At 71.9% G+C, this 55,930-nt stretch carries 46 protein-coding genes, 3 tRNA genes and 1 pseudogene (1 of these 50 cut by a window edge); 27 read left to right on the top strand and 23 right to left on the bottom strand.

Annotated elements, in window-relative coordinates; genetic code table 11:
- Positions 1-566 carry the 5' portion of a response regulator transcription factor gene (locus ACFRFC_RS03320; protein ID WP_382681540.1) on the bottom strand. 139 nt of this gene lie to the left of the window's left edge, so only the first 566 of its 705 coding nucleotides appear in the window; its start codon is at positions 564-566; its stop codon lies off the left edge, out of view.
- A 131-nt stretch (positions 567-697) separates the two neighbouring features.
- Between ACFRFC_RS03320 and ACFRFC_RS03325 the strand changes: the two genes are divergently transcribed.
- Positions 698-1,249, top strand: a complete 552-nt coding sequence (locus ACFRFC_RS03325; RefSeq protein WP_382681537.1) for a hypothetical protein — start codon at positions 698-700, stop codon at positions 1,247-1,249.
- A gap of 540 nt (positions 1,250-1,789) precedes the next feature.
- Complete coding sequence (locus ACFRFC_RS03330; protein WP_382681534.1) at positions 1,790-5,074, top strand: S8 family serine peptidase; 3,285 nt, start codon at positions 1,790-1,792, stop codon at positions 5,072-5,074.
- Positions 5,075-5,113: 39 nt separating this feature from the next.
- Here the strand turns inward: ACFRFC_RS03330 and ACFRFC_RS03335 are convergent, their stop codons facing one another.
- Together ACFRFC_RS03335 and ACFRFC_RS03340 are read right to left on the bottom strand one after the other, a co-directional pair.
- Positions 5,114-5,980 (bottom strand): spermidine synthase, encoded by an 867-nt coding sequence (locus ACFRFC_RS03335; protein ID WP_382681532.1) that lies wholly within the window; start codon positions 5,978-5,980, stop codon positions 5,114-5,116.
- 258 nt (positions 5,981-6,238) lie between these two features.
- Positions 6,239-6,670, bottom strand: coding sequence for a hypothetical protein (locus ACFRFC_RS03340; RefSeq protein ID WP_382681529.1), 432 nt, complete (start codon positions 6,668-6,670; stop codon positions 6,239-6,241).
- A 285-nt stretch (positions 6,671-6,955) separates the two neighbouring features.
- On the opposite strand from ACFRFC_RS03340, the gene ACFRFC_RS03345 reads away from it, so the two are divergent.
- On the top strand, positions 6,956-8,398 hold the full coding sequence (locus ACFRFC_RS03345) for a hypothetical protein (RefSeq protein ID WP_382681527.1): 1,443 nt from the start codon (positions 6,956-6,958) through the stop codon (positions 8,396-8,398).
- A 441-nt stretch (positions 8,399-8,839) separates the two neighbouring features.
- Here ACFRFC_RS03345 and ACFRFC_RS03350 read toward each other — a convergent pair whose 3' ends face one another.
- Entirely contained in the window at positions 8,840-9,433 is a 594-nt protein-coding gene (locus tag ACFRFC_RS03350) for a histidine phosphatase family protein (protein ID WP_382681526.1), read from the bottom strand.
- Positions 9,434-9,687: 254 nt separating this feature from the next.
- Between ACFRFC_RS03350 and ACFRFC_RS03355 the strand changes: the two genes are divergently transcribed.
- The 7 genes from ACFRFC_RS03355 (at position 9,688) to ACFRFC_RS03385 (ending at position 16,514) form a co-directional block, all read left to right on the top strand.
- A complete protein-coding gene (locus ACFRFC_RS03355; RefSeq protein WP_382681523.1) occupies positions 9,688-10,671 on the top strand; it encodes a phosphatase PAP2 family protein in 984 nt (327 codons plus the stop codon).
- Between the two features lie 31 nt (positions 10,672-10,702).
- Positions 10,703-11,863 carry a hypothetical protein gene (locus ACFRFC_RS03360; protein WP_382681520.1) on the top strand — a complete coding sequence of 387 codons (1,161 nt, stop codon included), beginning with the start codon at positions 10,703-10,705 and terminating at the stop codon, positions 11,861-11,863.
- A complete protein-coding gene (locus tag ACFRFC_RS03365; RefSeq protein ID WP_382681517.1) occupies positions 11,854-13,542 on the top strand; it encodes a hypothetical protein in 1,689 nt (562 codons plus the stop codon). The genes ACFRFC_RS03360 and ACFRFC_RS03365 overlap by 10 nt, the downstream gene beginning before the upstream one ends.
- Complete coding sequence (locus tag ACFRFC_RS03370) at positions 13,539-14,915, top strand: AAA family ATPase (protein ID WP_382681514.1); 1,377 nt, start codon at positions 13,539-13,541, stop codon at positions 14,913-14,915. The genes ACFRFC_RS03365 and ACFRFC_RS03370 overlap by 4 nt, the downstream gene beginning before the upstream one ends.
- 166 nt (positions 14,916-15,081) lie before the next feature.
- Positions 15,082-15,456 carry a hypothetical protein gene (locus ACFRFC_RS03375; protein ID WP_382681511.1) on the top strand — a complete coding sequence of 125 codons (375 nt, stop codon included), beginning with the start codon at positions 15,082-15,084 and terminating at the stop codon, positions 15,454-15,456.
- 301 nt (positions 15,457-15,757) lie between these two features.
- Positions 15,758-16,450, top strand: a complete 693-nt coding sequence (locus ACFRFC_RS03380) for a bifunctional DNA primase/polymerase (protein WP_382681509.1) — start codon at positions 15,758-15,760, stop codon at positions 16,448-16,450.
- Positions 16,441-16,514, top strand: a tRNA-Lys gene (locus ACFRFC_RS03385). Before ACFRFC_RS03380 ends, ACFRFC_RS03385 begins: the two co-directional genes overlap by 10 nt.
- 152 nt (positions 16,515-16,666) lie before the next feature.
- On the opposite strand, the gene ACFRFC_RS03390 is transcribed toward ACFRFC_RS03385, so the two are convergent.
- Positions 16,667-17,932, bottom strand: a complete 1,266-nt coding sequence (locus tag ACFRFC_RS03390) for a M6 family metalloprotease domain-containing protein (RefSeq protein ID WP_382681506.1) — start codon at positions 17,930-17,932, stop codon at positions 16,667-16,669.
- 333 nt (positions 17,933-18,265) lie between these two features.
- Here ACFRFC_RS03390 and ACFRFC_RS03395 point away from each other — a divergent pair, with 333 nt between their 5' ends.
- Positions 18,266-20,143: a putative bifunctional diguanylate cyclase/phosphodiesterase gene (locus tag ACFRFC_RS03395; RefSeq protein ID WP_382681503.1), complete on the top strand. Its 1,878-nt coding sequence runs from the start codon at positions 18,266-18,268 to the stop codon at positions 20,141-20,143.
- 548 nt (positions 20,144-20,691) lie between these two features.
- Here the strand turns inward: ACFRFC_RS03395 and ACFRFC_RS03400 are convergent.
- Both ACFRFC_RS03400 and ACFRFC_RS03405 read right to left on the bottom strand, forming a co-directional pair.
- Positions 20,692-21,801 carry an LLM class flavin-dependent oxidoreductase gene (locus tag ACFRFC_RS03400; RefSeq protein ID WP_382681501.1) on the bottom strand — a complete coding sequence of 370 codons (1,110 nt, stop codon included), beginning with the start codon at positions 21,799-21,801 and terminating at the stop codon, positions 20,692-20,694.
- Between the two features lie 65 nt (positions 21,802-21,866).
- A complete protein-coding gene (locus tag ACFRFC_RS03405; protein WP_382681499.1) occupies positions 21,867-22,562 on the bottom strand; it encodes a decarboxylase in 696 nt (231 codons plus the stop codon).
- Positions 22,563-22,816: 254 nt separating this feature from the next.
- On the opposite strand from ACFRFC_RS03405, the gene ehuB reads away from it, so the two are divergent.
- The 6 genes and pseudogenes from ehuB (at position 22,817) to ACFRFC_RS03435 (ending at position 27,092) form a co-directional block, all read left to right on the top strand.
- Complete coding sequence (gene ehuB / locus ACFRFC_RS03410; RefSeq protein ID WP_382681496.1) at positions 22,817-23,713, top strand: ectoine/hydroxyectoine ABC transporter substrate-binding protein EhuB; 897 nt, start codon at positions 22,817-22,819, stop codon at positions 23,711-23,713.
- A gap of 15 nt (positions 23,714-23,728) precedes the next feature.
- Positions 23,729-24,463: an ectoine/hydroxyectoine ABC transporter permease subunit EhuC gene (gene ehuC / locus ACFRFC_RS03415; RefSeq protein WP_382681493.1), complete on the top strand. Its 735-nt coding sequence runs from the start codon at positions 23,729-23,731 to the stop codon at positions 24,461-24,463.
- Complete coding sequence (gene ehuD, locus ACFRFC_RS03420) at positions 24,460-25,104, top strand: ectoine/hydroxyectoine ABC transporter permease subunit EhuD (RefSeq protein WP_382681491.1); 645 nt, start codon at positions 24,460-24,462, stop codon at positions 25,102-25,104. Before ehuC ends, ehuD begins: the two co-directional genes overlap by 4 nt.
- Positions 25,094-25,939 (top strand): ectoine/hydroxyectoine ABC transporter ATP-binding protein EhuA, encoded by an 846-nt coding sequence (ehuA, locus tag ACFRFC_RS03425; RefSeq protein ID WP_382681489.1) that lies wholly within the window; start codon positions 25,094-25,096, stop codon positions 25,937-25,939. Before ehuD ends, ehuA begins: the two co-directional genes overlap by 11 nt.
- Positions 25,940-26,135: 196 nt before the next feature.
- Positions 26,136-26,891: pseudogene (locus ACFRFC_RS03430) on the top strand (IclR family transcriptional regulator); the annotation flags it as partial.
- Positions 26,892-27,018: 127 nt separating this feature from the next.
- Positions 27,019-27,092 (top strand) — tRNA-Lys (locus ACFRFC_RS03435).
- Between the two features lie 119 nt (positions 27,093-27,211).
- On the opposite strand, the gene ACFRFC_RS03440 is transcribed toward ACFRFC_RS03435, so the two are convergent.
- The 3 genes from ACFRFC_RS03440 to ACFRFC_RS03450 form a co-directional block, all read right to left on the bottom strand.
- Positions 27,212-27,817, bottom strand: a complete 606-nt coding sequence (locus ACFRFC_RS03440; RefSeq protein ID WP_382681487.1) for a lytic polysaccharide monooxygenase — start codon at positions 27,815-27,817, stop codon at positions 27,212-27,214.
- Positions 27,818-27,963: 146 nt separating this feature from the next.
- Complete coding sequence (locus ACFRFC_RS03445) at positions 27,964-29,094, bottom strand: SPFH domain-containing protein (RefSeq protein WP_382682073.1); 1,131 nt, start codon at positions 29,092-29,094, stop codon at positions 27,964-27,966.
- Positions 29,095-29,284: 190 nt separating this feature from the next.
- The gene (locus ACFRFC_RS03450; protein WP_382681484.1) at positions 29,285-30,829 is read right to left on the bottom strand and encodes a peptidoglycan-binding protein; all 1,545 of its coding nucleotides are present in this window, start codon (positions 30,827-30,829) and stop codon (positions 29,285-29,287) included.
- Positions 30,830-31,084: 255 nt separating this feature from the next.
- Here ACFRFC_RS03450 and ACFRFC_RS03455 point away from each other — a divergent pair.
- The 3 genes from ACFRFC_RS03455 to ACFRFC_RS03465 all read left to right on the top strand — a co-directional run bounded on the left by ACFRFC_RS03455 (position 31,085) and on the right by ACFRFC_RS03465 (position 35,623).
- Positions 31,085-31,158, top strand: a tRNA-Lys gene (locus tag ACFRFC_RS03455).
- Between the two features lie 419 nt (positions 31,159-31,577).
- The gene (locus ACFRFC_RS03460) at positions 31,578-33,689 is read left to right on the top strand and encodes a glycosyltransferase family 2 protein (RefSeq protein ID WP_382681481.1); all 2,112 of its coding nucleotides are present in this window, start codon (positions 31,578-31,580) and stop codon (positions 33,687-33,689) included.
- Positions 33,686-35,623: a galactose oxidase-like domain-containing protein gene (locus ACFRFC_RS03465; protein WP_383112582.1), complete on the top strand. Its 1,938-nt coding sequence runs from the start codon at positions 33,686-33,688 to the stop codon at positions 35,621-35,623. The genes ACFRFC_RS03460 and ACFRFC_RS03465 overlap by 4 nt, the downstream gene beginning before the upstream one ends.
- A 77-nt stretch (positions 35,624-35,700) precedes the next feature.
- Here the strand turns inward: ACFRFC_RS03465 and ACFRFC_RS03470 are convergent, their stop codons facing one another.
- From ACFRFC_RS03470 to ACFRFC_RS03495, 6 genes are all read right to left on the bottom strand, one after another.
- On the bottom strand, positions 35,701-36,717 hold the full coding sequence (locus ACFRFC_RS03470) for a glycoside hydrolase family 6 protein (protein ID WP_382681477.1): 1,017 nt from the start codon (positions 36,715-36,717) through the stop codon (positions 35,701-35,703).
- Between the two features lie 109 nt (positions 36,718-36,826).
- A complete protein-coding gene (locus tag ACFRFC_RS03475; protein WP_382681476.1) occupies positions 36,827-37,492 on the bottom strand; it encodes a class F sortase in 666 nt (221 codons plus the stop codon).
- A 12-nt stretch (positions 37,493-37,504) separates the two neighbouring features.
- Positions 37,505-38,209: a hypothetical protein gene (locus ACFRFC_RS03480; RefSeq protein ID WP_382681475.1), complete on the bottom strand. Its 705-nt coding sequence runs from the start codon at positions 38,207-38,209 to the stop codon at positions 37,505-37,507.
- Between the two features lie 127 nt (positions 38,210-38,336).
- On the bottom strand, positions 38,337-39,116 hold the full coding sequence (locus ACFRFC_RS03485; RefSeq protein ID WP_382681472.1) for an HAD-IIA family hydrolase: 780 nt from the start codon (positions 39,114-39,116) through the stop codon (positions 38,337-38,339).
- 146 nt (positions 39,117-39,262) lie between these two features.
- Complete coding sequence (locus ACFRFC_RS03490) at positions 39,263-40,042, bottom strand: hypothetical protein (protein ID WP_382681470.1); 780 nt, start codon at positions 40,040-40,042, stop codon at positions 39,263-39,265.
- 276 nt (positions 40,043-40,318) lie between these two features.
- Positions 40,319-41,473: an ROK family protein gene (locus ACFRFC_RS03495; protein ID WP_382682070.1), complete on the bottom strand. Its 1,155-nt coding sequence runs from the start codon at positions 41,471-41,473 to the stop codon at positions 40,319-40,321.
- Between the two features lie 83 nt (positions 41,474-41,556).
- On the opposite strand from ACFRFC_RS03495, the gene ACFRFC_RS03500 reads away from it, so the two are divergent.
- Together ACFRFC_RS03500 and ACFRFC_RS03505 are read left to right on the top strand one after the other, a co-directional pair.
- Entirely contained in the window at positions 41,557-42,669 is a 1,113-nt protein-coding gene (locus ACFRFC_RS03500) for a Gfo/Idh/MocA family oxidoreductase (protein WP_382681468.1), read from the top strand.
- Between the two features lie 89 nt (positions 42,670-42,758).
- Positions 42,759-43,289, top strand: a complete 531-nt coding sequence (locus tag ACFRFC_RS03505) for a heme-degrading domain-containing protein (protein ID WP_382682068.1) — start codon at positions 42,759-42,761, stop codon at positions 43,287-43,289.
- A gap of 83 nt (positions 43,290-43,372) precedes the next feature.
- Here ACFRFC_RS03505 and ACFRFC_RS03510 read toward each other — a convergent pair whose 3' ends face one another.
- The 4 genes from ACFRFC_RS03510 to ACFRFC_RS03525 all read right to left on the bottom strand — a co-directional run bounded on the left by ACFRFC_RS03510 (position 43,373) and on the right by ACFRFC_RS03525 (position 46,323).
- Entirely contained in the window at positions 43,373-44,230 is an 858-nt protein-coding gene (locus ACFRFC_RS03510) for a fumarylacetoacetate hydrolase family protein (RefSeq protein ID WP_382681466.1), read from the bottom strand.
- Positions 44,231-44,422: 192 nt separating this feature from the next.
- Positions 44,423-45,133 carry a YidC/Oxa1 family membrane protein insertase gene (locus ACFRFC_RS03515; RefSeq protein ID WP_382681463.1) on the bottom strand — a complete coding sequence of 237 codons (711 nt, stop codon included), beginning with the start codon at positions 45,131-45,133 and terminating at the stop codon, positions 44,423-44,425.
- A gap of 112 nt (positions 45,134-45,245) precedes the next feature.
- The gene (locus ACFRFC_RS03520) at positions 45,246-45,527 is read right to left on the bottom strand and encodes a DUF6412 domain-containing protein (RefSeq protein ID WP_382682065.1); all 282 of its coding nucleotides are present in this window, start codon (positions 45,525-45,527) and stop codon (positions 45,246-45,248) included.
- A gap of 268 nt (positions 45,528-45,795) precedes the next feature.
- Entirely contained in the window at positions 45,796-46,323 is a 528-nt protein-coding gene (locus ACFRFC_RS03525; protein ID WP_382681459.1) for a winged helix-turn-helix transcriptional regulator, read from the bottom strand.
- A gap of 68 nt (positions 46,324-46,391) precedes the next feature.
- Between ACFRFC_RS03525 and ACFRFC_RS03530 the strand changes: the two genes are divergently transcribed.
- The 5 genes from ACFRFC_RS03530 (at position 46,392) to ACFRFC_RS03550 (ending at position 51,768) form a co-directional block, all read left to right on the top strand.
- The gene (locus tag ACFRFC_RS03530) at positions 46,392-47,759 is read left to right on the top strand and encodes an MFS transporter (RefSeq protein WP_382681458.1); all 1,368 of its coding nucleotides are present in this window, start codon (positions 46,392-46,394) and stop codon (positions 47,757-47,759) included.
- 136 nt (positions 47,760-47,895) lie between these two features.
- A complete protein-coding gene (locus ACFRFC_RS03535; protein ID WP_382681456.1) occupies positions 47,896-48,909 on the top strand; it encodes a hypothetical protein in 1,014 nt (337 codons plus the stop codon).
- Between the two features lie 163 nt (positions 48,910-49,072).
- Positions 49,073-49,471 carry a very short patch repair endonuclease gene (locus tag ACFRFC_RS03540; protein ID WP_382681454.1) on the top strand — a complete coding sequence of 133 codons (399 nt, stop codon included), beginning with the start codon at positions 49,073-49,075 and terminating at the stop codon, positions 49,469-49,471.
- Positions 49,468-50,439, top strand: coding sequence for a DNA cytosine methyltransferase (locus ACFRFC_RS03545; RefSeq protein ID WP_382681451.1), 972 nt, complete (start codon positions 49,468-49,470; stop codon positions 50,437-50,439). Before ACFRFC_RS03540 ends, ACFRFC_RS03545 begins: the two co-directional genes overlap by 4 nt.
- Before the next feature lie 96 nt (positions 50,440-50,535).
- Entirely contained in the window at positions 50,536-51,768 is a 1,233-nt protein-coding gene (locus ACFRFC_RS03550; RefSeq protein WP_382681448.1) for a DNA cytosine methyltransferase, read from the top strand.
- A 21-nt stretch (positions 51,769-51,789) separates the two neighbouring features.
- Here the strand turns inward: ACFRFC_RS03550 and ACFRFC_RS03555 are convergent, their stop codons facing one another.
- The 3 genes from ACFRFC_RS03555 to ACFRFC_RS03565 are packed head-to-tail and all read right to left on the bottom strand — an operon-like array spanning position 51,790 to position 55,774.
- Positions 51,790-52,659 carry a DUF6339 family protein gene (locus ACFRFC_RS03555; protein WP_382681446.1) on the bottom strand — a complete coding sequence of 290 codons (870 nt, stop codon included), beginning with the start codon at positions 52,657-52,659 and terminating at the stop codon, positions 51,790-51,792.
- Complete coding sequence (locus ACFRFC_RS03560) at positions 52,656-53,648, bottom strand: hypothetical protein (protein WP_382681443.1); 993 nt, start codon at positions 53,646-53,648, stop codon at positions 52,656-52,658. The genes ACFRFC_RS03555 and ACFRFC_RS03560 overlap by 4 nt, the downstream gene beginning before the upstream one ends.
- The gene (locus ACFRFC_RS03565; protein ID WP_382682063.1) at positions 53,645-55,774 is read right to left on the bottom strand and encodes a helix-turn-helix transcriptional regulator; all 2,130 of its coding nucleotides are present in this window, start codon (positions 55,772-55,774) and stop codon (positions 53,645-53,647) included. Before ACFRFC_RS03565 ends, ACFRFC_RS03560 begins: the two co-directional genes overlap by 4 nt.
- Positions 55,775-55,930 lie beyond the last annotated feature (156 nt).

A 55,930-nucleotide genomic window follows, 5' to 3' on the forward strand; every position in this document is an offset into this window, starting at 1 on the left:
CCGTACGACTGCTGCCACACCTCGGCCAGCAGCTCGCGGCGCGGTACGACCACACCCGGCCGCCCGGCGAGGAACGCCAGCAGGTCGAACTCACGGCGGGTCAGGTCGAGGCGGAGGCCGTCCAGCTCGGCCTGGCGGCGCAGCGGGTCGACGGTGAGGCCGCCCACCCGCAGCACCGGCGAGGGCGGGGCCTCCCCGGTCGTGGCCCGCGAGCGGCGCAGCACGGCGGCGATCCGGGCGGAGAGGTGCTCCACGGAGAACGGCTTGGTCAGATAGTCGTCCGCGCCGTCGTTGAGCAGCCGCACGATCTCGGTCTCGTCGTCGCGCGCGGTGGCGATGATGACCGGCACATCGGTGATGCCGCGCAGCATCTTCAGGGCCTCGGCGCCGTCCAGATCGGGCAGTCCGAGGTCCAGGATGACCACGTCGAAGCGGAAATGGGCGACCTCGCGCAATGCCTCCAGCGCCGTGCCGACACTGCGCACGGTGTGCGTGGCGTCGGTCAGATGCCGGATGAGCGCCGAGCGTACGAACTGGTCGTCCTCGACCACGAGCACACTTGCCATGCGCGGCACCGTACGCCATACGGGCGACGCCCATCCGCCCCCTGTGGACAACTCCCGCGTTGTGGACAGCGAGGGGGCAGCGGCGGGGCAGCGGTGGGACAACGCCGGTGCGGGTGAGGCACTATGGCGCGATGCTGCGCGGATTCGTACACCTTCTGGCTTGGTCGCTCGCCACGGGCGCGGCGGTCACGCTGTCGTGGTGGGGCGTCCATACGGTGATGGTGGCGACGGCGTACGACCCGCCGCGCGCCCTATCGGTCACGGTGGCCGCCGAGTCCCCCGAGGCGCCGGATCCGCAGGCCACGCCCACCCCGTCGGAGTCCTCGGAGCCCTCGGGCGGGTCTGAGGAGGCGGACAGCCCGGCCGCCGCGAGCGAGCCCCCGGCTCCGCCCGAGCTGTCCGCCTCCCCGGCCGCCCCCTCCTCGGCCTCCGCCCCGCCCGCCTCCGCCCCGGCCGCCTCCGGCGAGATCCGCAGTTACGACACCGAGGGCGGGCGGGCGGTCTTCGACATCGGCGACACCTCCGCGTCCTTCGTGTCGGCGACGCCCGCCACCGGCTGGTCGATGCAGGTGTGGCCCACGTCGACCTGGATCCGGGTGGAGTTCGCGTCGGGCGAGGAGCGGGTGTCGGTGTTCTGCACCTGGCACGACGGTCCGCCCCGGGTGAATGTCGAGACCTACTAGCGGCGATCGGGGGCGACACGCCGGGGTCGGTCGTTCGTTCGCACTCCGGGAATACGGTAAGCTGATCACAGAGCAGCCGCCCGGAACACCCGGTCACTGCCCGTGCGTTGGTGGTCCAAGGAAAGACGCCCCACTTCCTGTGGGGAGATGCAGGTGCAAGGCCTGCCCGGCGCTCCAGATGATGCAGTTGACGGACCCCGTCCAGCGATCGCGCGGGACGGGGTCCGTCGCGTTGTCACCCCTACGGCCGTGCCACCTCCGGCGACGGAGGGCGGACAGTACCCGCCATTTTCGAGGTCTTCCGGAAGCCGGTGATGTGCCCCGGTTTTCTTTGGAACCGGTCAATTGCGGGCGGCTACGAAACACCGACATCCGGTACGAGTCCGCGAGCCGGCCCTGCGCGAGGGGATCGTTTCCGGTCGCCGACGCCCCTTCGATACGTCAACTCGCTGACGGAATTGGGGATCTGTACAGCACTGACGTCACCCACGTCACCCACGTCACTCTGCTCTCTGCCCCCACCCACAGACAGGGACGACCTTGCTGGCATCCCCGAGAACCCGCGCGAGAAGCCGGTTCACCGCTGCCCTCACGCTGCTCCTGGCGGCGGGACTCACCGGCACCCCGGCCATGGCCGCGCCGGACGCCTCCGTACCCGTACTCTCCCCCTCCGCCTACCGCTCGGTGACGCTGATCACCGGCGATCAGGTGCTCCTGGACGCGCAGGGCGACGCCGTCGGTGTCACGCCCGGCGAGGGCCGGTCCGGCATCCCGCTCCAGATCGGCCGGACCGGCGAGCACACCTATGTCGTGCCCGCCGACGCCGAGCCGCTGATCGACGCGGGCACGCTGGATCTGGCGCTGTTCGACGTGGCCGAGCTGAGCCGCCCCGAATACGGCGAGGTGGCGGGCGGCGGGGCCCCGGTGCTGGTCCGGTACGCGACCGAGGACCCGGCGGCACGCGGCCGGCTGGACGCGGGCACGGACGCCGAGGTGCGCGAGCTGGCGTCGGTGGACGGCGAGGCGGTCGTGGTCGCGCCGGAGGAGACACCGGCGGCCTGGTCCGCGCTCACCGACACCGAGGACGGCCGCAGTGAACTGGCCCCGGGCGTCGCGTCGTTGCGGCTGGACCGGGTGGTGACCGCCGCCCTGGACACCAGCGTGCCGCAGATCGGCGCCCCCGGGCTGTGGGAGGCGGGCCTGGACGGGACCGGCGTACGGATCGCCGTCCTGGACACCGGCATCGACACCACGCACCCGGATCTCGCGGGCCAGGTGGTCGCCGGGCAGAACTTCTCCTCGGACGCCGACCTGCGCGACGGCAACGGGCACGGCACGCATGTCGCCGCCACGGCCGCCGGGACCGGCGCGGGCTCCGAGGGCCGCTTCAAGGGCGTGGCGCCCGGCGCGGAACTCCTCGACGGCAAGGTGCTGAACACCGCGGGCTCCGGGCTGACCTCGGGGATCGTCGCCGGGATGGAATGGGCGGTGGCGCAGGGCGCCGATGTCGTCAACCTGTCCCTCGGGGCGACCGACACCCCGGGCACCGACCCGCTGGAAGAGGCCGTGGAGGCGCTGTCCGACCGGGCGCTGTTCGTGGTCGCGGCGGGCAACGCCGGGTCGGGGGCGGGCACGCTGGCCTCGCCCGGGGTCGCGGAGGCCGCGCTGACCGTGGGCGCGGTGGACAAGCTGGACCAGCTCGCGGACTTCTCCTCGCGCGGGCCGCGCATGGACGGCGGCGTCAAACCCGATGTCACCGCGCCGGGCGTCGCCATCACCGCCGCCTCGGCCGAGGGCACCCGGCCGGACGCCCCGCACCCGGCGCCCGGCTATGTCACCCTCAACGGCACCTCCATGGCCACCCCGCATGTCGCGGGCGCGGCGGCCCTGCTGATGCAGCGTCACCCGGAGTGGAGCGGCGCCCAGGTCAAGGCCCTGCTGACCGGTTCGGCGCTGCCCGGTGACGGTACGGCGTACGAGCAGGGCACGGGCCGGATCGACCTCACCCGCGCGACCACCCAGAGCGTGGTCGCCGAGCCCGGCTCGCTGAACTTCGGCCGCGCCGAGTGGCCGCACACCGACGACGAGCCCCAGACCCGTACGGTCAGTTACCGCAACCTCGGCGACACGTCGGTCACCCTCGAACTGACCGCCGCCACCACCGGCCCCGACGGCGGCCCGGCCCCCGAGGGCCTGTTCACCCTCGGCGCGGACCGGGTCACCGTCCCGGCGGGCGGCACCGCGGGCGTCGAGGTCACCGCCGACACGCGCGTCGGCGGCGAGGCCGACGGGGCGTACAGCCTGACGCTGACCGCCGCCGGGGACGGTCAGAGCGTGCGCAGCGCGGGTGGTCTCGACCGGGCGGGCAATACGTACGAGGTCACCATCGAGGCCACCGGCCGGGACGGGCTGCCGCCCGGGATCTTCAGCTGGGCCGCCTGGCTCACCGGGCTCGGCAATGGGGTGTTCGAGCTGGTCAGGGGCGAGAACGGCACCGCGACCGTGGAGGTCCCGGCCGGTGACTACACCCTGGTCGGCCGTCACTTCGCGGCCGGTGGCATCGACAACCTGGTCGCCCCGAAGGTGACCGTCGACCGGGACATGACCATCGCCTTCGACGCGCGCGACGCCCGGCCGGTCGAGGTCACCCTGCCCGATCCGGGGGCCAGGGGCTACGCCACCTTCATGTCGACGGTGGTCCGCTCGGGCGGCCTGGAGGCGTCCTCCAGCATCGGTCTGCCGGCGAGCCTGACGGGCGCTCGCACCGGTCTGATCGGCGACCCGCCCACGCCGGGCGAGGTCACCTCGTACTTCGTCTCGCACTGGACCGGCGGCGACGGCAGCGAGTACCACCTCGCCCACACCCTGCCCGACAGCTTCTACACCGGTCATGTCCAGCACGTCGCCGCCGCCGACCTGGCGAAGCTGACCCTGCGCCAGGGCTCCTCCGTGGCGGGCGCGACCGGCGTGAACTGGACGCTGCTGCCCGGCACCGGCACCTCCGGCGTCGGCTACTACAGCGACCTGCCGAACACGCGGACCGTCTATCTCCAGGGCGACTACACCTGGTCGGCCCGCTCCGAGCAACGCGATACGACCAACGGGAGCCTTCAGACGCAGTACGAGATCCCCGCCCGCGCGTACCGGCCGGGCGAGAGCCGTACGGAGACGGTCAACACGGGCGTGTTCGGCCCGGCGCTGGGGGCCGGGACCGGCGGGGGCGGACTGGTCCGCGACGGGGACACGCTCAGCGGCTCGATCGCCCCCTTCACCGACGGGGCGGGCCACGCGGGCGGCAGCCTGTACGACCTCGCCGCGACGACCACCAGTCTCTACCGCGACGGCCGTCTCCTCGCCACCGCCGACGGCCCGCTCGACTCCGCGCGCTTCCAGCTGCCGCCCGGCAAGGCCCGCTACCGGCTGGTCACGACGGCCGCCCGCCCGGCCGCGATCGCCTCGGTCACCTCCGAGGTGACCTGGCAGGCCGAGTTCACCTCCGCCCACACGTCGTCCCCCACCGCCGTCCCGGCGAGCGTCGTCCGGTACGCGCCCGAACTGGCGCTCGACTCCACGGCACCGGCGGGCGCGCGGCAGCTGATCCCGGTCACCGTGGCGGGTTCGGCGGCGGGCCGCGGCCTCGCCTCGCTGTCCGTGTCCGTGTCGTACGACGACGGCGGGACCTGGCGTCCGGCGGCCGTCCGGCAGGGGGCGGTGACCGTCACGAACCCGGCGGCGGGCGGGTCGGTGTCCTTGCGGGCGACGGTACGGGACCGGCAGGGGAACGCCTTCGGCCAGACGATCCTGGACGCCTATCGCACGACGTGAGCGGGCCGCTCCGGCTCACCCGGGCCCGCGCGCTCTGACCTATCGGAAGACGGACGGCGGTGGTGCCGGTGACGCCACCGCCGCCGCGTCCGTCACCGGGAGCGCCCCGCCCGTGAAGCCGGTCAGCTCGCGGCCGTGCGCCACCCGGGCGGGGTGCGGGTCGCAGGCGGCGCGGCGGGTGAGTTCGGCGAGCGGCAGCGGCAGGTCGGAGGCGACCAGTACGGCGTTGCCGAACCGCTTGCCGCGCAGTACCGCCGGGTCGGCGATCAGGGCGACCTCGGTGAACCGGGCGGCGGCGGTGGCGATCTGGCCGCGCAGATGGGCGAGCGGCGGCCCGTCGGCGAGGTTCGCGGCGTACAGGCCGCCCGGCCGCAGCGCCCGGCGGACCTCGTCGAGGAACTCGGTGGAGGTCAGATGGGCGGGGGTGCGGGCGCCGCTGAACACATCCACCAGGATCAGATCGGCCCATCCGTCGGCGACCTTGGCGAGTCCTTCGCGCGCGTCGGCCGACCGGACCCGGATCCGGGCCCCGGCCGCCAACGGCAGTTCGCGCCGGACCAGTTCGACGAGGGGTGCGTCCCGCTCGACGACCTGCTGGGTGGCGCGGGGGCGGGTGGCGGCGAGATAGCGGGCCAGGGTGAGGGCACCGCCGCCCAGATGCACCGCCTTCAGGGGGGTGCCGGGCGGGGCGGCGAGGTCGATGACATGGCCGAGGCGGCGCTGGTACTCGAAGGAGAGGAACGCCGGGTCGTCCAGATCGACGTGGGACTGCGGTGCCCCGTCGATCAGCAGCGTCCAGGCCCGCGCCCGCTCCCGGTCCGGGATCAGCTCGGCGAGCCCGCCGTCGACGGTCTCGACAAGGGCCCCGGCGGGTCGGCGCCGGGGCGTGTTCCTGGACTTTCCCATGGGGCCAGTGTCCCAGGGGGTGGGGGGCGGCGCCCGTCCTGGGCACCTGGTCATGTGCGCGGGGTCGGCGGCGCCGGATATGGGGTCGGATACGGGGTCGTGGATGTCGGGTCGGGGACGCCGGGTCGGCGGCGTCCGGTCACGGACACCGGGGCGGGGGACACCGGGGCGGGGGACGCCGGGTCGTGGGCGTCCGGTCCGGCCTGGGGCTCGTACGGCCTGCGGCTCGTACGGCCTGGGGGCCCGTACGGTCTGTCGTCAGCGGCAGTTGTCCGCCGCCGCGATCAGCCGGGCCGCCTCGCCGAGGGCCTCGCGCAGCACGGCCGGGTCGGTGGCGCGGTCGGTGTCGCCGGGGGGCAGCAGCCAGCCGGAGCCGTCGGCGGGGGGTTCGGGGGCGGCGACGCTCAGTCCGCGGCCGTCGGTCTCGGTACAGGTGCTGCCGGGGACGTCCCAGGCGGCGGCGGTGCCGGGCGGCACCAGAAAGCCGAGGGTGTCGCAGCCGTCGTCGTGGAGGACGGGGCCCACCGCCTCGCAGGCGCCCCGGCGCAGGATGTCGACCGCCTCAAGTCCCTGCCGCGCGGGGACGGTCACGAGGTCCCACTCGGTCGGCGGCGCGCTGTGCACACCTCTCGCACTCCGCGCACCACGGAAATCGATACTCTGCCTGGTCTCCATCCCGGCCTCCACCACGAACCTCCTTGGGCATGCGGTCGGGAGTCGGGTGGCTCCCGGTCCGCAGGGTTCAACGCGGCGGAGCGTCAACGGCTACGCCGGAAGTGCGCCGCAAAGGATGGCAGTTCATGGCAGATCACGGATGAGATATCCGGTTTGTAGCCAAACACCGCGTGGCGGACCCCCCACGGGGGTACGTTCGTGCCGCCGGACCACAGGGGCACCATCCTGGCAAACCTGACCAATAGGTCAACTCTCCTCACATCCGGCAGGGTTCGACGGTTCGCATGAGAGGACCCGGCCATGACGTCGTCAACGGTGACCTCGTCCCAGCCCCCACGGCCACCGCGGCCGAACCTCGCCTTCCGGCGACTGCGCGGGCGGCGCTCACCGGCCGAGTTCGCCGCGGAGGTGCGGCGGGCCGCGCGGGAGATCGGCGAGCAGGTCAGCTGTGACGCGCGCTACATCGGCCGGGTCGAGGCGGGTGAGATCCGCTGCCCCAACTACGCGTACGAGCGGGTGTTCCTGCACCTGTTCCCCGGCCGGACGCTGACCGACCTGGGCTTCGCTCCCCGTTCGTCCGTCCGCGGCCGGGCAGCGCGTACGACGCCCCGGGCGTCCCCCGCGCACAGCGCGAGCCCGGCGCGGGAGGTGGGTGAGGTGCGGGGGGAGCATCCGACGGGCGGGGCACGGGACCCGTACGCATGGCACCACGACTACGAGGAGAGCGACGTGCTGCGTCGCGCGTTCATGACCGGCGGTGGCGTCACCGTGGCCGCCGCCTCGCTGGGGCCGCTGGCCCTGGCACCCGGCGCCCTCGCCGCGCAGCGTTCCGGGCCGCGGGCCGGGGCGAGCGAGGCGGGTGCCCTGGAGGAGGCGGTCCGCAGGATCCGGCTGCTGGACGACCGGCACGGCGCCGACGGTCTCTACCGGCGTGCGGCGGCCCCGCTGCGCGCCGCCTACGCGCTGCTGGACGCGGGCGCGACCCGGCAGGCGACCGCCGACCGGCTGCACTCGGGCGCCGGGGAACTGGCCATCTCGGTGGGCTGGCTGGCGCATGACTCGGGCCGGTTCGACGACGCCCGCTCGCACTACGCGGAGGCGCTGGCCACCGCGCGGGTGGCCGGGGACGCGGGACTGGAGGCGCACGCGTTCTGCAACACGGCGTTCCTCGCGCGGGACGCCGGGCGGCCCCGGGAGGCGGTGCGGACGGCGCAGGCCGCGCAGCGCATCGCGCGCCCGCTGGGTTCCGCGCGGCTGATGTCGCTGCTCGCGCTGCGGGAGGCGGGCGGCTGGGCGGGGCTCGCCGACCGCACCGGCTGCGCCCAGGCCCTGGCCCGCGCGCAGGCCCTCTTCGAACGGGGCGCCTGCGACGCCGACCCGGAGTGGATGACCTTCTACGGCGAGGCCGAGCTGGAGGGCCTTGAGGCACAGTGCTGGTCGACCCTCGGCGACTGGTCCCGCGCCGCCCGGCACGCCCGCCGGGCCGCCCATCTCCAGGACCCGCACTTCACCCGCAACATCGCCCTGTACACCGCGGAACTCGCTGACGACCTCGCCCGCGGCGGCCGCCCCGACGAAGCCGCCCAGGCGGGCCTCAGCGTCCTCGCCCTCCTCCACCAGGTCCAGTCCTCCCGCATCCAGACCATGCTCGCCGGCACGGCCCGGGTCCTCCTCCCCCACCGCCGCGCGTCGGGTGTGTCGGACTTCCTGGAGCGACACGCTGCGCTGCCGCGGGCGGTTTGAGGGGTGGGGTGGAGGGTGGGGGCAGGGGCGTCGCGTTGCTTGTCGGTGGCTGTGGGTGGGTCGGGGGTGGTTGCGGTCGTCCGAGCGGGGGCGTTTTCCCGGCACCGCCGCGCGGGGCGGGCGGGTCGCCTGCTGGCTGCCGCGCGGGGCGAGCGGGTCACCTGCGGGTGCCGCATGGGTGGGGGGCTTGCGGCCGACCGGGCGGCAGCCATGGGCACCGCGCCCAGCCGCAGAAACAGCGACACACCCGCGGCCAACCCCGTCGGCACCCACTCCCCCACGCTCGTCCGCGCGGATGACCCTCCAGAGGGCCGCCCGCGCGCGGGCGGGAAAGGCGGGTCGCGGGTGGTCGCTCGTCTTTCTGTCCGCGCGGCCCGGGAAACCGAGCTGCACGGCTGCCGTCGACGGCGTGTTCGAAGGGGCCGGGGGACCCGCTCGGTGCTATCCCAGGTGCCCCCGGTCGTTCCAGGTCTCGATGGCCGGTTCGTCGTAGGCCCAGGACAGGAGGGAGAGGGAGGTCGGGGCCAGTTTGATGCGGGCGGCGAAGAGGAGGGGGAGGCCGAGCCAGCGGGCTGCCAGGGCGCGCAGGATGTGGCCGTGGGCGAAGACCAGGACATCGCGGTCGGACGAGCGGGCCCAGGCGACGATCTCGTCGGCGCGGGAGGTCAGGTCGGCCGTGGTCTCGCCGTCGGGGACGCCGTCGCGCCAGATCAGCCAGCCTGGGCGGACGGCCTGGATCTCGTGCGGGGTCATGCCCTCGTACGCCCCGTAGTCCCATTCCAGGAGCGTGTCCCAGGGCGTGGCGCGGTCGCCGAAGCCGGCGAGTTCGCAGGTCTCGCGGGCGCGGACGAGCGGGCTGGTGCGGACCTCGGCGTCCGCGAGGCCCTCGAAGGGCGGCCGGTGCAACCGCTCCCCCAGCAGCTTCGCGCCGCGCCGGCCCTCTTCCAGGAGGGGGACATCGGTCCTGCCGGTGTGCTTGCCGGACAGTGACCACTGGGTCTGTCCGTGCCGGGCCAGCAGGATGCGCGGTGCCATGGCGGGGGCCTTTCCGGAATGCCGGGCGTCCGAGGAGCGCCGGGGGGTGTCGTGGCGGTGTCGTGGGCTTGTCGCCGGGGTGTCGCCCGGGTGTCGCGGGGCGAGAAGCCGGACGGCTTCCTCCATCATCGCCTACGCCCATATAGGGCAACCCGGCGGGAGATCTCTGCGTCTTCCCGGGCTGGAGTGCCCCATCGGAGCTGCGGGTGTACGCCGTAAAGTGACACGACCGGGACGAGGGGGAGGGCGATCGGATGCCGCATTCCGACAGTACGGGCATCGAGGCGTCCTCAGCACCCCGCCCGCGCTGGTGGACCGAGCTGCCGCTGCTTCTGCTCGTGTACGGCTGCTACTCCGCGGGCCGGCTGCTCGCCCGGGGCGACGAGTCCACGGCCGTCGACCACGGTCTGGCGATCCTGCGTCTGGAGAAGGCGCTGCGGCTCAACGCCGAGCATCCGCTCAACCGGCTGTTCACCCGCGAGCCATGGATCGGGATACCCGCCGACTTCTGGTACGCCTCGCTGCACTACCTGCTCACCCCGGCCATCCTGATCTGGCTGTTCCGCTCCCGGACCGTGCGCTACCGCGCCGCCCGCACCTGGCTGATGACCTCGACCTTCATCGGCCTGATCGGCTTCACCCTGATACCCACCTGCCCGCCCCGGCTGCTCGACCCCTCCTACGGGTTCGTCGACACGATGGCGCAGTACAGCGCGTACGGCTGGTGGGCGGGAGAGGCGAGCGCGCCGCGCGGGCTGGGCGCGATGACGAACCAGTACGCGGCGCTGCCGAGTCTGCACGTCGGCTGGGCGCTGTGGTGCGGGGTGATCCTGTGGCGGTTCGGCGGGACCCGGCTGACGAAGGCCGCGGCGGTGCTCTATCCGCTGGTGACGACGGTCGTGGTGATGGGCACCGCGAACCACTACTTCCTGGACGCGGTCGCGGGCGCGCTCGTGATGGGCGCGGGACTGCTGCTGACGCCGTACGTGCTGCGGGCCGCGGACCGGCTGGGGGCGGCCGTCACGGCCCGGTACCCGGCGTTGGCTTGGGGCTCGTGGGCCGCGCGGGCCCCGGTTGTCAGTGGTGGATGCCAGACTTCCACGGGTGAACGAATTCCACGGCAGCGCGAGTCACCAACCGGACCGGGTTCCGCCCCCGCGGACCCAGGAGCCGGCGGCGTCGCGGGATGGGAACTCTCCCGCAGCGGCGAGGCCGAGAGCGTGGGCAAGGCTCGCTGAGCTGCGCGGCCCGGGCGTCCCGGCCAAGGCTATGGACGCGCGCGCCCTGGCGGCGCTGGCCGCCAACCCGGGCTGTTCCCGCCGGGCGATCCTGGACGGCGCCGGGGTGAACAAGGCGAAGCTGGCGAGCGCGCTGGGCTCCCCGTCGGTGTTCGGCCAGTCCCAGTTCGCCTTCGCGCGGGGCAACGCCTTCGAGGCCCGGGTCAATGCGGACGGCGGCGCGGAGCTGCTGGGCCTGGTGCACCGCACGCTCGACGCGGGCGCCGAACCGCCCGCCTCCGCGCGCGTGCCCGACCTGTCGGCGACCGGCCCCGAGGGCCGCGCGGCGCGTACGGCGCTGGCGCTGCGCGCGGCCACCCCCGCCGGGGCGTGGACACTGCTGGACCATCCGATGCTCGCCCTGGACGTGGCGGGCGCCCCCGCGTTCCTGGAGCCGGACGCGGTGGTGGTGCACCCGGACGGGCACTGGACGGTCGTGGAGATCAAGTCCTTCCCGATGCTGGACGGTTCGGCGGACCCGGCGAAGGTGGGCGCGGCGGCCCGCCAGGCGGCGGTGTACGTGCTGGCGCTGGAGGAGGTCGCCGCGCGCCTGGACCCCGCCCCGCGCGTGGGTCACCAGGTGCTGCTGGTCTGTCCCAGGGACTTCTCCAACCTGCCCACCGCCTCCGCCGTCGACGTCCGCAAGCAGCGCGCGGTGACCGCCCGCCAGCTGCGCCGGCTGACCCGCCTGGACGAGATCGCCGCCGCCCTCCCCGAGGGCACCTGCTTCGCCCCCGAGCTGCCCGCCGAGCAGCTGGTGGCGTCCGTCGAGTCGGTCCCGGCGGCCTACGCGCCCGAGTGTCTGTCGGCCTGCGAGCTGGCCTTCCACTGCCGGGCGCGGGCCCGCGAGGCCGGCGCGGTGACCGCCCTCGGCCGCCCGCTGCGCGCCGAACTCGGCGCCCTGACCGACGTGGAGGGCGTCCTGGCGGCGGCCCGCGGCGCGTACGGCGACCCGGACGGCCCGGACGGCCCGGCTGACGCGCACGACCCGCACGATCCGCACGACCCCACGGTCATCGCGCTGCGCCGGGCGGCGCGGCTGCGGGCGGAGGCGCTGGGCGAGGCGGCGGCACGGCGGCTCACGGTCGTCGGGCCGGTGACCGGGACGCCGGGCGCGGGGAGCCCGGAGAGCGAGGGCGCCGTATGTCGCTGATCTCGACGCTCGCCCGGCTGGAGGCCGTGCACACCGGGCGCGCCCAGCCCGCCGCCACCGTCCGGCACCGGCAGCTGTCCGCGCACCCGCTGGTGTTCGTGCCGCTCACCACCGCCGGTGAGGCCGGTGCGCCGCTCGGGGCGCTGGTCGGCACCGACCGGGACGCGCCCCGGCTGCTGACCGTGGCGCAGCCGCGCGACCGGGAGCTGCGGTTCGCGTTCCTCGCCGAGCTGGCCGACGTGGTCCTGCCCTCTGTCGACGCCCACGCGGAGTCGGTCGAGGCCGCCGAGCGCACCGAGACCGACCCGGAGACCGGCAAGCGGGTCAAGGTCGAGGTCGACCTGTGCGCGGACGCCCCGCAGCTGATCGTCCCGAACCGCGCGGGGGTGGCGTACGTACGGCTGCTGGGCCGTTCGACCCGGTTCCGGCGGACGGCGGAGCAGGACCCGGAGGCGCCCTATCCGGCGCCCCCGCGCGTGCCGCTGCTCGGGCGGTGGCTGACGCACTACGGGGAGCGGGCGCGCGTGCCGGGCTCCTCGCTGCTCCTGGCCATGACCGATCTGCTGTCCCGGCACTGGGCGACCGGCCAGTCCGGCATGGAGGACCAGCATCTGGGCACGCTGCTCGCCTGGATCGACCCGCCCGGCGGCGGTTCCGGCGCGGGGGCGGCACTCGCGGCGGAGCTGGACCGGGACCGGGAGGGGCAGTTGCGCTGCCCGCCGGCCGGTCCCGCCACCGACCCGGCGTTCGACAACAAGCTGCTCGCCCCGGCCATCGACCGCTACGACCGCGCGCGTACGGCGTTCGCCGCCGCCGAGGACGGCCTGGAGGCCGACGACCGGCTGGGCGAGGTCACCGCCGCCGAGCGAGCCGTCCGGGAGCTGGTGGCGTCCCGGACGCTGCCCACCTGGCACGCGGTCTGGCGCGGCCTCGACCTGCTGCGGGAGCTGCCCGAGGGCGCGCGGGTCCAGGAGCGGTGGACGCGCGACCGGTGGTCGTTCACCGGGCACCGCGACCGGGTCCTCGCGGGTGAGCCGCCGCAGCCGCGCCACGACGACGCGGTGACCGCCGCGAACAAACTCGCCACCCGCGAGCGCGAACAGGCCCGCCTGGAGGCACAGGAGGCGCTCGACGACCCGCTGGTGATGGCGGGACGGCGGCTGGCCGGAGAGGCGCTGGTGGGCGAGGTCGTCGAGGTGGTCATGACGCACAGCGAGGGCAAACGCCCCAGCCCCCGCCCGCTGGTCACGGTCCGCACGCAGGACCGGCCGCATCTGGGTGAGCGGGCGAAGGTGTTCCGCTCCCTGGGCGGCAAACCGCAGGCGGCCGAGTTCGCCGGATACGCCGGACACGACGAGTCCGGTGGGTCCGGGGAAAACGGGGGCCCTGTCCCGGGGGACGGCAGCGCGCTGGTCGTGCTGCGGATCCTCGACAAGATGGGCCGCGGCAAGGAACCGGCGGAAGGATCGCTGCCGGAGAAGGGCGACCGGGTGTGCTTCACCCTGTTCGAGCACGAACAGCGCGGCGGCGCCCGGCTCCCCGAGCCGGAGAACACGCCATGGACCCACGGCGGGCCACCGGGTGAAACGGCCGGATCGACCGGACCGACCGGATCGGCTGAATCAACCGGATCAACCGGATTGACCTCCGATCCCGTCACCGAGGAGGACATCCTGTGACCACGACCTCCCCCGGAACCTCGTCCTGGGCCTCCCCCGGCCCGCCCCCGCTCGACCCCGGCACCGCGGCGGCGCGGGCCACCGACGCGATCCTGCGTGACACCCTGCGCGGCACCGAGCGCGGGGTCGTGGTCGACTCCCCGCCCGGCGCCGGGAAGTCCACGCTGGTGGTGCGCGCCGCGCTGGAGCTGGCCGACGCCGGACGCCCCCTGATGGTGGTCGCGCAGACCAACGCGCAGGTCGACGACCTGGTGCTGCGGCTCGCCGAGAAGCGGCCCGAGCTGCCGGTGGGGCGCCTGCACAGCAGCGACTCCGACCCGTACGACAAGGCGCTGGACGGCCTGGAGCAGGTGCGTACGTCGGCGAAGGCGGCCGAGCTGGCGGGCCTGCCGGTGGTGATCTCGACGGCGGCGAAGTGGGCGCACGTCCAGGTGGACGAGCCCTGGCGGCACGCGATCGTGGACGAGGCGTACCAGATGCGCTCGGACGCGCTGCTGGCCGTGGCCGGGCTGTTCGAGCGGGCGCTGTTCGTGGGCGACCCGGGGCAGCTCGACCCGTTCTCGATCGTCGGCAGCGAGCAGTGGGCGGGGCTGTCGTACGACCCGTCCGCCTCGGCCGTGATGACGCTGCTCGCGCACAATCCGCAGCTCCCGCAGCACCGGCTGCCGGTCTCCTGGCGGCTGCCCGCGTCGGCGGCACCGCTGGTCTCGGCCGCCTTCTACCCGTACACCCCGTTCCGCAGCGGCACCGGCCACGGGGACCGGCGGCTGACCTTCGCCGTCCCGGCCGACGGCTCCGGCCCGGACCGGGTGATCGACGCGGCGGCCGAGTCCGGCTGGGGCCTGCTGGAGCTGCCCGCCCGGCACACCCCGCGCACCGACCCGGAGGCGGTCCGCGCGGTGGCGACGGTGGTACGGCGGCTCCTGGACCGGGGCGGCGCGGCCACCTCGGAGCGCTCACCCGATCCCGTACCGCTGACGGCGGGCCGGGTCGCCGTCGGCACCGCCCACCGCGACCAGGCGGCGGCCGTCCGCGCGGCCCTGGCCGAGCTGGGCGTGTCCGGGGTCACGGTGGACACGGCCAACCGGCTCCAGGGCATGGAGTTCGACGTCACGGTCGTCCTGCATCCGCTGTCCGGCCGCCCCGACGCCACCGCCTTCCACCTGGAGACGGGCCGGCTGTGCGTGCTGGCGTCCCGGCACCGGCACGCCTGTGTCGTGGTGTGCCGGGCGGGCGTGAGCGAGCTGCTCGACGCGTACCCGTCGACCGAGCCGGTGCAGCTGGGGACGGTGGTGAAGTTCCCGGACGGCTGGGAGGCCCATCATGCGGTGTTGTCGCATCTCGGCGAGCATCGGGTGAGCTGGCGGCCCTGAGCCGGGCCGGCCCGGCAGCGCCGGGCGCCGGACGGTGCTGCCGCCCGGCGTCAGGTGCGGGTCCGCGGCCGTCGGCGCGGCCCCCTTGCGCGTACGCGAGACAATGGACGGTGGCCCGTGGTGTTCGAGTGCGGGTACGCCACCGACCGTACGAGGAGGAAAAGACATGGCGGAGCCCACGCCGCGCCGCAATGAACCGCGGCTACGCCCCGCGCCCCTGCTCTTCGAGCCGATGCAGGCGGCGGCCGATCCGGAGCACTTCTTCGACCTGGAGTCGATCGACGACCCGCGTGCGCTGCTGGCGCGGGCGACCGAGCTGGCACAGGCGTTCCGGGCGGCGGCCGACCGTGCGGTCGAGTTCCAGGCGATGGCGGCGGCCCAGCTGGCCGATCCGCGCCGGTTCGACCGGCTGACCCCGGCGGACCTCGCCGAACAGGCCGAGTGGACCGAGGACTACGCGAAGAAGATGGTCGAGTTCGGGCAGGATCTGATGCGGGGCGCCGAGGGGAGCCGGGGGCGGGGGCATGTGGATCCCGTGTGAGCCGTCCGGTGGGGTGCGGGTAGCTCTGTTGGCCCCTTGCGGGCCTTCGGGTTGCTTCACCGGCCCCAGGTGGCGCTGAGTGGGGCTCGGGGGCGCCGGTGGTCCGGCGGCTCCGGCGGCTCCGGCAGTCCAGTTGGCCCAGTTAGCCGAGTTGGCCCAGTTGGTCCGGCCGACCCGGCCGGTCCGGCACCGCGCGCCTCGCATATGCCAGGCGGGCAAGATACTCCCACACACCCCCTCCTGTCTCGATTTTCGGCAACTCGTTGAGATCGGATGCTCACAGCAGGTAGATCTGGACGACATGAGCAGCGCCCGGAATGAACCTTTCTCCACAGCCCCCACCACCATTTTCGCCGCCTTTCCCTCACCCTCCACACCGCCGTTCCCCGATGCCGCCGAGGTCTCCGGCGTCACCCCGGACGGCGCCGACTGGCTCGCCTCGGCCGGCACGTACCCGCGCAGCACCCTCGCGCTGTGGCAGGAGCATCCGGAGGCCCCCGTCGTCCTGCCCTGCGGCACCGCCTTCGACGTGGTGAGCGCGCCCGCGATGTTCGGCCGCCGGATGCTGGACCGGCTGTGGGACGACGGGCCCGGCTCCGGCCCGGTCGCCGTCTACCGGGGCCGTGTGCTCCTCTTCGCCGCGTCCGGCACCGCCCAGCGGCTCCCCTCACTGCTGCACTGGGAGGAGTGGGGCGCCCGCGCGGACGGCCCCGGCACCGAGGCCGACGGCGGCCGTGCCGAAGGCATCCCGCCCCTGCTGTGCCACGGCACCGGCGACGCCGTGACCGTCCCCGCGCCCACCGCCCCCACCGGCTGCGCCGGGCCCTTCGACAACCGCTGGCTCGTCGCCCCGGACACCCGCCACCCCTGGCTGCCCGGCCCGGAAGTGCTGCTGTGGGCCGCCGTGCGGGCCGCCCGCTCCGCCGTACGTATTTCGATTTTTCCTCCCCAGGACCAGGATGCTAAGGTCTACGACGTCAGCAGGCGCCGCTAGCTCAGTTGGTTAGAGCAGCTGACTCTTAATCAGCGGGTCCGGGGTTCGAGTCCCTGGCGGCGCACGATGACGATGGCGAGACGTTCGCGGAAAGCGAGCTGTCTCGCCATCTCTGTTTTTGCGCGGCCTCCGCCGCGCGTCGTGGGGGCTTCGCCACCCACACCCCCACCCCCCTTCTTCCGCCGGTTGACCTTCCCGTTGCCCGGACAGGGGCGGTCAGCTCGTGGGGGTGATGCGGATGGTCCAGGCTCCTGTGGCGGTGCGGTTCTCCACCTTCACCCGGACCTGGGCGCCGGGGACCGTGAAGCTCTCGCCCAGTTCCACGGGGGCGTCGGCCAGGGGTGGGTAGACCGAGTTCTGCCAGCACGCCTCCTTGCCGGGGTGGGCGTCGACGACCTGGACGGGGCCGGCGCCGGACGCGGTGTCGGCCTCGATCCGGTAGACCAGGACACCCTGGCGGCAGGTCGTGGCGTCATTGCCGACGGCCCCGCGCGCCTCGAAGGCCAGCGCGCTGCCGGGGCCCGTACGGACCACCGCGAGCTTGGTGCCACGGCCGGTGCCGAAGGCGGGGGAACCGGCCGCGCCGGTCGCCGGGGCGTCCGGGCCCACGCCCAGGGACTCCAGGGTGAGCCGGGTCGGGCCGGAGCCCGGGACACAGACGACCTGGCGGTCCTCCAGCCAGCCCAGCTTCCACTTGTGCCAGGCGAAGAGATCCGGGGCGAGCCCGAACTGGCTGCCCATCAGATCCCAGTCACCGACATGGGTGTCCCAGTCGCCGTGACCGTCCACCGGACGGTGGTAGAGGTCCGGCAGATCGAAGACATGGCCCGTCTCATGGGCCAGAACCAGCCGGTCCGGCGGATGCTGCTCGAAGACCGTCACCACCCGGCGGATGTCCGTGCCGTCCGCGCGCAGCGGGGTGTCCAGGTTCACCACCTTCGTGGCGTCCGAGTCCACGCCCGGGGCGTCCGGGTCGGCGACGAAGTAGACGACGTCGTAGCGGGAGAAGTCCACCTGGCCGTCGGCCGCGGCGAGGGCGTCGCGCAGGTAGGCGGCCCGGTGGGCGGCGTTCCAGTCACGCTGCATGGCGTACGCGGTGGACGGGCGCGGCATGCGGATCCACTGGCGCAGTGGGTGCGGGCGCAGGCTGAAGCGGCCGTAGGAGGCGCGGGAGAAGAAGTCGGAGGTGGCGGGGAAGTGATCGGCGGTCAGTTCGGCCGGGTTGGTGCGGGGGGCCGCGTCCGGGAAGGACAGGAAGATCATCACCGCGTCCAGGGACCGGGCCGGCTTCGGATACGCGGCGTTCCAGGTGTCGAGGCCCTCGGAGTGATGGGCGTCGGTACGGGTGAGGGCGCACGGGGAGGCGGCGAAGGGCTCGGCGATGGAGGGGGCGGTGATGAAGGAGGTGGCGGCGACGGCCGACAGGACGGTGAACACGGCCGCGGTGCTGCGCAGTCGGGGGCGCGGAAGCGGACGCGGCACAGGTACCTCCGGGAGCGGATCGTGGGACACCGCACCCAGCCTGTGGGAATTTCATGTCGTATGCCCTGTTTGTCTACCCCGGGTGGGTGAGGAGCCGGTCACACCCGCCGCGTCAACACCCCGGGAATGTTCACGGTCCGTCACAATCGGTCGGTGGTTGTGGAAACCGGTCCCCGCACGGGCAGAAACGATCTGTCAGGACAGTGGGGCCATCCGCGACACTGGACAGTGGCTGGAAGGGCCGGGGACCAACCTCTATGATCGGCACACTTTCCTGACACTTTCCTGCCCGGACAGAGATCGAGCAGATCGAGTGCACTGCGGGAGCGAGCGGTGAGCGGAACGTCCGAAGGGCCGACGCCCGCGGCAGACCTCATCCGGCCGGCCGTCACAGAGAGCGATCATCCTGCGGCTCGTCGTACCGGTGACGGGTCCGCCGACAGTACGAGTGCCACCGAGGGCGCCTATCGGGCCGCCTTCGTCTGCGCGCCGCTGGCCATGGCGGTCGTGGACCGCGAGGGGCTGGTGGTCAGCGCGAACGAGGCGCTGGGTGAGCTGCTGGGGATCGTGCCCGGCCGGCTGGCGGGCCGGGCCGCCGCCGATCTGGTGGACCTGGCCTCCGACGCCCGTACCTGGCATGCCTACCGTGAGGTGCTGCGCGGGCGGCAGGCGCGGCTGCGCTGCACCCGGCGGCTGAAGCATCCCGACGACGGTCATGCGGTGTGGGTGCAGATCACCGTCGCCCCGCTGCCCGGCGATCCGCACGCGGTGCTGCTCTCCGCCGGGGACATCAGTGCCCGCCGGGAACTCCAGGCGCGGCTGCGGCACTTGCAGATGCACGACCCGGTGACCCGGCTGCCCAACCGGACCCTGTTCTTCGAGCGGCTCACCACCGCGCTGGAGGCCGAGCCGGAGGTCACCGGCGGCACCGGGCGGATCGGGCTGTGTTATCTCGACCTCGACGGCTTCAAGGCCATCAATGACACCCTCGGCCACCGGATCGGTGACCGGCTGCTGGCCGCCGTCGCCGAGCGGCTCACCCGCTGTGCCGACACGGCCGGTCATACGAGGGCCAGCGCGCCGCTGGTGGCCCGGCTCGGCGGCGACGAGTTCGCGCTGATGGTGGAGGACTCCACCGGCACCGAGCAGCTCGCCGATCTCGCCGAGTCGGTGCTGACCGCGCTCCAGGCGCCGTTCGACCTGTCCGGGCGGCGGCTGTCGGTGTCGGCGTCGATCGGGGTGGTGGAGCGGCTCGCGGCGGGGACCAGCGCGACCGGGCTGATGCAGGCCGCGGACACCACGCTGTACTGGGCCAAGGCCGACGGCAAGGACCGCTGGACGCTCTTCGACCCGGAGCGCAACGCCCACCGGATGACCCGTCAGGCGCTCGCCTCCACCTTGCGGCCCGCGATCGAGCGCAAGGAGTTCGTGCTGGAGTATCAGCCGCTGGTCGGGATGTCCGACGGGCGGCTGAGCGGGGTGGAGGCGCTGGTGCGCTGGAATCACCCGCAGTTCGGCATGCTGACGCCGAATCGCTTCATCACACTGGCCGAGGAGGACGGCGCGATCGTGCCGCTCGGGCGCTGGGTGCTGGCCACCGCGTGCCGGCAGGCCCGCCGCTGGCAGCTCGACCATCCCGACGAGGAGCCGATCTTCGTCAGCGTCAATGTGGCCGTGCGCCAGGTCTGGGACTCCGATCTGGTCGCCGATGTGGCCCGGATCCTCGCCGAGACCGGGCTCGCCCCGCATCTGCTGCAACTGGAGCTGACCGAGTCCGCGGTGATGGGCTCCTCCGGCCGGCCGCTGCAAGCGTTGCAGTCCCTCAGCGACATGGGGGTCCGTATCGCCATCGACGACTTCGGCACGGGGTACTCGAATCTCGCCTACCTGAGCCGGCTTCCGGTGTCGGTGCTGAAGCTGGACGGGTCCTTCGTCCGGGGCTTCCAGTACGACGAGCGCGAGGCGGGCAGCCGCGCCAACCCGGCCGACGAGGTGGTCGTCGAGGCGATGATCCAGCTCGCCCACCGGCTCGGCCTGACGGTGACCGCCGAATGCGTGGAGACCTCGGCCCAGGCCGGCCGCCTGCGCCGTATCGGCTGCGACACCGGCCAGGGGTGGCTCTACTCCCGCCCGGTATCGCCGGATCGCATCTCCGAGCTGCTGACCTGCCCCAGCCCCAGCGAGACGGAACAGACGGTGGGGAAGCCGTAGGGGCGGCGCCTGCGGGTGCTGGGCCGTGGCGGGTGGCTCCCGGGGGGGCGGTGGTGTGAGCGGGGTGGCCCGGCGCGGGTGAGTGGGGCGGGGCGCCGGGAGGGTGTACGGCCTGGGCGGGGAGTCATACGCGCGGCGCTGCCCGTATGCCCCAGGCCCGGAGCCGAGACGGGCGGTCGGAAGCCCTGGGCGTCGGGACGGGACGGGCAGGGCCGTCCCCGGTTGGCGTGGGTCTACGCCGATGGGACGCAGGCAGAACGGTCACCCCGGCCCACCCGGCCTCGCGAGAGACCGCCAAGAGCGTCGGTCACCTGGTCGTCGACAGGGTTGGACAGACCGGCTGCCGGGACCCGCACGGCCCCGAGTGAGGCGGGCAGAACGGTCGCCCGGGTCCACCCGGCCTCGCGGCAGACCGCCAAGAGCGTCGATCACCTGCTCGTCGACAGGGTGGACAGACCGGCTGCCGGGACCCGCACGGCCCCGGGTGAGGCGGGCAGAACGGTCGCCCGGGTCCACCCGGCCTCGCGAGGGGCTGTCAGGGGCGTCCGTCAGGTGGTCGTCGGTAGCTCGTACGCGTCTGCTATCAGGGCGTAGGAGTTCAGGCGTACGTCGCCGCCGGGGATGTTCGCGGTGATCATCAGTTCGTCGGCGCCGGTGCGCTTGTGGAGGTCGTTGAGGGCGGTTGTCACCTCGTCGGGGGTGCCGTGGATGACGTTGCCGTTCCAGGAGTCGATGAAGTCGCGTTCCATCGCGCTGAAGGTGTGGGCGGCGGCTTCCTCGGGGGTCGGCATCAGGCCGGGGCGGCCGGTGCGCAGGCGGACCATGCCCAGGGCGGCGGCGAGGACCTGGCCGCGGGCCACCTCGGGGTCCTCGGTGGCGACGGCGGAGACGCCGATCGCGGCGTAGGGCCGGTCCAGGAGGGGCGAGGGCGAGAAGGACTCGCGGTAGAGGTCCAGGGCCGGGACGGTGTTCTGGGCGGAGAAGTGGTGGGCGAAGGCGAAGGGCAGGCCCAGCAGGCCGGCGAGGCGGGCGCTGAAGCCGGAGGAGCCGAGCAGCCAGACCGGCGGGCGGTGCGGGGACTGGACGCCGCCGGGCGAGGTCGCCTGGACCGGGCCGGGGACCGCGTGGATCCGGCGGTAGGGGTGGCCCTCGGGGAAGTCGTCGTCCAGGAAGCGGATCAGTTCCGTGAGCTGCTGGGGGAAGTCGTCGGCGCCTTCGCCCAGGGTCGCCGTGCGGCGCAGGGCCGCTGCCGTGGGGCCGTCCGTGCCGGGGGCGCGGCCCAGGCCCAGGTCGATCCGGCCGGGGGCCATCGCCTCCAGCGTGCCGAACTGCTCCGCGATCACCAGCGGGGCGTGGTTGGGGAGCATGACACCGCCGGAGCCCAGCCGGATCCGGGAGGTGTGCGCGGCGAGATGGGCGAGGATCACGGCCGGTGAGGAGCTGGCGACACCGGGCATGGAGTGGTGTTCGGCCACCCAGAAGCGGTGGAAGCCGCGGGCCTCCGCGAGGCGGGCGATCTCGACCCCGGTGGTGAGGGCTTCCGTGGCGGTGTGGCCCGTACCGACCGTCGCCAGGTCCAGGACGGAGAGGGGGACAGGTGCGGTGCCCTGTGCCCGGCCACGGATTCCGTCTGCCACTGCCGCCGCGTTTGCCGTCACCTTGTGCCTCCTGTTCGGGTCCTTCCGGGCGTAACAGGGGACTGTCTCCGGTTATTCCGGCTCACTCACACCTGCACGATCGGCTCCCGGTCGAACAGGGCGCCCAGCCCGGGGGCGTTCACCCTTCGGTCGGTCAGGCGCAGGGCCTCCCAGACCGTGACCTGGGACGCCGTGAGGACCGGCTTGGACAGGTCCGCCTCCAGGTGCTGGAGATGGGCCGCGCTCTGGAGGGCGGGGTCGGGGAACAGGACGGCCTGTGTCCGAGGGGTGTCGGCCGCCCGGGCCAGTGCCAGGAGGTCACCGGCCGGGCCCGTGACGGTCCGGGTGACCTCCAGTCCCGCCTCCCGCAGGAACGCGGCGCTGCGGTCCGCCTCGGGTTCCGGGCCGGTCGACGCGACGGCGACCCGCCGGGCGTCCAGTTCCCGTACCGCGTTGACGAAGGCCAGCGGGGCGCAGGAGGCGGGCATGCCGGCGGCCAGGGCCAGGGCGCGGCACTGGGCGCGGGCGGTGCGCAGGTCGACGGGGTCCGGGCCGGTCCGTACGACCGCCTCGGCGCCGGTCAGCCGGAGCCGTTCCGCGATCGCCGCCAGCCGGGCGGGGCTGTCGGCCCCGTCCGCGCTCCCCGTGCCGCCCGCTTCCGCCGGGTCGGCGAGGTCCGCGCGGACGACGTCCAGGCGGATGTCACTGCCGAGCAGCTGCTCGATGCGCGGATAGTCGTCCGCGGGGGCGTCGCCCGGGTGGAGGAATCCGAGTGCGGTCATGTCCTGCCTTCCTGCTGCGCGCGGGGCCGCGGCCCCCAGGACTCCCCTGCCCGGGTACCCGGCCCGTACGCCGACCTCTCCAGCGTCACCCTCCCGGCGGAGATCCGCGCCCCGGCGGGCCCGGAAACGCAAAGGTCTCCTTCCGGTCACTGTTTCATCACATCGAGCCGGGTTCGGGCATAGCTTCCAGCCATCGGGCAGGCGGGAGAACTGGTCGCGACCGGTACGAGAGCACCCCATCTGGAGGCACGTCCATGTCGTCATTCCCGCAGCTGTCCCGCAGGGTCTTCCTCACGAGAACGGCGGCCGTCGGCGGCGCGCTCACGGTGCCCGGACTGCTCACCGCGTGCAGCAAGACGGACGCGGGCGGCGAGGCCGCCGGGCTGGACAAGCTCAAGGAGCAGGGTTACGTCAGGGTCGCCTACGCCAATGAGGCGCCGTACGGCTATGAGGAGGACGGGCAGCTCAAGGGGGAGGCGCCCACGCTGCACCGGGAGATCTTCCAGGCGCTCGGGGTGGCCGAGCTGCGGCCCTCCTTCTCCGAGTGGGACGGGCTGATCCCGGGGCTCCAGGCCGGGAAGTACGACGTGATCAGCGCCGGGATGGCGATCACCCCGGAGCGCTGTGCGAAGACGCTGTTCTCCGAGCCGGAGTTCATCTCGCCCACCGCGCTGATGGTCCAGCAGGGCAACCCGAAGAACCTCACCGATCTGGCCTCCGCCAAGGACGCCGGGGCGGTGATCGGGGTGATGTCGGGCGCGGTCGAGAAGGGCTACGCCACCGGCGCCGGGATCGCCGACGGTGACATCGAGACGCTCCAGAAGCCGCAGGACGGCGCCGACGCGGTCAAGGCCGGCCGGGTCGACGCGTTCCTGCTGACCGGCATCTCGCTGAACTGGCTCGCGAAGAACAACAGCGGCCTGGAGGTGACCGAGTCGTTCGTGCCGGAGGTCGACGGGGTGCAGCAGTACAGCCCCGGGGGTGCCGTCTTCCGGCAGGGCGGCGAGGAGGTGCGGGACGCATTCAACCGTGAGCTGAAGAAGATCACCTCCGACCCCGGCCGGTATGTGCAGCTGCTCGGCGAGTACGGCTTCGGCGAGGACACCATCCCGCCGGCCGACCTCAGGACCGCCGACCTGTGCCAGGCGTGACGGGGACCCGTACCCATGGGTGACTTCTACACGTACTTCTTCGACCATCTGCCCGAGGTGTGGTCCGGCCTCGGGGTGACCGTCGCGGCCACCCTGCTGGGCTCGGCCCTCGCGCTCGTGCTGGCGTTCGTGTTCGGTTTCATGGCGCGCGGGCGGGCGGCGGTCGTGCGCGGGGTGTCCCGGGTGCTGGTGGAGTTCTTCCGCGGCACCTCCCTGTACGTCCAGCTGTTCTGGCTGTACTACGCCCTTCCGCTGCTCATCGGCTACGAGCTGTCGCCGCTGTTCTGTGGTGTGGTCGCCCTGGGCATCAATTACGGGGCCTACGGTTCCGAGGTGGTGCGGGGCGCGCTGAACGCCGTACCGAAGGCGCAGTGGGAGGCGGCCGTCGCGCTGAACCTGTCGCCGGCGCAGCGGATGCGGCGGGTGATCCTGCCGCAGGCGTGGCCGCAGATGATTCCGTCGTTCACGAATCTGCTGATCCAGCTGCTGAAGTGCACGCCGCTGCTGTGGCTGATCTCGGCGGCCGATCTGACGACGGTCGTGCAGCAGATGCGGGACCGCACGGGTGAGTCGGCGGCGGCGTATCTGACCCTGCTGGTCCTGTACTTCGTGCTGGCCTACGCGCTGACCCTGCTGATGAACGCCCTGGAGCGGCACGCCAAGGCCCGGCTCGACGGCCGGTCCGGGACGCGGGCGGCGCTCCGGGCGGGCGTGGCGAAGACCGGGGCCATGAGCGGAGGGGCGCGGTGAACTACGACTGGGACTGGAACGCCGTACGCGACTCGCTGCCCCTGCTGTGGGAGGGGTTCCGCACGACGCTGCTGGCGACCGTGCTGGGCACGCTGGTCGCCGCCGTGCTCGGGCTGGTCGTGGCGGTCGCGGGGCGGGCGCCGACCCGGCTGGTGACCGTGCCGGTGAAGGCGGTCATGGAGTTCGTACGGTCGACGCCGCTGCTGGTGCAGCTGGTCGCCGCGTACGCGGTGTTCCACACCGTCGATCCGCTGGCCATCGGCATCGCCGTGCTCGGCGTCCACTACGCCGCGTATCTGTCGGAGGTCTACCGGGCCGGTATCGACGCCGTGCCGAACGGGCAGTGGGAGGCGTGCCGGGCGCTGTCGATGTCGCCGCGGCGCACCTGGCAGGCGGTGATCCTGCCGCAGGCGGTGCGCAAGGTGCTGCCCGCGCTGGGCAACTACGCGATCTCCATGTTCAAGGAGACACCCTTCCTGGCCGTGATCACGGTCACCGAGATGGTCGCCCAGGCGCGGGAGTACGGGGCCTACCACTTCGCCTACGTCGAGACCTTCACCCTCGCCGGTCTGATCTTCCTGCTGGCGAGCTACCCGACCTCGCTCGCGATGAGAAAGCTGGAGAAACGCCTTGGCCACTGATCCATTGCAGAAGACCGTTGATCCGTCGCAGAAGACCGTCACCGGCGTCCCGCCGGGACCCGCCCCGGCCGGGCGGCTGGTGGAGTTCGACCGGGTGGTCAAGCGGTACGGCGACCATGTGGTGCTCGACCGGCTCGACTTCACCGTCGAGCGGGGCCGGCATGTGACGCTGATCGGGCCGAGCGGCTCGGGCAAGACGACCATCCTGCGGCTGCTGATGACGCTGGAGCCGGTCAGCTCCGGGACCATCACCGTGGACGGCGCCCCGCTGTCCCACATGCCGGGCCCGGACGGGCGGCTCAGACCGGCGAGCGAGAAGTACCGGCGGGAGATCCGCCGGAAGATCGGGATGGTCTTCCAGCAGTTCAATCTGTTCCCGAACATGAACGTGCTCCAGAACATCACCGAGGCGCCGGTCAATGTGCTCGGCGTGGAGCGCGCCCAGGCCGAGGAGCGGGCGCGTGAGCTGCTGGAGCTGGTCGGGCTGAGCGACAAGGTGGACGCGCATCCGACCCGGCTCTCCGGCGGTCAGCAGCAGCGGGTGGCGATCGCGCGGGCGCTGGCCATGCGGCCGGAGATCCTGCTCCTGGACGAGGTGACCTCGGCGCTGGACCCGGAGCTGGTGGCCGGGGTGCTCGACGTCCTGCGGGACATCGCGCGCAGCACGGACATCACGCTTCTGTGCGTGACCCATGAGATGAATTTCGCCAGGGACATCTCCGATACCGTACTCATGTTCGACTCCGGTCGGGTGATCGAGGCGGGCCCGCCGGAGAAGATCTTCGGCGACCCGGAGCACGCGCGGACCCGGGAGTTCCTGGGTGCGGTGCTGTGAGGGGTCGGGGGCGGGGCCGGGGGCGGGCGTGCGGGTGAGTGGTGATCATGTCTGTGGCATATGCCAGCGGACCGTTCCCCCCGTGGGAAGGGGTGGGTTCTCGCCAACCGCCTCTTCCGGAAGGGTGGGTGGCGGTTATCGCGGGGAGGATCCGCCGACCGGATCAGGGATCAGGGCCTAGCGACCGGGGGACACCGTGGCGCTGACGCACGAGCCGACCGCGGCGTACCACTCGGCCCAGGACGCCCTGCGGGTCCTGGAGTCGGTGGCACGGCACTCGACCGGGGTCACCGGCACCGAGCTGGCCCGCCGGACCGGGCTCGGCGGCGAGCGGCTGACCGGGCTGCTGCGGATGCTGCGCCGCGAGGGCTACGTCGAGCGGCTCACCGACGGCACCCATGTGACCGGCGAGGCGCTGACCCGGCTCGGCTCCGCGCACCGCCGCGATCAGGCGCTGCGGGCCCAGCTCCAGCGCACCCTGGACCGGCTGCGCGACTCGCTGGGCGCGGCCGTCTATCTGAGCCGGTACGTGGACGGCGAGGTCAAGGTCACCCAGTACGCGGCGGGCCCGGGGACGCCGGTGGTCAACGAGTGGGTGGACTTCCGCCACTCCGCGCACGCCACCGCCCTCGGCAAGAGCCTGCTCGGCCAGCTCGACCACAACGGGCGGCGCGACCATCTCTCCCGGTACCGGGCGGTCCGGCTCACCTCCCGCACCATCACCAGCGAAAGACAGCTGCTGTCCCGGCTGGCGGCCCAGCCGCCGACCGTGCCGGTGCTGGACCTCCAGGAGTACGCGATCGGCACGGTCTGTGCGGCCGTACCGATCACGGCGGGCTCGGCGGCCGGCTGCCTCGCCCTGTCGCTGCCCGTCGAGCACGCCCACCGCCTGCGCCAGGCCGCCGACACCCTCAACCGCAAGGCGGCCCCGGTGCTGCTGTCGCTCGCGATCCAGAGCGCCGCGCCGCCGGGGCCCCGGGGGGGCCGTTTCCGGGTGGTCCGGAGCACCCCTGTGGAGCGGGTAGTATTTTTTCAGTCGCCGCCCGCGAGAGCACGAGAACGCGGTCGGGACGGGTCATGCGCCGCTAGCTCAGTTGGTTAGAGCAGCTGACTCTTAATCAGCGGGTCCGGGGTTCGAGTCCCTGGCGGCGCACCGACGAAGGGCCTTCCGTGGGAGCGGGGGGCCCTTCGACGTATCTCCGGGCATCCCCGCACACACGCCGGGACCGGTGGGGCCGGTGCCGGCGTGCGCGGGGGTCAGCCGGACCTGCGTCAGAAAGTGACGTCCGAGCAGGCGTAGAACGCGTTCGTCGTGTCGGCGACGGTCCAGACCGCCACGATGACATGACGTCCGGTCAGACCCGACGGGATGGTGCCCGAGTGGGACAGGGTCGCCGGCGGGCGCTGGTTGTTGTAGGGGACGGTCAGGAACGGGGTGAGGTTGAGGTCGGAGCGGGCCAGGTTGTGGTTCTGGTTCCAGCCCGCCTTGGTGATGTAGTACTTGAAGTCGGTCGTGGCGTGCATGGCGGTGAACTGCCAGCGGAAGTTATAGCTCTGGCCGCCGGTGACCTTGGTGGCGGGCCAGGCCGCACCGGACGGCGTCTTCGGCGCGCTGAGCTGGGCGAACGAACCCAGACCGGCGTTGCAGATCGATCCGTCGGCCGGACCTGCGGCGGGGAAGCCCTTCGGGCCCTCGACGCTCTGCGGCTCCCACTGGATGTTTCCGCAGTTGGTGACGGTGCCGTTCTGGCAGGCCTTCTGCCTGCTGAGGGGGAGGTCGGTGTAGCCGTGGCCGGTGGCGCCCGGGGACGAGAGCACGAGTGCTCCGGTGGTCGCCATTCCCACGGCGGTCGCGTACAGCTTGGTCCTAGTGCGCATAATCTGCCGCTCCTGGAGAGAACGTGGGGGTGAGATCAGTGAGCCGTGCAGGTCTAGACCAAGCAATAATGTATTGCCGTTAGTTGAACATGTCCATACCAACCTCAGAACCTGGCCACGACCAGGGACGACCGGCCGCACACGTGTCAGTGCGCGGTGTCCCCGGCCCGTCCCGAGCAGAAGGCCACGGTCAAGTCCCGTACCAGGACCTTGCGTTCGTAGTCGTCCAGCTCGACCAGGCCGCGCATGGTCAGCCGGGTCACCGTGTCCTCGACCGAGTCGACGACCGAGGTGAGCATGGTCGCCCGCTGCTGTGCGTCCAGCGCGGCGATCCGGCGCCGGTGCATCGCGGCGGCCACCTCCGGCGCGTACTCCACCCGCACCGGCTGCACCGAGAACACCTCCAGGCCCACCACCGCCGCGTCCCCCGACACCAGCCGGGTCAGCGTCTCCGCCGCCACCGGGGCGCGGGCGGCGCCCGGCGGCTCCACCGCCACCCGGGCCAGCGCCGACTCCACGCACTCGCGCAGATAGCTCTCGTGGTCCTCGACGCCCAGCACGGCCCGCGCGGTGTCCCGCACCCGCCACGACACCAGCACCACCACCCGCAGCGCGACCCCGCTGCCGTCGGCCCCGTGCATCGGCTCGCTGCGCCAGTGCCGCAGCCGGACGTCCACCCGGCGGCGCAGCAGCAGCGGGTTGACCCACATCAGACCGGTGCGCCGGACCGTCCCCCGGTAGCGGCCGAAGAGACCGAGGACCCAGGCCCGTCCGGTGCCGCCGCGCGCCAGCCCGCCGAAGCCGAACAGGGCGAGCGCCCCGGCGCCCGTGTACGCCGCCCACTGGACCGGGCCGAGCCCCGCCCCGGCGGACACGGGCAGCCCCAGCGCCGCCTCGGCCAGCGGGGGCAGCACCCCGGCCCACCACGAGACGGCCGCGCATCCGGCCGCCCCGCCGAGCCCGGCCAGCACTCCGGCCGACGCGGGCAGCACCCGCGCCGGGTGCTCCACCAGCTCCGGGTCGACCTGGGCCACCGGGCGCGGTTTCGCGGGCATCGGGCGCCGGGTGCGGGGCTGCTCCCCGGTGCCCTGGCGCCGGTTCACCACGGCCGGGCGCAGCGGCACCGGCCGGGGGTCGGGTTCGTCGCGGAAGAGCAGATGGACGGGGATCTCGGTGGTGGCCTCGTTCTGGATCAGCCGGGGGGCCGGGCGGCCGGGCGCCGGTTCGAGGGCGTCCGGGGGCTCGGGTTCGGGTGGGGTGCTCAGGTCGTCGTACATGTTCATGGGTGCCTCCAGCCTCCGCGCCGGGTGCGTCATGACGATGGGGGGATGGTGAGGGTGGGGGTGATGGGGGTGGTGGGGGTCATGGGGGTGGTGAGGGTGGTGGGGGTGGTGATGGGTGGGTGGGGGTGAGGGTGTGGGGTGAGGGGGAAGGGCGGGTGGTGGGGGTGACGGCCGGAGTCGGGTGTCAGGTGAACAGGCGGCGCCAGGTCTCCGGGCCCGGGTAGCCGTCCGCCGCCGCGCCCCGCCAGCCCTGGGCCCGCTGGAACGCCTCGACGGCACGGCGGTCCGCGTCTCCGAAGCGCGGGCCGGGGCCGGATGTGTAGAACCGGCCGTATCCCTTCTTGACCAGCTGCTTTCCGAGCTGGGTGACGTAGGGACTGGTCACCCCCGGGCGGAACACGGCCGCCCCGGGGTAGGGCGGCACCCGGGGCGAGACGGGTGCCGGGGGCTTGGTGGGCGTCGAGGGCTTGGCGGGTGCAGGGGGCTTGATGGATGCCGGGGACCGGGTGGGCGTCGCGGGTGGGGTGAGGGTCGGCGGCTTGGTCGGACCGGGCGGCTTGGTGGAGGCGGGTGGCTTGGTGGAGGCGGGTGGCTTGATGGGGGTCGGGGGCTTGGTCGGGGCCGGGGGCCCCGCCGCGGCGGCCGATGGGATGTTCTTGCCCTTGCCGGTGACCAGCAGGTTCCAGGTCTGCGGGCCGGGGATGCCGTCGGCGGCGCTGCCCGTCCAGCCCTGGGCCTGCTGGAACGCCTGGGTGGCCCGGCGGTCGGCGTCGGTCCAGACCGGGCCGGGGCCCGAGGTGTAGAAGCGGGCGCCGCCCCGCTTGACCAGCATCTGGCCGAGCTGGGTGACGTACTTGTTGTTGGCGCCGGGACCGAAGGACGCCGCCCCCGGGAACGGGGTCGCCGGGGTCTGCGGCTTGGCGACGACCGGTTCCTTTTCGCCGCCGCCGGTGCCCACCGGGCTTTCGGCGACGCCCTTGTAGCGGTAAGGGACGTACCGCGCGGAATTCGCCCAGTAGGCGTACGGCGTGGCCTGGCGGCGGGCGTGCGGGCGGGTGGACTCGTAGGCGATGTAGGAGGAATGGGTGTAGTCCGTCCAGCCGCCGAAAAGGACGACGTGCGAGCCCTTCTCGGGGTTCGCGGGATTGTGGAACAGCAGCATGTCGCCGGGCTGGAGTTCCTCCTTGGAAATCTTCACCCCGTACTTGTCGAGCGAGCCGGTCCATTCGTTGCCGGCCAGTTTCCAGGCCATCGAGACATAGCCCGAGCAGTCCTGCCGGTAACCGTCGGTCCAGTACTCCGTCATGCTGTACGGCACCTTCGCCGCGACCCAGGTCTTCGCCCGGTTGATGATCTCCGCGCGGGTGATCGAGCCCGGCTTGGGGGCCACCGGGGGTGCCGGGGTGCCCCCCGGGCCGTGCAGCGGGGCCTTGCTGCCCTGCGGGGTGTCCGGTTCGTCCGCCGCGGGTACGCCGGGGCGGCCCGGGGCGTGCGGGGCGGCGGCGGCCGGCAGGGCCAGACCGGCGCCGAGGGCGGAGGCCGCGGCGGCGACCACCACGACCCGGTGGACGGCCGCCGGACGGGCCGCGCCCGGGAAACCCTGGAAACCCGGCGGGCCCGCGGAATACCGGGAATGCGACGAGGGCGGCCGGGTGTGCCGTCGCCGGCGGCAGCCGGGACAGTCGCAATCGCTCACCGGATCGATCTCCTCGAATGCCGGAGACTCCATGCGATTCCCCTCACATTTCTGTTCACGCTTCTGCTGGACAGGTCCGCGGCTGTGCACGTTGATCAGTTTTTCCCAACTGTCCGCACAACGCGCATTCTGACGGTCCGAATGATGTACCCGGGGCCCGAGATCCCGCTTCCGGGCCCTTCCCGGCCACCGTCCGGCCCCTTTCCGGACCACCGCTGGAGGGCGCCCGGACCCCGCCGGCGGTCCGGAGCACCCCGGGCGGTCCGGTAAAGTTTCCGGGGTCGGCAGGCGCCGCTAGCTCAGTTGGTTAGAGCAGCTGACTCTTAATCAGCGGGTCCGGGGTTCGAGTCCCTGGCGGCGCACGACACGGCAGGCCCCCTCCATCCGAGGGGGCCTGTCGGCTTTCCCACACTCCCGCATCCTGCGCCCGGCTCGACACAGACGCCCCATTGGTCGCGTATGACCGGTAAATACCGTGTAGAGCGTCTTGCGATCATGCTGAACGCCGTAGAACCCTGGTGTGGAAGAGGCTGTGGATACGCGCCTGTTGGGGGGCGGGAAACCGGTCGCCGTTCATCGCGGGGAGAGGGGGCCCCGTACCTGAAGGGATGCCGAGGGGGGCATCATGCAACCGGCGGGTCGCCGTTCCATGTCTATAGGCTGTGAACGAGGTGGTGACCGTGGCCCACCACTGGTACGGCTGTGAAGGGTCGAGGGGGACCCCAGCAGGCGAAAGGAACCGACAGACACGTGGGACCACCCGCGTGTGGGGGGATGACTCATGACGTCGAGGCCGACGGGTGCCCGGCAGGACTCCGACCCGTCCGAGACCACTCAGCTCAGAGTGCCGTCGCATCGCACCGGCAACACGGGTGCCTTCCGGCGGATCAAGAAGACCCTGCCCCGGTACGACTACGAGCACTACAGCCGGCTCGCGGGCCCCCTCACCCAGCCCGACCCGAACAAGCCGTACAAGGTGCAGTACCGGTCGCTGATCTCACAGGAACCGCACCGCATACGCGTGGCGCTGATGCTGGCCGCCGCGCCGCTGCTGTCCCTGGTCCTGCTCGCCTGGCTGCTCCAGCCCGCGCACTGGACCGAACGCGACTACCCGGCCTACGACTTCCTGCCCGCCCTCGATGTCGTGATGCTGGTCTCGATCGGTCTGATCGAGTTCTTCCGCTGTATGAACGTGCTGTCCAACGCGCACGCCACGCTCGTCGCCCGCGACCCCGTCCCGGTGGTGCCGGAGACCGGCACCAAAGTCGCCTTTCTCACCTCCTTCGTGCCCGGCAAGGAGCCGCTGGAGATGGTGACCAAGACCCTGGAGGCGGCCGTCAAGCTGCGCCATCGGGGTCTGATGCATGTCTGGCTGCTCGACGAGGGCGACGACCCGGACGTGAAGGAGGTGTGCGCCCGGCTCGGCGTGCACCACTTCTCCCGCAAGGGCATCGCCAAGTGGAACCAGACCAAGGGTCCGCACCGCGCCAAGACCAAGCACGGCAACTACAACGCCTGGCTGGAGGCGCACGGCGGCGACTACGACTTCTTCGCCTCCGTCGACACCGACCACGTACCGCTGCCCAACTATCTGGAGCGGATGCTCGGCTTCTTCCGCGACCCGGACGTCGGCTTCGTGATCGGCCCGCAGGTGTACGGCAACTACGACTCCTTCGTCACCAAGGCCGCCGAGTCCCAGCAGTTCCTCTTCCACGCCCTGATCCAGCGCGCCGGCAACAAGTACGGCGCCCCGATGTTCGTCGGCACCTCCAACGCGGTGCGGATCACGGCACTGAAGCAGATCGGCGGGCTGTACGACTCGATCACCGAGGACATGGCGACCGGGTTCGAGATCCACCGCGCGAAGAACCCGGCCACCGGCAACAAATGGCGCTCGGTCTACACCCCGGACGTGCTCGCCGTCGGTGAGGGCCCGAGCGCCTGGACGGACTTCTTCACCCAGCAGATGCGCTGGTCACGGGGGACGTACGAGACGATCCTCAAGCAGTACTGGAAGGGCTGGTACTCGCTGCCGCCGAGCAAGCTCTTCAACTACACCATGATGATCATCTTCTATCCGATGTCGGCCCTGAACTGGATCCTGGCGGCGCTCAGCTGCGCCCTGTTCCTGGGTCTGGGCGCCTCGGGTGTCAATATCGACCCGGTGGTCTGGCTGATGCTGTACGGCAATGCCTCCGCCCTCCAGATCGGCCTGTACGTCTGGAACCGCCGCCACAATGTCTCCCCGCACGAGCCGGAGGGCTCCGGCGGGGTGGCCGGCATGGTGATGTCCGCGCTGTCGGCGCCGCTGTACGCGAAGGCGCTGATCGACGCGGCGCTGCGGCGCAAGAGCAAGTTCGTGGTGACGCCCAAGGGCGATTCGGCGAGCCCGGACCGCTGGTTCGGGACCTTCCGTTACCACTGGTACTTCATCCTGATCTTCGGTGCCTCGATCGGCGCCGGTTTCGCCTTCGGCCACTCGCACCCGGCGATGATCATCTGGGCGATCTTCGCCATGCTGATCACCGCGACGCCGATCTTCGCGTGGCGCTGGTCGCTGCGGGAGGCGAAGAAGCGGCCCGCCGCGCCCGCGCCGGGGCCGGGGGCCGGGTCGCAGGACACGGCGTCGGGGGCGCCCGGCGCCTCGGGCCCGTATCAGCAGTATCAGCCGCAGCCGCTGCCCACGGGGGCGCCGGGTTCACCGGGGTCACCGGGTTCGCCGGGTTCGCCGGGGTCCGGGCAGCATGCCGCGGCGCACACACCGCACGCGCCGCAGCAGCGGCCCAGCTGGGCCGCTTCCGGCCAGCCGCCGGGTGGCCAGGGCGCCCCGGGTGCGGGCAATGACCAGACCATGCAGATCGCCCTTGGTGGACTTGGGGGACGTAAGGAATGAACGACCGTGGAGGCCGCCGTCGCGCCCGTCGACTCGCGATCGGCACGGTGGTGGTACCCCCGCTGGCCGGCATGAACGGGCCGTGGCTCTATCGCTTCGGCTCGGAGAAATACCACCAGTACCAGATCAACCGACCCGAGTACAAAGCCGAGAACGGCAAGTGGGAGGTCGTCGAGTTCCCCGACGAGTACAAGCAGAACACCATTCACGCGGCGCTGCTGCGGACCGGAAAGGTGCTGCTGGTCGCCGGGTCGGGCAACGACCAGGACAATTTCGACGCGAAGCAGTTCGACACCCGGATCTGGGACCCGGTCAAGGACACCATCAAGAAGGTGCCGACCCCGACCGACCTGTTCTGCACCGGGCACACCCAGCTCGCCAACGGCAATCTGCTGATCGCCGGCGGCACCAAGCGGTACGAGAAGCTTGAGGGCGATGTCACCAAGGCCGGTGGCCTGATGGTCGTCCACAACGAGAACCCGGACAAGCCGATCACGCTGCCCGCGGGCACCAAGTTCACCGGCAAGGAGAACGGCAAGACGTTCGTCTCCAGGGACCCGGTGCTGGTGCCGCGCGCCGAGAAGGTCTTCGACCCGGAGACCGGAGAATTCCTGCGCAACGACCCCGGGCTCGGCCGTATCTATGTCGAGGCGCAGAAATCCGGCGCGGAGTACGAGACCGGCACCCAGGACAACTACCGGGTGCAGGGCCTCAGCGGCGCCGACACGCGCAACACCTATGGCATCGCGGAGAAACTCGCCCTGGACAAGAAAGACTTCCAGGGCATCCGGGACGCGTACGAGTTCGATCCGATCGCCGAGAAGTACATCAAGGTCGATCCGATGAACGAGGCGCGCTGGTATCCGACGCTCACCACGCTGAGCGACGGAAAGGTGCTGAGTGTCTCCGGGCTCGATGACATCGGGCAGCTGGTGCCGGGCAAGAACGAGGTCTACGACCCCGAGACCCAGACCTGGGAGTACACCGAGGAACTGCGGCAGTTCCCGACCTATCCCGCGCTGTTCCTGATGCAGGACGGGAAGATCTTCTACTCGGGGGCGAACGCCGGGTACGGGCCGGACGACGTGGGGCGCGATCCCGGTATCTGGGATGTGGAGACCAACGAGTTCACCGAGGTGCCCGGCATGAGCGACGCGAACATGCTGGAGACCGCGAACAGTGTGCTGCTGCCGCCCGCGCAGGACGAGAAGTACATGGTGATCGGTGGCGGCGGGGTCGGTGAGTCCCAGCTGTCCAGCGAGAAGACCCGGATCGCCGACCTGAGTGCCGACGATCCGAAGTTCGTGGACGGGCCGTCGCTGGAGAAGGGGACGCGGTATCCGATGGCGTCCGTGCTGCCGGATGACTCCGTCCTCATCTCGGGCGGGTCCGAGGACTATCGCGGGCGCGGGGACTCCAACATCCTCCAGGCGCATATGTACGATCCCGAGTCGAATGCGATGGAGCGGGTCGCCGATCCGCTGGTGGGGCGCAACTACCACTCCGGGTCGATTCTGCTGCCGGACGGGCGGGTGATGTTCTTCGGGTCCGACTCGCTCTACGCGGACAAGGCGAACACGAAGCCGGGTGAGTTCGAGCAGCGGATCGAGATCTATACGCCGCCGTATCTCTTCCAGGGGGCGCAGCCGACGCTGTCCGGGGGGCCGGACACCATCGAGCGGGGGGAATCGGGGACGTTCACGTCCCAGCACGCGTCTTCTCTCAAGACCGCGCGGTTGATTCGGCCCAGTGCGTCCACGCATGTCACCGATGTGGATCAGCGGTCCATCGCGCTGGACATGGAGGTGTCGGGGGACGAGGTGACGGTCACTGTGCCGGAGAATCGGAATTTGGTGCAGGCTGGGTGGTACATGTTGTTTGTTACGGATGATCAGGGGACGCCTAGCGAGGCTCAGTGGGTTCAGGTTCCGTAGCGGATAACTAAGACGCTCCCGCAGGTTGTTTTTTACCTGCGGGAGCGTCGTGGTTGTTCGCGCGGTTCCCCGCGCCCCTAGCCCGGCGTTGTGGCCTGGGCCAACTTCAAGGCGTAGTCGGGCCACCATTCGCCTGCCTTGGGGCCGCCCTTGCATTCGCCGTCTGATTCTCCTGGGCGTTTGACCCAGACGTAGGCGTCGACCAGGGGGTCGGCCGTGTCGGTCGTGGGGGTTTCGCCCAGGGCGCGGCCCGGGGGGTTGCACCAGCGTTCGCCGGGGTCGCCCTCGGTGTACGGGCCGTTGCCGTTGCGGCTGGTGTCGATGACGAAGGGCTTGTTGCCGATCTTCGCGGAGAGTTCCTTGCCGTAGGCGATGGAGTCGGCGGTGGTGTAGAAGTTCGAGACGTTCACCGAGAAGCCGTCGGCCTGGGCGACACCGGCGCGGTTCAGGGGGTCGAAGATCTGCTCCGGGTTGCCCCAGCCGGCATTGCCCGCGTCCAGGTAGACCTGGGTGGCGGGCAGGTTCCCGAGCTTGTCGATGGCGTAGGTGAGGAGGTCGTAGCGCTCCTCGTGGAACTCGCCGGGGGTGCAGCCGTCGACCAGGTGCAGTACCGCGTCGGGTTCCAGGACGACCGTCGCCGCGCGCGACTCGATGCCGGCGGCCACCCCGTCGATCCAGGAGCGGTAGGCGTTGCCGTCGGCCGCGCCGCCGCCCGAGTACTGGCCGCAGTCGCGGTGCGGGATGTTGTAGAGGACCAGCAGCGCCGTGCGGTCGGCCGCCGCGGCGGCCTCGGTGAAGCCACGGGCCTGGTCCTCGGGACTCTCCGGGCTGATCCACTCGCCGGTCGGATACTCGGCGATCTTGCGGATCTCGTCCGCCTCGGTCTGTTCGCCGTCCTTCTCGTAGGCCGCGACCTGGTCCGCCGCGTTGCTGTCCGGGTTGACCCAGAACGGGTCGGCACCCTTGGGCTGTTGGCTGATCCCCGAGTCCGGCTCGTCACCGTCGTCCCCCGACGAGCAACCCGCTATCAGCAGCGCCGCCCCCAGCGCCGCCGCGGGCGCGCGCAGTCGCCCCGCCCCCCTGCTGCCGTACATCCAGCTCCCCCTTGGGTGACTTCTCGTGTGCTCAATCCTGACATACGTCCCGGCACGGCCACGAGGGCGCCGATGGCGGCTGTCCCGGAGCTGTTACGGGGGCGGGGGTTCAGCGGGCCGTGCTCGTCAGGTACGCCGACACGATCACGTTCGCCGTGTAGCTGCGGGTCGCAGGGTCGAAGGTGCCGCCGCAGGTGATCAGGCGGAGTTCGGCGCGGCCCGACTCGCGGGGGCCGTACGCGCGCCGGGCGTCGAAGTCGTCGCGGGTGAGGACCTGGACGTCGTCGACGGTGAACTCCGCGACCTTGCCGTCGTCGCGGACCACCCTGATCCGTTCGCCGGGTTGCAGGGTGCTGACCTTGTAGAAGACGGCGGGGCGGGCCTCGGTGTCGACATGGCCCACCATCAGGGCGGTGCCCGCGGCGCCGGGCTTGGCGCCGGCCGCGTACCAGCCGACGGTGCCGGCCTGGTCGTAGGGCGGTGGGTCGATGGCGCCCGCCCGGTCCAGGCCGCGGGCGACGACGGGGGCCTGGACGCCGATGCCGGGGATGTCGAGGCGTTGCGGGCCGGCGTCGGCGAGGGGTGGGGCGGGTGGGGGCAGTTCGGCCTGGGCGGGGCGGCCCACGGCGGCCACATCGCCGGTGGTGGGGGCGGATATGCCCTCGCGCAGATCGGTCACCTCGCGGCCCCACAGCCAGAGCCCGAGCAGCAGCAGCGCCCAGGCCACGCCGGTCAGCAGCCGCCCGGTGCCGGGGGCGTGGTCACGTTCGGTCATGGTCGGGCCGTCTCACCGGGTCCGGCGGCTCTTGCGAGCGCCGCGCAGGATGACGGCCACGGCGGCGGCCCCGGCCAGCAGCAGACCGGTGATGGCGTGGGCGGTGCCGGGGCCCTCGCGGTCGGCGTCGGCAGCGGTGGTGGTGAGGTGGGCATGAGCCGAGGTGCCGCCGCCGCCCGCGCGGACGGGGGCGGTGGGTGAGGGGGGTGTGGAGGGGTGGGGGGCGGTGGCCGAGTCGGGGGCGGTGTCGGTACGGGTGCCGGTATCGGTACGGGTATCGGTGCCGGAGTCGGTATCGGTACGGCCGCCGGTGCCGGTGCCGGTGCCGGTGCCAGTGTCGGTGTCGGTGTCGGTGTCGGTGCCGGTGTCGGCTCTGTGTTCTGCCACCCGGATGTTGCCCCTCGCCGTGCGGTCGCCGCAGGTGATCCGCACGGCGTACGCGCCGACCTTCAGCGAGGTGCGGATCCGGGTCTCGCCGGTGACCGTCCCGCCGGAGCCGGTGAGCCGGGCCTCCGAGACGAACGCCGCCGAGACCGCGGTGGCCGTGCCGCCGTCGCAGCCGGTGAGCCGCAGGGCGATGTCGCCGCCCGGGGCCGGGCTCTCGGGGCTGACGGAGACGGTCCCACCGGTGTCCTCGGCGGCGTGGGCGGTGAGCGGGGTGAGGGCGGTGACAGCGGTCAGGAGTCCGGTACATAGCGTGAGGTGCAGGGAACCCATCGTGAACCTCCAGATATCTGGAGACTCCCCCGATCGGCCGGACCACGCATCCCCGCGCGGGGTCCGGCTGCTCCGAACGGGTTGTTTCCGGGCGTCCGGAGGTTTCGACGGGCGGCGTCGGCGCCGGTCAGATCAGGTCCACCAGGTCCGCGATGGACTCCACGACCTGCGACGGGCGGTAGGGGAACTCCTCGATCTGGTGCGGCCGGGTCAGACCGGTCAGCACCAGGAAGGTCCGCATCCCGGCCTCGATGCCCGCGAGGACGTCGGTGTCCATCCGGTCGCCGATCATCGCGCTGGTCTCGGAGTGGGCGCCGATGGCGTTGAGGCCGGTGCGCATCATCAGCGGGTTGGGCTTGCCCGCGAAGTACGGCTGCTTGCCGGTCGCCTTGGTGATCAGCGCGGCCACCGCGCCGGTCGCCGGGAGCGGGCCCTCCGCGGACGGGCCGGTCTCGTCCGGGTTGGTGCAGATGAACCGGGCCCCGTCGTTGATCAGCCGGACCGCCTTGGTCATGGCCTCGAAGGAATAGGTACGGGTCTCGCCGAGCACCACGTAGTCGGGCTCGTGGTCGGTGAGGATGTACCCGATGTCGTGCAGGGCCGTGGTCAGGCCCGCCTCGCCGATGACGTACGCCGAGCCGCCGGGGCGCTGGTCGTCCAGGAACTCGGCGGTGGCGAGCGCCGAGGTCCAGATGTTCTCCACCGGCACGTCCAGGCCCATGCGGGTCAGCCGGGCGTGCAGATCACGGGCCGTGTAGATGGAGTTGTTGGTGAGCACCAGGAAAGGCTTGCCCGACTCGCGGAGCTTCTTGATGAAGGCGTCGGCGCCGGGGATCGGCACCCCCTCGTGGATCAGCACTCCGTCCATGTCGGTGAGCCAGGACGCGATGCGCTTGCGGTCTGCCATGTGGGTCGATCACTCCTGGTGCGTAACGTCCCTGGGCGGGACGTGCCTGAACGGGGGCGCCGGAACCACGCCGTACCGACGCCCCCCAGGGTAATCAGGAAGTGATGATCCGGACCCCGTCGATCACCCGGTTCCGGTGTGGACGCTCAGCGTCGCCTGCGGGCGAGCAGCAGCGCGCAGCCGCCGGCGACGAAGGCCAGGGCGAGGGCGAGGGCCTGGCCCGGGGTGCCGAGGCCGGTGCTGGCGAGTTCGTCGGCGAGGGTGGTGCGGGTGCCGGGGGACGCGGTGGGGGTGGGGCTGGGGGTGGGGGGTGCGGGGGTGGGGGGTGTCCCCGGGCCGGCCTCGGCGCCGCCGCTGTCCGCCGTCTCCCCCGTACGCACCACGTGAAATCGGTACGCGTTCGACTGGCCCACCCAGTCGCCGTCGTCCCTCTGGCGCTGTACGACGGCGGCGGTGGCGGTGATGTCGTTGGGGGCGGTGTCGGCGGTGACCGACAGCCGTACCGTGACCCGGGCCGTACGACCGGCCCCGACCGTCAGTCCGGCGAAGTCCCGGGCCTCGAAGGGGGCGACCAGTTCGTCCGCGTCGGTCGTCTCGAACCGTACGGTGTGCGCTCGCCCGCCGTCGTGGAACTCCAGCCGTGGCTGGGCCGCCGTCAGCTTCCGTTCCTCGTCGACGAGGACGACGACCGGGTGGATGCCGGAGCAGGTGCGGTCGGTGGTGTTGGTGACGTCGACGTACCAGGTCCCGGGGGCGCCCCCGGCGGCGTAGGAGCCGGGGCCGCCGTGGATGCGGGTGGTGAGGGGGAAGTCACGGCCGCCGGGGTCGCCGCAGATGGGGGCGGGGGCGGCGGCGCGGGTGGGGGGAGCGGGGAACAGGACGGCAACGGCGGCGAGACAGAGGGCGGCGGGGGTGACCAGTCGCATGAACACATGACATGACGGGGGGAGGTGGCGGGGCCGGGCCGCCACTCCGGCGGGTCGGCGGGCGCCGCTCGATCAGCGCAGTGGAATTCCTCCGGGTGGATCAGCGGGGGTGCTCGGCAACGCGTGGCGGGGGTGCGGGCGGCTGCCCTCCCGACGGTCGCTGCCTCGGGCGCCGCCCGGTCACTCCCCCGGCCACCCGTCCGGTCGCCGCCACGGTCACCCGTCCGGTTGCCGCCTTGGTCGCCGCCCCGGCCACCCGTCCGGTTGCCGCCCCGGTCACCCGTCCGCGCGTCCGAACACCGGGGCCAGCAGGAGCTGTGCCGCGCCCTCGGCGACGCCCCGCTCCCCGCCGGGGGCGAGCCGTACGGGCACGGCGGTGTCGCCCCGGCTCTCCCGCCGGGCGCGGGCGTCGAGGACGTCCGCCACTCCCCGTACGAAGGTCTCCCCGGCGGCGGTGGCCGTCCGGCCGCCGAGCAGGACGAGGTCGATGTCGAGGAGCGCGACGAGGTTCGCGGCGCCGGCGCCGAGCACCCGGGCCGCCTCGGCCAGGTCGTCGCGGGCGACCGCCGCCAGGCACAGGGCCTCGACGCAGCCGCGGTCGCCGCAGGTGCAGGGCGGGCCGTCGAGCTGGAGGACCTGGTGCCCGAACTCCCCGGCGCCGGTGCGGGCGCCCCGGTGCACGGCGCCGCCGAGGACGAGTCCGGCACCGAGCCCCGTACCGAGATGGAGGTAGGCGAAGGAGCGGGCCGTGGTGTGGACGGCGAGGTGGAGGGCCGCCGTGTTGGTGTCCTTGTCCACGACGACCGGTACGCCGAGCCGTTCGGTGAGGGCGGCGCGCAGCGGGTAGCCGTCCCACTCGGGGAAGCCGGTGACGCGGTGCAGGATGCCACGGGTGTGGTCGAGCGGGCCGGGAAGGGCGACGCCGACACCCACCAGCCCCATGCCCCGGCCGGTACCCGGGGTTTCGCCCGAGGATTCGCCCGGGGTTTCGCCTGCGGTCTCCCCCGTCACCTCCGCCACGATCCGCTCCACCGCCGGGACCACCGCCTGCGCGCCCGCGCCCAGGTCCACCGGGCGGGAGGTCTCGCCGACCACGGCTCCGGTGAGGTCGACGAGGACGGCGCGCAGGGCGTCGCGGTCGAGGTGGACGCCGACGGCGTGTCCCGCGCCGGGCACCAGCCGCAGGACCGTGCGCGGTTTGCCGCCGGTGGAGCGGCGGTGCCCGGCCTCGGCGGCGAGGCCGTCGGCGCGCAGCCGGGCGGTGATCTTACTGACGGCCTGGGGGGTGAGGCCGGTGCGTTCGGCGAGCTTGATGCGGGTCATGCCGTCCGTGCCGGCGGTGCGCAGCAGGTCGAGGACGAGGGCGGTGTTGTGGCTGCGCAGGGCGGGGAGGTTGGCTCCCGCGCCGCCGAGTCCGTTCGCGCCGTCCATTGCGGTCACCGTCCTGCCGTCGTTCACCGCCCCATTCTCCCCCGCGCTTGCACTTTGGCAACAGCGTTGCCAAAGTGGACGGCATGACTGGTACGCCTGGTACGTCTGGAACTCCCCTCCGCGTCGGTCTCGTCGGCTATGGCCTCGCGGGCTCCGTCTTCCACGCCCCGCTGATCGCCGCGACCGAGGGGCTGGTCCTGGACACGGTGGTCACCTCCAGCCCGGAGCGGCGGGAGCAGGCCCGCGCGGAGTTCCCGGGCGTACGGACCCTGCGTACCGTGGACGAGTTGTTCGGCCGCGCCGACGAGCTGGATCTGATCGTCCTGGCCTCGCCGAACCGCACCCATGTGCCGCTGGCCACCGCCGCCCTGAAGGCGGGCCTGCCGGTCGTGGTGGACAAGCCGGTCGCCGGTACGGCGGCGGAGGCGCGCGGGCTGGCGGCGCTGGCGGACGAACGCGGACTGCTCCTGTCCGTCTTCCAGAACCGCCGCTGGGACAACGACTTCCGCACCCTGCGCAAGCTCCTCGCGGAGGGTGAGCTGGGCGAGATCTGGCGCTTCGAGTCCCGTTTCGAGCGCTGGCGCCCGCAGTTGAAGGGCGGCTGGCGGGAGTCCGGCGACCCGGCGGAGATCGGAGGTCTGCTGTACGACCTCGGCAGCCATCTCGTCGATCAGGCGCTGGTGCTGTTCGGCCCGGTCGCGTCGGTGTACGCGGAGTCGGACATCCGGCGCCCGGGGGCGCGTACGGACGATGACACCTTCATCGCGCTGACCCACACCGGCGGGGTCCGCTCCCACCTCTACGCGTCCGCGACGACGGCCCAGCTCGGCCCGCGTTTCCGGGTGCTGGGCTCGGCGGCCGGCTATGTGAAGTACGGCCTCGACCCGCAGGAGGCGGATCTGCGGGAGGGCAGACGCCCCGGCGGTACGGGTGACGCGGACGGCACGGGCGGCGCGTGGGGTGTGGAGCCGGAGGCTCTGTGGGGGCGGGTCGGCTCCGGGGAGTCACCGCTGACCGGCGGCGGCCGGCCCGAGCCGACCCTCCCCGGCGACTATCCCGCGTACTACGCGGCCATCGCCGCCGCCCTGCGCGACGGCGCCCCCAACCCGGTGACCGCGCCGGAGGCGGCTGCCGCCCTCGATGTCCTGGAGGCGGCCCGCCGTTCGGCCCGAGACGGATCGACGGTGACACTGTGACCCACGCCCACAACCGCCCGCACTCCTCGGCCAAGCCGTCCGCCAAGCCCCCCGTCAAGCCCTCCGTCAAGCCCTCCGTCAAGCCTTCGGTGGGCCCGAGGATCGCGCCGGAGCTGACGCCGAGCGTCGAGGAGCTGGAGGCACAGGAACGGCGCCTGGTCTTCCGTACCTTCACCGCCGACGACGCGTGGGCGCTGGGCACGCTGCTGGTGGAGATGGCCCGGGAGCGGCAGGCGCCGGTCGCGATCGACATCCACCGGTCCGGTCAGCAGCTCTTCCATGCCGCGCTGCCGGGTGCCACCCCGGACAATGACGCCTGGATCGCCCGCAAGCGGCGGGTGGTGGAGCGGTACGGTTCGGCGTCGTACCTGGTGGGCGCGCGCTTCCGGGCGAAGGGCACGACGTTCGAGGAGTCCTCCCGCCTGGACCCGGACCGGTACGCGGCCCACGGCGGCGCCTTCCCGATCACCGTGGCAGAGGTGGGCGTGATCGGCGCGGTAACGGTATCGGGCCTCCCCCAACTACAGGACCACAACTTCGTGGTGGAGGCCCTGGACCATTTCCTGACTGGTGGGGCCGAGGGCGCAACTGATCCCGCCGCCCAACACGAACGCAGGTAAGAAGGGGCGCGGGGAACTGCGCGACCAGCCCCCACGAACCCGCACCCGAACCAGCACCCGACACCGCACCCCGAGCGGAGCGCCTACGCGTCCTTGAATACCTGCCGCTGCCGCCCCAAGCCCCCAATTTCCAGCTCCACCACATCCCCGCCCCGCAGATACGGCTTCGGCTCGGGCCGCCCGAGCGCAACCCCCGCGGGCGTCCCGGTATTGATGACATCCCCGGGATACAGCGTCATGAAGTGACTGAGATACCGCACGACCTCCGCCACGCCGAAGATCTGCTCGGCCGTGGACCCGTCCTGCTGCAACTCCCCGTTGACCCACAGCCGCAGCGACAGCGCCTGCGGATCGGGCACCTCGTCGGCGGTCACCAGCCAGGGCCCGAGCGGATTGAACGTCTCGCAGTTCTTGCCCTTGTCCCAGGTACCGCCCCGCTCGATCTGGAACTCCCGCTCGGACACGTCGTGCGCCACCGCGTACCCCGCGACATGCGCGAGCGCCTCCTCGGCGGACTCCAGATAACGGGCCGTACGTCCGATGACCACGGCCAGTTCGACCTCCCAGTCGGTCTTCACCGACCGGCGCGGCACCAGCACGGTGTCGTGCGGGCCGACCACCGTGTCCGGCGCCTTGAAGAACACCACCGGCTCGCTGGGCGGCTCGGCGCCGGTCTCGCGGGCGTGGTCGTGGTAGTTGAGCCCGATGCACACGATCTTGCCGATCCGCCCGAGCGGCGGCCCGATCCGCAGCCCGTCCGCGTCCAGCACGGGCAGTTCACCGGCGTCGGCGGCGCTGCGGATCCGGCCGAGCGCGGCCTCGTCGGCGAGGAGCGCCCCGTCGATGTCGGGCACCAGCCCGGACAGATCCCGCAACACCCCACCGGTGTCGAGCAGCGCGGGCCGCTCCGCCCCGGCCGTACCGACTCGCAGCAGCTTCATGGTCACCATCTCCCTCGATCGCACGTCCGCCGCCGACGCATGCGGGCATCGATCATCGGAGGACTGGTTGATCCTCCAAGTTCCCGGTCCGCTCCGCAATACCTGGTTCATCCACTGGACCAGGGGCAGGTCCGCCGGTCCGGTCCGGTCCAGTCCGCCGGTCCGGTCCGCCGGTCCGGTCCGCCGGTCCCGTCAGCGGTACAGCACGGCCCGTTCGACGGCACCCCAGGCCGTGCTGGTGACCACGTACAGCGCGGCGGCCAGCGGTACGACGGCGACGGTCACCAGGGTGAAGAAGGACAGGAAGGGCATCACCTTGGTCATCGCGGCCACCCCCGGCACCGGCACATCCCCCGCGGGCAGCGGGGAGCGCTCGGCCATCATCCGCTTGGTGTGTACGTAACTGAACCCGGCGACCGCGGCCACCACCACGAACAGCCCCACGTAGACGAGCCCCGCCCCGCCGAGGACCCCGTCCGCGGCCAGCGCGTCGAACCAGCGGTCGCCGAGCGGCGCGGACAGCAGTTCGTGGGTGAGCAGTCGATTGGTCTCGCCGCCGAGGGAGGAGCTGGAGAAGAGGTGGTAGAGGAGGAAGAAGACGGGGATCTGGAGCAGCCCGGGAAGCAGTCCGGCCAGCGGCGACACCTTGGCCTCGGTGTGCAGGGCGAGCAGCGCGCGCCGAAGGCGCTCGGGGTCGCGCCGGTGCTTCTTGCGCAGCTCGGCGATCTTCGGCTGCAACGCGGTCCGTGCCTTCTGGCCACGGGCGGCGGCCCGGGACAGCGGGTGCACCAGCAGCCGTACGAAGAGGGTGATCAGGATGATCGCGGCGGCCGCCGCCGAGGCGTCGAACAGGGGCTGGAGCAGCTCCGCGAGCTGCTCGACAAGGCGTGCGAGAACGGACATGGGTGATCCCTCCGGGGGTCTGGGTCGAGTCGCGAGTGGGCGGCACGACGACCCGCGCGAGGGCACGGAGGGGTGGTGAGAAGGAGCTGAGCAGGAGCTGAGCAGGCGTGCCCTACGCGACGGCGGCCGTCGGCAGGGCGGCACCCGGCGCTCGGGGACGCGGACGCCCCTTGGCGTCGGGATCACGCTGGGGCAGGAAGGCCGTACGGCGTCTTCGGTCCCGTATGGCCGTACGCACCCGCGTCGGGGGTACGGCGGGTGCGCACCGCGCGCCGACCAGCGCGCAGACGGCGAGCGCGGACCCGGCCGTGGCGGTGGCGGCGAGGGCGACCGTGGCGAAGAGCCCGCCGGCGTCGGGCAGCACGAGCGGGAGAACGGGCAGGAGCAGCAGCAGCGGAAGCGAGACGAGGACGGCAGGACGACGAACGAGACGAGCGAGACGAGCGAGACGAGCGAGACGAGCGAGACGAACGAGACGAACGAGACGAGCGAGACGAGCGAGACGAACGAGTTGAACGAGTTGAACGAGTTGGATGAGTTGGATGAGACGAACGAGAAGGATGCCGCGGATGACATGGATGCCACGCATCACACGCATGAGGTGCACCGGCCCCTCCCCCCCTCTCGCGTCGTCCGCTTCGTGTTCGTGCAGCCGTCGTCGTCTACACCGGGCCCGTCTCGATCGGCTCCAGCAGCCGCTTGGGTTGGAGCAGGGCGCGGCCGACAGGGTCCGCCGGATCCGGGTCGAGTCCCGGGCCGGGCACCATCTCAACGTCCGGGACGGGCACGACAGTTCCGCAGGCGGCACATTCGCCGTACGAGCCGATTTCGGTACCGCAGGCGGCGTGCCGGAAGAGGCGCAGGGTCTGCTGGTCGTAGTGCTCCACGCCCCAGCGGCCGAGGGAGCGCACGACCGGCCACAGGGCGATGCCGCGATCGGTGAGGACGTACTCGTCGCGCGGCGGTGACTGCTGGTACCGGCGCTTCTCCAGGATCCCGTCCGCGGTCAGCGCCTGGAGGCGGGCGGCGAGGACGGCCCGGGGGATGCCGAGGTGGACGAGGAAGTCGTTGTAGCGCCGGACGCCGTAGAGGGCGTCGCGGATCACCAGCAGGGTCCAGCGCTCGCCGACGGCCTCCAGGGCGCGGGCGATCGTGCACTGCTGGGTGGCGTAGTCCTTGCCGAGAGCCATGGCCCCACTGTAGCCAATTTCCCTCCCCTTGGTTCAATGACCGAACCTAGCGGTGCTACCGTCACGCCATGCATAGGTTCAGTGAACGAACCCAAGAGCGGGCGTCGACGGCATCACCGGCCACCGCCCCGAACCCCCGGGCCACCCTCGCCGTCACGAGCGCCGCGACCGCCCTGGCCCTGATGACGTACACGGCCCCGATGGTGACGCTCGCCGACACCGCCGCCGCGCTGCACACCACGCCGAGCGCGCAGGCATGGCTGCTGAACGGCATGCCGCTGGGCCTCGCGGCGCTCCTCCTGATCGCCGGCACCCTCGCGGACGACCACGGGCGCCGCCGGATCTTCCTGCTGGGCACCCTGGCCCTCGGCCTGACCACCGCGCTGGGCGCGCTCACGACCACGACCTGGCAGTTCACGCTGGCGCGGGTGGCGCAGGGCGCGGCGAGCGCGGCGGTACTGGCCAGCGCGCTGGGCCTGATCGCGCACGCGTTCCCGGACCCTCGGGGCCGGGTGCGGGCGACGGGCGTGTGGGGCGCGTTCGTGAGCGGCGGCATCGCGCTGGGCCCGCTGCTGAGCGGGGCGCTGCCCGACTGGCGCGGGGCGTACGTGGTACTGGGCGCGGCGGCGCTGGTGGTGGCGGGACTGGGCACCCGTACGCTCATGGAGTCCCGTTCGCCCAGGGGCGCGCGGCCGGATGTGCTGGGCGCGGTGACCTTCGCGCCGGCGCTGGTGGCGCTGGTGGCGGCGTTGACGCTGGGCCGGGACGGCTGGCTGCGGGCGCCGGTGGGGTGGCTGCTGCTGGCGTCGGTGGTGCTGGTCGGGGTGTTCGGGTGGGTGGAACGCCGGTCGCGGGCCCCCATGATCGACCTGTCCCTGCTGCGCAGTCCCCGCTTCCTGGCGTCGTCCGCCGGGGGGCTGTTCATGGGGCTGGCGGTGATCGGCCTGTTCAGTTTCCTGCCGACGGTGCTGCAAATCGGTCTGGGGCTGTCGCCGCTGGCGACGGCGTGGCTGTTCCTGGTGTGGGCGGGTCTGGCGTTCGTGGTGGCGTTGCAGACGCGGCGGCTCGCGGGCCGGGTCTCCTCCCGCCACCAATTGACCCTGGGCTTCGCCCTGCACCTGACCGGCGTCCTGACCATGCTCGGCGCCCTGGACTCCGGCTCCTGGCCGCGCCTGCTCCCCGGCCTGGTCCTCAGCGGCATCGGCACCGGCCTGCTCAACGCCGCGCTGCCGCTGCTGGCGGTGCAGTCGGTACCGGCGACGCGGGTGGCGATGGGTTCGGGCGCGCAGCAGACGTTCCGGTACGTCGGTTCGTGCGCGGGCGTGGCCCTGACCATCGCGGTCGCGACGAGCCCGGGGGGCGGGACGGACCTGGCGCTGGTGGTGTCGGCGGGGTTGGCGGGGGTGGGGGCGGTGGGGGTGACGTTGGCGGGGTGAGGTGGGGTGAGGTGGTATGGGATGGGGGTGGGGTGGGCGTGAGGCGGGGGCCCCTCGGGAGGGCACCCCCACCTCCCCGGGCCACCTTCCGCACCTGCCCCCCGCCATGTCACCCCTCGGCAGTACGGTGTCACCCATGCGCCCCGACACGCCTGCCGAGAACGTCGACCACCCTGCCGAGGCGGCCCGCCTGGAGCGAACCGCCGACCTGTATCCGGAGGACGCCGAGGCCCTGTTGCTGCGGGCCGCCGCCCACCGCGAACTGTCCGGCGACCGCCCCGCCGCGACCGCCCTCTACGACCGTCTGCTGTCCGCCGACGGCCCGTTGGACACCCCGCATCTGGTCCGGGCGCTCAAGGCGTCGAACCTGTGGGAGTACGGCCATGAGGCGGAGGCCAGGGCGATCATCGAGGGCCTGCGGGCGGCGGCACCGGGGGACCCGGCGGCGTGGGTGATCGTCGCGGAGTCCCTGGAGTCGCACGACGAGCTGGAGTCGGCGCAGGAGACATTCACGCAGGGTGTGAAGGCCCTGGTGGCCGACGCCGAGCACCCTCCGGTGGCCGCCCACCCCCTCTTCTTCGGCCGGCACCGGGTCCGCCGCATGCTGGGCCTGCCGCACGACGACTGGGACATCCTGGCGGACAGCCTGCACTCGATGCCGATCACCCTGGACGAGCTGCACGACCCCAAGCGAGTCTGGTCTTTGGGCTCCGACAACCCGGCGGAGCTGGAGGCCGAGATCTCCCGCCTGCGCGCGGAACTCGGCGCCTACCGCGAGGCGCTGTCCCGCCCGTACCCGGTCGCCGTCCTGCACTGGCCGGCCCCCGAACTGACCGAACTCCTCGCCGCGTACCCCGCCCTGGAGTCGGAGTACCCCTCCCACGGGACCCACCTCGCGACCATAGAGTCCTCCCTCCGCGAACTCGCCGCCTCCGGCACCCCCAACCTCGGCATCGTCACCGGCACGGTCCCGTCCTACGAGGCCTTCGCCGCCTCGGAGTCCACGTCCCCTTCCGACCCGACGCTCCTTCCCCAGTACGCCACGACCCTCGCCGCCCGGGGGCGCGCGGTGGCCTGGCCGCCGGGGCGGGGGGTGGGGTGTTGGTGTGGGGTGGGGAAGGGCTATGGGGAGTGCCATGGGGTGGGCTGACTCCGTGATGGAATCGATCCTTGGCCGTTGGTCGGACGGATCGACCGATCCGCATGGATCCGGCCGAACGAACCGGCGACCAGGTCAGAGAACCGAGTCACGATCGTGAGGCACAAGCGTCTTGACCACGATGAAGCCGTTGTCCCCCGCGGTCTCGGCCCGTATGAGCAAGCAAGCCAGCAAGGACACGGCTTGCGAGTTGGCGGTCCGCAGCCTGCTGCACGCGGCGGGACTGCGCTATCGCGTCGAGTATCCGGTGCCGGGCATGGCACGACGCCGTATCGATGTGGCCTTCACCTCGGTCAAGGTCGCCGTCCTGATCGACGGGTGCTTCTGGCACGGTTGCCCCGAGCACGCCACACGGCCGAAGTCGAACGCCGAGTGGTGGCGTAAGAAGCTGGACCGCAACATCGAACGCGATGTGGAGACGACCGAGCATCTCACCGCGGCAGGGTGGAAGGTTCTGCGGTTCTGGGAGCACGAGACGCCGGAGGATGTGGCCTTGCGCGTCGCGGCGGCGGTCGAACGACGAAGGACCCAAAAGAAACGGGGAAGCGGATGAAGGCACTGACCTTCGTGGACATGTGCTCGGGGGCGGGAGGGCTCGCCCTGGGGCTGGAACGGGCCGGTTTCGAGCCAAGGCTGTTGTTGGACGAGGACGCCGACGCCTACCGAACCCTGAAGACCAACCGGGAGCACTGGAACGTACTCCGGGCGGACCTGCTGGATTTCGATCCGGGCAATCATCAGGAGAGCTACGACGTGGACCTGCTGTCCGCAGGGCTGCCTCGGGTGAAGTCCAACGCCACGGCGGCCCGGGCCGAGTCCGGCCAGGAGGAAGAACTGCTGAGGGCGGCCGTCTATCTCGCCCACGCGGTCACGCCCAGGGCGTTGCTCATCGAGAATGTACCCACGCTCGCGGACTCGGAGAGGTTCCGCGACTTTCGCGAGTTCGCCCGCGCCGAACTGGAGCACCTCGGTTACGAGTTCAGTTGGTTCGTCCTCAACGCGGCCGACTTCGGGGTGCCCCAGGACCGCAAGCAAGGCGTTCTGGTGGCGATCAAGAAGCGGTGGTTCCCGTCGTTCCGCCCCCCGGTCCCGACCGTGACCGAGCATGTGTCGGTCGGGACGGCGCTGGCCCCTTCCATGGGGGCACGTGGCTGGCGGGACGCCGCGCGTTGGGCGGCCCAGGCAACCACCGTGGCACCGACACTCGTCGGTGGCTCGAAGAACCGCGGTGGGGCGGACCTGGGACCTGCCGGGTCGAAGCGTAAGTGGGAGAAGTTGGGTGTCAACGCCCACTCACTCGGAAACGAGATCCCAGGGGCGGACTTCGTGTGGGCGCCGGAGCTGGGCAAAGAGGGCATGGTGCGGCTCACCGTGGACCAGACGGCTCTTGTGCAGAGCTTTCCGACGGACTGGGTGATCACCGGAAAGAAGACTGCTCGGTATCGGCAGGTCGGCCACGCCTCCCCTCCGCCGGTGGGCGAGGCACTGGGCCGAGCCGTCGCCCGAGCGCTCCGCTCCTGAACGGAGAACGGCCAGGTCGGAGCGACGATAGTGGGCTATTGACCGACCACCCGCCGACGGCGCGGGCGCGTCACCCCACGGCTACACTTCCACCTCATGACTCCAGCACCACATCGGGACGCAGAACAGGACGAACCGGTCATCGTGGATCTTTTCGCGGGGCCGGGAGGACTGGACATCGCGGCCGAGGTGCTCGGTGTGCCCACCATCGGCGTCGAATGGGAGGCATCGACCCGCGCGACCCGGCGAGCTGCCGGCCTGCGCACCACCGAAGTCCGTGACGTGGCCATGGTGAACCCGCTCGACCGCGAGGTCAGCGCGGCTCGCGTCCTCACCGGAGGCCCTCCCTGCCAGACCTACTCGGTGGCGGGAAACCGCGAGGGGCATCAGGCGCTCGAAGAGGTGAAAGACCTGGCCCAGCGAGTGGGCGAGAGCGAGACCGTCGCCGATCTGGAACGAGCCTGGGCAGAGGTCGATCGAAGAGCGGAAGAGCTGTCGTGGACCGACGAACGCACCGGGCTCGTTCTCCAGCCCCTCCGGTGGATCGTCGAGAAGAAGCTCAAGGCCGATCCGTACGAGGCAGTGGTGCTCGAACAGGTGCCCACCGTGCTGCCCGTCTGGAGGAAGTACCGCGACATCCTGCGCGAGCTGGGGTACGACGCCGACTGCCACATCCTGCACACCGAGGAGTACGGGGTGCCGCAGACGCGTCGCCGCGCGGTGCTGATCGCCCGTCACCGCGGAACCGGAGGCCGCAGCCTTGAGTTCCCGTCTCCGACTCATCAGCGCTATCGCAAGGGAGCCGTACGCCTCCCCGTCGTCCCCGAGCGCGTGGCACCGACCGGTGCAGTCCAACAGGATGTGATCTTCGAGAATCCGCTCGGCGCGCCCCGCCCTCGGGACCCATGGGTCTCCATGGGTGACGCGCTCAAGGACTCGCGATCCACCGAATTCGTCGTCCGTTCCAACTACGGGTCGGGAGGCGACCCCGAGAAGCGAGGGCTGCGTACCTCCGAAGCCCCGGCCGCCACCGTCACCGGCAAGGTCAGCCGCAATCGGGTCTTCGATCTCAAGGGCCACGACTCGGACGGCGAGCCCGAGCTGGGTCCGGAGCAGGAGCGCTTCACCCTGCGTGAGGCCGGCCTCCTGCAGACATTCCCGGCCGAGTACCCCTGGCGGGGCACCGACATCGCGCAGCAGATCGGCAACGCGATCCCCCCGCTCCTCGCCGTACACATCCTGTGCACCGCGTTGAAGCTGGACGACCTACGCAAGGCACGAGCCGTCAAGGCGCTGAGGACCTGGAGCCCTCCGGTCCAGTACGTCTAGCCGCGGTCGGCTTCGTACCGCTCAGTCCTCCTCGCTCCCTTCCTTTCCCCGCACCGGCGCCTCCGCGAACAGTTCCGCGAAGTGGTCGGTCAGCCGCTGCACCGAGTCCTCGGGAGCACGCTCCTCCACCGGCCCGTCGGGCAGCGGACGGTGGAGCACGGACAGTCCCGCCTCCCCCTCGTCGATCCATCTCCGAACTGCCCCGGCGTCGCGTCCCCCGTCCGGGGCGATCACGTCGTACATGAGCGTCGCGGCGGCGGCGTTGACCGCCTTGGCAAGGGCGTTCGCTTCACGACCCGTCCGTACGACGCCTCGCCTCAGCAACCGGACCAATGCCTGTGCCGTCGGCCGGTGGTCGATGACTTCGAGTCTCAACGCCGTGTTCAACATGTCCTGGTTGCCACAGGCCACGACGACCGGTTCGTAGTCCGGCCCGTTACGGAAGAGTTCGGCCGACCACCACAGTCGAGCGAATGCCTGTTTGTAGTGAGGACCCTTGAAATAGCGAGCGTTGACGGTCTTCTTCGAGTCGGAGAGGTGCCTCCAGACGACGAAGTCGGGAGCCACCCCGAGGGCGAGGTAGTTCCACAACGCGGCGTCCGCGGCCTCGGCACGGGTGAGGCGGAGAATCGCGTGCAGGCGCGGGGCCAACCAGGCATCCGCCGCCGTAGGGCGTTCGTCCCGGTGAAGGTACATGACGTCGTCGATCAGATCTCTGATCGCGCGAAGTCGTCGGCGAGGGCTCTCGGGGAGAGGTTCGGCGGACTGGTTGAGAGCGATGGCGGGGACGTTGTCCTTCCCGGACAGCAGGCCGTCCGTGATGAACGGGGTCGCCTCCTCGTCCGCGAGCCGAGCCAGGTACTCGGGCAGGTGTTCCGGCCGCTCCGTCATTCCTCGTCCTCACGCTTGAGCTTGTCCAGGCCACGGACGGTCTCCAGAAGTGCCCTGGGCACATCTGCCCGGCGCATCGCCGCGTACTGGATACGCGGCTGCAGTTCGCTCCATCCCGTCGCGCCCACGCGCCGACGATGCACTTCACGCAGCGCGTCCTCAAGAGACCTGTCGGGCACGACATCGGGCAGCATTTCCCTGAGCACCTCGCCCTGCCAGCCGTGCGGGAACAGCGGCGTGCCGTCGTCCTCGATCTCCAGGTCGCCGATGGCCGAGTGGAAGACGGCGATCCACACATCGGCGGCCATCTGACACACGAGCAGTTCGTTGACGAGAGCTTCAGGTCCCCGTCCTTCGGCCCCGAGCAGGTCCGCCATGCCCTCGAAGTCGGTGTTGATGTGAACGGTGGGCAAGGCTGCCGAGGGGTTCACGACCCATGGAACATCGCCGAATCGTTGCAGCCATCGTGGTCCTCCGGAGAACCCGAGTTCCTTGATGTCGAAGGTCAACTCCCGAGTCGGGACGTCGCTCCTCACATCGACGATCCAGTCGTCGGCCGCCTCCCCGATGATCCGGCCCGGTACCCCATCGACGGTCGCCACAACCTGCACTGTCAGCGCGGCGCGGTCGAAGACGTCGGAGCGCAGTAGTTCCAGTTCTCCTCGCCATTCGCGTCCGCCCTCCTCCTCGGCGGCGAGGCGGGCCGTGACACGGGTATTGGTCGCCCGATCCGTCAGCACCGCGACCACCGCGACGTCGGACCACGGTCCACTCGGATCGGTGGCCCTGGACGGAACGGTCGCCGATACGGTCAACGTCGCGGTCTCCCAGTCTTCTGTCTCGGCCAGGCCAAGAGCGACGGCTCGTTCGACCACGGAGCGCGCCCGGGAGTCCAGCTGCTCGCGAGACTGCTCGGGTGCCTTGACCCGCGCCGCGTCCACCCTCAGCGAGACCGTGCCACGCAGACGCGGATACGGGAACACCTTCATGACCGCGCCTCCCCCTCACCGGTGCGCAGTTCGACGACGAGACCGCTGAGACTCGTCCGGACTGCGTGTGTGGTGGGGTCGGTCACGCCCCGGAACGTGGCGGAGCGCGCACTCTCGGAGAATCTCAGAGTGCCCTCCACCACTTGGCAGTTGTCCACTCCCACCAGTTCGCCCCAGGCGATGTACGGACGCGGCCCTGAGCGCACCTCGAACTTGGCGACCGGAGTGAGGCGCCAGTCCTGGCCGCCGGCCGGAATCCTGATCTCACCGACCACCTGCCAGGCCCCGCTGTCGAGCACTTGCGCGTTCAACTCCTCCAGCACGGGCATGGTCGCCGCTGTCAGTCGGGGCTTCTTCTTCCTCCCGCCCACGGTCAGCGTCCGGACCAGGCGCCCTCCGCTTGGTCCGGGACCCTTCTTGGGCCGGGTGACCAGCGTCTTGATCGCCGTATGCGTCTCTCTTGTGAGCTGGTTGATCCGCCGGTACGCCGAGGGAGAGTAGGTGAGCGTCAGCTCCTCGGTCCGGCCCCACTTGTTGTGTTCCGGGGGTTCGGCGGCGCGCAGGAACGAGTCCGCCTCGGTGGCGAAGGGGGCCTGAGGACCTGCTGCCTCGCCGGTCAGCAGCACGGCCTGGAAGGGGTTGACGGCCAAGGGCAGCCCGGGAACAGCGGCGTCCCGGACCGTCATCCGGTTGCCGCGCATCGTCACGATTCGATTCGGTCGGCCGTCCGCGTCCTCGGCGTCCGTCACGAGGAGCACGGCACGATGCACTCCCAGGGTGGCTCGTCCGCGGCCCTTCACAGGCAGGTTGAGGGGCACCGTGGTCGCGGCCACCTGCCCGACCTCCGTGTGCTGCTCCACCGTCGTGCCGTCGAGGAACGCCTTCAGGGCTCGCGTCCGGGAGGGCTGCACGGTCGACGGATCGACGCGCTCCTCGGGAATGACGACGTCGCCGTTGCGCATGGTGCGCACGGACGCCTCCAGGAGAGGGAGCCGGTCGCCACCTCCTGTCATCGCGGCCCAGAAGTTCTCGCCGAGGGCCTGCACGAGCCGGTGATGCATCCGTTGGATGCTGTCGTCGTCCTCGCCCTCATCGCTGTCGGGTGCGGAGCCGTCGTCCACGAGGCTCGCCACGTCATGGGCACCCACGATCAGGAACGAAGTTCCCGGCTCGCCGCTTTCCCTTGTCAGGTGAAGGGACTCGACGGTCTCCTCGTCGGCCCACCAGGAACGCGCGACTCGGGCTCCGGGTGAGTCGGGGTCGGGTCGTCCGAGCCATGCCGGCCCGGCCCACGGCTCGCCGTCCACTCGGCGCCACGGCAGATCTAGGCGTCCGACGAGACGGCGCTCGGTCCGCCCCTCGTGCGATTCGGACAACGTGGAATTCATGATCACCAGACCGAGTCTGCTGGTGGCCCACAACGTGGCTTTCCCCAGCCCGTAGGAACCACCGGAGGAGCCTCCGGACTTGTGGCTGTCGAGCTGGCGCCTGACGACTGCGGCGAACCGGCCGTCCTCGTAGTCGTCGCCCGTCAGGCCCGCCGCGTTGTAGTCGTCCACCCGCAACAGCACCAGACGGTCGTGCTCGTACATGTCACGCAGGCCCGCGTCGATGACCCGGCCCACCTTCTGCTCCTGGGCCGCCGCAGCTTCGTAGTGCGGGAAGAGCGCGTCCCACTGGATGGCCTCACGGAACCTGGCGAGCGTCTCGCCGGTGAGTTCGTGCAGGGTATAACGCACGCGAACGGGACGTCCGTCTGCGGTGAGCCGCTCGTCGAGGCTGTTCTGGCAGGTCTCCCGCGCCAACACCGACACATCGGCGTCGAAGGCGAACGCGGCGGCGTTGCCCAACTCCCGGCCGCCGTCCGCGTGCCCGGGTCGGTGGTACCACCCGACGGGAAGGCCGGCTCGGGTGTCCGTGGTGCGGGTGTGCACCGTGACCAGGTCGGTGTTCAGTGCCCGAGCGATGCGCTCGATCGTTTCGGGACGTGGCGTCGCCCGTCCGGTGATCCACGCCGAGACGGCCGCGCGCGTGACGTCCACCGTCTGGGCCAACTCGGTCTGCGACATGTCGGCGAGCTTCAACTGCCGCCCCAGCCATGGACCGAAGTCCTCGCCTGCTTCCATGGTCACCTGCTCTCGGGTTCTTCTCCGTCTGTGTCGGACAGCGTCGCCACTCTACCCATCATTTGACAGCGAGGCCCCTGTCAAAGGTCCTTTGACAAGCCGGTCGGGCAATCAAGGATTGACCTCATGCCGGAATTCCTCCGAAATCAACCCAGT

The sequence above is a fragment of the Streptomyces sp. NPDC056734 genome, assembly GCF_042790455.1.
GTDB lineage: Bacteria > Actinomycetota > Actinomycetes > Streptomycetales > Streptomycetaceae > Streptomyces.

What these genes read in the sequence shown, in the direction of transcription:
- ACFRFC_RS03325 (WP_382681537.1), top strand. Translation starts at nt 698, where the DNA reads ATGCTGCGCGGATTCGTACACCTTCTGGCTTGGTCGCTCGCCACGGGC.
- ACFRFC_RS03335 (WP_382681532.1), bottom strand. Translation starts at nt 5,980, where the DNA reads ATGGGAAAGTCCAGGAACACGCCCCGGCGCCGACCCGCCGGGGCCCTT.
- ACFRFC_RS03345 (WP_382681527.1), top strand. Translation starts at nt 6,956, where the DNA reads ATGACGTCGTCAACGGTGACCTCGTCCCAGCCCCCACGGCCACCGCGG.
- ACFRFC_RS03350 (WP_382681526.1), bottom strand. Translation starts at nt 9,433, where the DNA reads ATGGCACCGCGCATCCTGCTGGCCCGGCACGGACAGACCCAGTGGTCA.
- ACFRFC_RS03355 (WP_382681523.1), top strand. Translation starts at nt 9,688, where the DNA reads ATGCCGCATTCCGACAGTACGGGCATCGAGGCGTCCTCAGCACCCCGC.
- ACFRFC_RS03360 (WP_382681520.1), top strand. Translation starts at nt 10,703, where the DNA reads ATGGACGCGCGCGCCCTGGCGGCGCTGGCCGCCAACCCGGGCTGTTCC.
- ACFRFC_RS03365 (WP_382681517.1), top strand. Translation starts at nt 11,854, where the DNA reads ATGTCGCTGATCTCGACGCTCGCCCGGCTGGAGGCCGTGCACACCGGG.
- ACFRFC_RS03375 (WP_382681511.1), top strand. Translation starts at nt 15,082, where the DNA reads ATGGCGGAGCCCACGCCGCGCCGCAATGAACCGCGGCTACGCCCCGCG.
- ACFRFC_RS03380 (WP_382681509.1), top strand. Translation starts at nt 15,758, where the DNA reads ATGAGCAGCGCCCGGAATGAACCTTTCTCCACAGCCCCCACCACCATT.
- ACFRFC_RS03405 (WP_382681499.1), bottom strand. Translation starts at nt 22,562, where the DNA reads ATGACCGCACTCGGATTCCTCCACCCGGGCGACGCCCCCGCGGACGAC.
- ehuB (WP_382681496.1), top strand. Translation starts at nt 22,817, where the DNA reads ATGTCGTCATTCCCGCAGCTGTCCCGCAGGGTCTTCCTCACGAGAACG.
- ehuC (WP_382681493.1), top strand. Translation starts at nt 23,729, where the DNA reads ATGGGTGACTTCTACACGTACTTCTTCGACCATCTGCCCGAGGTGTGG.
- ACFRFC_RS03440 (WP_382681487.1), bottom strand. Translation starts at nt 27,817, where the DNA reads ATGCGCACTAGGACCAAGCTGTACGCGACCGCCGTGGGAATGGCGACC.
- ACFRFC_RS03445 (WP_382682073.1), bottom strand. Translation starts at nt 29,094, where the DNA reads ATGTACGACGACCTGAGCACCCCACCCGAACCCGAGCCCCCGGACGCC.
- ACFRFC_RS03450 (WP_382681484.1), bottom strand. Translation starts at nt 30,829, where the DNA reads ATGGAGTCTCCGGCATTCGAGGAGATCGATCCGGTGAGCGATTGCGAC.
- ACFRFC_RS03460 (WP_382681481.1), top strand. Translation starts at nt 31,578, where the DNA reads ATGACGTCGAGGCCGACGGGTGCCCGGCAGGACTCCGACCCGTCCGAG.
- ACFRFC_RS03465 (WP_383112582.1), top strand. Translation starts at nt 33,686, where the DNA reads ATGAACGACCGTGGAGGCCGCCGTCGCGCCCGTCGACTCGCGATCGGC.
- ACFRFC_RS03470 (WP_382681477.1), bottom strand. Translation starts at nt 36,717, where the DNA reads ATGTACGGCAGCAGGGGGGCGGGGCGACTGCGCGCGCCCGCGGCGGCG.
- ACFRFC_RS03475 (WP_382681476.1), bottom strand. Translation starts at nt 37,492, where the DNA reads ATGACCGAACGTGACCACGCCCCCGGCACCGGGCGGCTGCTGACCGGC.
- ACFRFC_RS03480 (WP_382681475.1), bottom strand. Translation starts at nt 38,209, where the DNA reads ATGGGTTCCCTGCACCTCACGCTATGTACCGGACTCCTGACCGCTGTC.
- ACFRFC_RS03485 (WP_382681472.1), bottom strand. Translation starts at nt 39,116, where the DNA reads ATGGCAGACCGCAAGCGCATCGCGTCCTGGCTCACCGACATGGACGGA.
- ACFRFC_RS03490 (WP_382681470.1), bottom strand. Translation starts at nt 40,042, where the DNA reads ATGCGACTGGTCACCCCCGCCGCCCTCTGTCTCGCCGCCGTTGCCGTC.
- ACFRFC_RS03495 (WP_382682070.1), bottom strand. Translation starts at nt 41,473, where the DNA reads ATGGACGGCGCGAACGGACTCGGCGGCGCGGGAGCCAACCTCCCCGCC.
- ACFRFC_RS03500 (WP_382681468.1), top strand. Translation starts at nt 41,557, where the DNA reads ATGACTGGTACGCCTGGTACGTCTGGAACTCCCCTCCGCGTCGGTCTC.
- ACFRFC_RS03510 (WP_382681466.1), bottom strand. Translation starts at nt 44,230, where the DNA reads ATGAAGCTGCTGCGAGTCGGTACGGCCGGGGCGGAGCGGCCCGCGCTG.
- ACFRFC_RS03515 (WP_382681463.1), bottom strand. Translation starts at nt 45,133, where the DNA reads ATGTCCGTTCTCGCACGCCTTGTCGAGCAGCTCGCGGAGCTGCTCCAG.
- ACFRFC_RS03525 (WP_382681459.1), bottom strand. Translation starts at nt 46,323, where the DNA reads ATGGCTCTCGGCAAGGACTACGCCACCCAGCAGTGCACGATCGCCCGC.
- ACFRFC_RS03530 (WP_382681458.1), top strand. Translation starts at nt 46,392, where the DNA reads ATGCATAGGTTCAGTGAACGAACCCAAGAGCGGGCGTCGACGGCATCA.
- ACFRFC_RS03535 (WP_382681456.1), top strand. Translation starts at nt 47,896, where the DNA reads ATGCGCCCCGACACGCCTGCCGAGAACGTCGACCACCCTGCCGAGGCG.
- ACFRFC_RS03540 (WP_382681454.1), top strand. Translation starts at nt 49,073, where the DNA reads ATGAGCAAGCAAGCCAGCAAGGACACGGCTTGCGAGTTGGCGGTCCGC.
- ACFRFC_RS03545 (WP_382681451.1), top strand. Translation starts at nt 49,468, where the DNA reads ATGAAGGCACTGACCTTCGTGGACATGTGCTCGGGGGCGGGAGGGCTC.
- ACFRFC_RS03550 (WP_382681448.1), top strand. Translation starts at nt 50,536, where the DNA reads ATGACTCCAGCACCACATCGGGACGCAGAACAGGACGAACCGGTCATC.
- ACFRFC_RS03555 (WP_382681446.1), bottom strand. Translation starts at nt 52,659, where the DNA reads ATGACGGAGCGGCCGGAACACCTGCCCGAGTACCTGGCTCGGCTCGCG.
- ACFRFC_RS03560 (WP_382681443.1), bottom strand. Translation starts at nt 53,648, where the DNA reads ATGAAGGTGTTCCCGTATCCGCGTCTGCGTGGCACGGTCTCGCTGAGG.
- ACFRFC_RS03565 (WP_382682063.1), bottom strand. Translation starts at nt 55,774, where the DNA reads ATGGAAGCAGGCGAGGACTTCGGTCCATGGCTGGGGCGGCAGTTGAAG.